35 protein-coding genes are annotated in these 42,159 nt (G+C 51.0%); 21 read left to right on the top strand and 14 right to left on the bottom strand.

Going from position 1 to position 42,159, the window contains the following annotated elements:
• Positions 1–679: recombinase family protein (locus tag KIS29_09430; protein MBX8640541.1), on the bottom strand; the 679-nt coding region annotated here is incomplete at its 3' end.
• Positions 680–1,225: 546 nt separating this feature from the next.
• Between KIS29_09430 and KIS29_09425 the strand changes: the two genes are divergently transcribed.
• Positions 1,226–2,383: a saccharopine dehydrogenase NADP-binding domain-containing protein gene (locus KIS29_09425; GenBank protein ID MBX8640540.1), complete on the top strand. Its 1,158-nt coding sequence runs from the start codon at positions 1,226–1,228 to the stop codon at positions 2,381–2,383.
• 35 nt (positions 2,384–2,418) lie between these two features.
• A complete protein-coding gene (locus KIS29_09420) occupies positions 2,419–3,822 on the top strand; it encodes an aspartate aminotransferase family protein (protein MBX8640539.1) in 1,404 nt (467 codons plus the stop codon).
• 339 nt (positions 3,823–4,161) lie between these two features.
• Here KIS29_09420 and KIS29_09415 read toward each other — a convergent pair whose 3' ends face one another.
• Complete coding sequence (locus KIS29_09415; protein ID MBX8640538.1) at positions 4,162–5,190, bottom strand: ABC transporter permease; 1,029 nt, start codon at positions 5,188–5,190, stop codon at positions 4,162–4,164.
• Positions 5,191–5,323: 133 nt separating this feature from the next.
• Entirely contained in the window at positions 5,324–7,084 is a 1,761-nt protein-coding gene (locus tag KIS29_09410) for a hypothetical protein (GenBank protein ID MBX8640537.1), read from the bottom strand.
• A gap of 460 nt (positions 7,085–7,544) precedes the next feature.
• On the opposite strand from KIS29_09410, the gene KIS29_09405 reads away from it, so the two are divergent.
• Together KIS29_09405 and KIS29_09400 are read left to right on the top strand one after the other, a co-directional pair.
• The gene (locus KIS29_09405; protein ID MBX8640536.1) at positions 7,545–8,696 is read left to right on the top strand and encodes a saccharopine dehydrogenase NADP-binding domain-containing protein; all 1,152 of its coding nucleotides are present in this window, start codon (positions 7,545–7,547) and stop codon (positions 8,694–8,696) included.
• 116 nt (positions 8,697–8,812) lie between these two features.
• Positions 8,813–10,750 (top strand): S9 family peptidase, encoded by a 1,938-nt coding sequence (locus KIS29_09400; protein MBX8640535.1) that lies wholly within the window; start codon positions 8,813–8,815, stop codon positions 10,748–10,750.
• 71 nt (positions 10,751–10,821) lie between these two features.
• Here KIS29_09400 and KIS29_09395 read toward each other — a convergent pair whose 3' ends face one another.
• Complete coding sequence (locus KIS29_09395) at positions 10,822–12,327, bottom strand: aminobutyraldehyde dehydrogenase (protein MBX8640534.1); 1,506 nt, start codon at positions 12,325–12,327, stop codon at positions 10,822–10,824.
• A gap of 236 nt (positions 12,328–12,563) precedes the next feature.
• Here KIS29_09395 and KIS29_09390 point away from each other — a divergent pair, with 236 nt between their 5' ends.
• Positions 12,564–13,946 (top strand): aspartate aminotransferase family protein, encoded by a 1,383-nt coding sequence (locus tag KIS29_09390; GenBank protein MBX8640533.1) that lies wholly within the window; start codon positions 12,564–12,566, stop codon positions 13,944–13,946.
• A gap of 141 nt (positions 13,947–14,087) precedes the next feature.
• Here the strand turns inward: KIS29_09390 and KIS29_09385 are convergent, their stop codons facing one another.
• The 3 genes from KIS29_09385 to KIS29_09375 all read right to left on the bottom strand — a co-directional run bounded on the left by KIS29_09385 (position 14,088) and on the right by KIS29_09375 (position 15,818).
• On the bottom strand, positions 14,088–14,411 hold the full coding sequence (locus KIS29_09385; GenBank protein ID MBX8640532.1) for a transposase: 324 nt from the start codon (positions 14,409–14,411) through the stop codon (positions 14,088–14,090).
• A 36-nt stretch (positions 14,412–14,447) separates the two neighbouring features.
• Positions 14,448–14,669 (bottom strand): hypothetical protein, encoded by a 222-nt coding sequence (locus KIS29_09380; GenBank protein ID MBX8640531.1) that lies wholly within the window; start codon positions 14,667–14,669, stop codon positions 14,448–14,450.
• Between the two features lie 222 nt (positions 14,670–14,891).
• Positions 14,892–15,818: an EamA family transporter gene (locus KIS29_09375; protein ID MBX8640530.1), complete on the bottom strand. Its 927-nt coding sequence runs from the start codon at positions 15,816–15,818 to the stop codon at positions 14,892–14,894.
• 134 nt (positions 15,819–15,952) lie between these two features.
• Between KIS29_09375 and KIS29_09370 the strand changes: the two genes are divergently transcribed.
• From KIS29_09370 to KIS29_09360, 3 genes are all read left to right on the top strand, one after another.
• Positions 15,953–16,900: an NAD-dependent epimerase/dehydratase family protein gene (locus KIS29_09370; GenBank protein MBX8640529.1), complete on the top strand. Its 948-nt coding sequence runs from the start codon at positions 15,953–15,955 to the stop codon at positions 16,898–16,900.
• A gap of 83 nt (positions 16,901–16,983) precedes the next feature.
• Positions 16,984–18,528: a sodium:proton antiporter gene (locus KIS29_09365; protein ID MBX8640528.1), complete on the top strand. Its 1,545-nt coding sequence runs from the start codon at positions 16,984–16,986 to the stop codon at positions 18,526–18,528.
• Positions 18,529–18,636: 108 nt separating this feature from the next.
• Complete coding sequence (locus KIS29_09360; GenBank protein ID MBX8640527.1) at positions 18,637–19,083, top strand: COX15/CtaA family protein; 447 nt, start codon at positions 18,637–18,639, stop codon at positions 19,081–19,083.
• Here the strand turns inward: KIS29_09360 and KIS29_09355 are convergent.
• Positions 19,007–19,459, bottom strand: coding sequence for a hypothetical protein (locus KIS29_09355; protein MBX8640526.1), 453 nt, complete (start codon positions 19,457–19,459; stop codon positions 19,007–19,009). The two genes, KIS29_09360 and KIS29_09355, sit on opposite strands and share 77 nt — an antisense overlap.
• Positions 19,460–19,568: 109 nt before the next feature.
• Between KIS29_09355 and KIS29_09350 the strand changes: the two genes are divergently transcribed.
• On the top strand, positions 19,569–20,081 hold the full coding sequence (locus KIS29_09350) for a YbaK/EbsC family protein (GenBank protein ID MBX8640525.1): 513 nt from the start codon (positions 19,569–19,571) through the stop codon (positions 20,079–20,081).
• Positions 20,082–20,144: 63 nt separating this feature from the next.
• Here KIS29_09350 and KIS29_09345 read toward each other — a convergent pair whose 3' ends face one another.
• On the bottom strand, positions 20,145–20,741 hold the full coding sequence (locus KIS29_09345; protein ID MBX8640524.1) for a hypothetical protein: 597 nt from the start codon (positions 20,739–20,741) through the stop codon (positions 20,145–20,147).
• 303 nt (positions 20,742–21,044) lie between these two features.
• On the opposite strand from KIS29_09345, the gene KIS29_09340 reads away from it, so the two are divergent.
• The 8 genes from KIS29_09340 (at position 21,045) to KIS29_09305 (ending at position 29,666) form a co-directional block, all read left to right on the top strand.
• Positions 21,045–21,992, top strand: a complete 948-nt coding sequence (locus KIS29_09340; GenBank protein ID MBX8640523.1) for a respiratory chain complex I subunit 1 family protein — start codon at positions 21,045–21,047, stop codon at positions 21,990–21,992.
• Positions 21,989–22,606: a hypothetical protein gene (locus tag KIS29_09335; protein ID MBX8640522.1), complete on the top strand. Its 618-nt coding sequence runs from the start codon at positions 21,989–21,991 to the stop codon at positions 22,604–22,606. The genes KIS29_09340 and KIS29_09335 overlap by 4 nt, the downstream gene beginning before the upstream one ends.
• Complete coding sequence (locus tag KIS29_09330; protein ID MBX8640521.1) at positions 22,603–23,949, top strand: hydrogenase 4 subunit F; 1,347 nt, start codon at positions 22,603–22,605, stop codon at positions 23,947–23,949. The genes KIS29_09335 and KIS29_09330 overlap by 4 nt, the downstream gene beginning before the upstream one ends.
• The gene (locus tag KIS29_09325; GenBank protein ID MBX8640520.1) at positions 23,950–25,161 is read left to right on the top strand and encodes a formate hydrogenlyase; all 1,212 of its coding nucleotides are present in this window, start codon (positions 23,950–23,952) and stop codon (positions 25,159–25,161) included.
• Between the two features lie 35 nt (positions 25,162–25,196).
• Positions 25,197–25,787 (top strand): NADH:ubiquinone oxidoreductase, encoded by a 591-nt coding sequence (locus tag KIS29_09320; protein MBX8640519.1) that lies wholly within the window; start codon positions 25,197–25,199, stop codon positions 25,785–25,787.
• The gene (locus KIS29_09315) at positions 25,784–27,634 is read left to right on the top strand and encodes a hypothetical protein (GenBank protein MBX8640518.1); all 1,851 of its coding nucleotides are present in this window, start codon (positions 25,784–25,786) and stop codon (positions 27,632–27,634) included. Before KIS29_09320 ends, KIS29_09315 begins: the two co-directional genes overlap by 4 nt.
• Positions 27,635–27,786: 152 nt before the next feature.
• Positions 27,787–28,623: an acyltransferase gene (locus tag KIS29_09310; GenBank protein MBX8640517.1), complete on the top strand. Its 837-nt coding sequence runs from the start codon at positions 27,787–27,789 to the stop codon at positions 28,621–28,623.
• Between the two features lie 47 nt (positions 28,624–28,670).
• Positions 28,671–29,666 (top strand): agmatine deiminase family protein, encoded by a 996-nt coding sequence (locus KIS29_09305; GenBank protein MBX8640516.1) that lies wholly within the window; start codon positions 28,671–28,673, stop codon positions 29,664–29,666.
• 15 nt (positions 29,667–29,681) lie between these two features.
• Here KIS29_09305 and KIS29_09300 read toward each other — a convergent pair whose 3' ends face one another.
• From KIS29_09300 to KIS29_09285, 4 genes are all read right to left on the bottom strand, one after another.
• Positions 29,682–30,608 (bottom strand): pirin family protein, encoded by a 927-nt coding sequence (locus KIS29_09300; GenBank protein ID MBX8640515.1) that lies wholly within the window; start codon positions 30,606–30,608, stop codon positions 29,682–29,684.
• A gap of 211 nt (positions 30,609–30,819) precedes the next feature.
• Positions 30,820–32,382 (bottom strand): amidohydrolase family protein, encoded by a 1,563-nt coding sequence (locus KIS29_09295; GenBank protein ID MBX8640514.1) that lies wholly within the window; start codon positions 32,380–32,382, stop codon positions 30,820–30,822.
• Positions 32,383–32,523: 141 nt separating this feature from the next.
• Complete coding sequence (locus KIS29_09290) at positions 32,524–33,222, bottom strand: C40 family peptidase (GenBank protein ID MBX8640513.1); 699 nt, start codon at positions 33,220–33,222, stop codon at positions 32,524–32,526.
• Between the two features lie 44 nt (positions 33,223–33,266).
• A complete protein-coding gene (locus KIS29_09285; GenBank protein ID MBX8640512.1) occupies positions 33,267–34,346 on the bottom strand; it encodes a dipeptide epimerase in 1,080 nt (359 codons plus the stop codon).
• A gap of 297 nt (positions 34,347–34,643) precedes the next feature.
• Between KIS29_09285 and KIS29_09280 the strand changes: the two genes are divergently transcribed.
• The gene (locus KIS29_09280; protein MBX8640511.1) at positions 34,644–35,558 is read left to right on the top strand and encodes a DMT family transporter; all 915 of its coding nucleotides are present in this window, start codon (positions 34,644–34,646) and stop codon (positions 35,556–35,558) included.
• Positions 35,559–35,643: 85 nt separating this feature from the next.
• Here the strand turns inward: KIS29_09280 and lysS are convergent, their stop codons facing one another.
• Positions 35,644–37,146, bottom strand: a complete 1,503-nt coding sequence (gene lysS, locus KIS29_09275; protein ID MBX8640510.1) for a lysine--tRNA ligase — start codon at positions 37,144–37,146, stop codon at positions 35,644–35,646.
• A 205-nt stretch (positions 37,147–37,351) separates the two neighbouring features.
• Here lysS and KIS29_09270 point away from each other — a divergent pair, with 205 nt between their 5' ends.
• The 3 genes from KIS29_09270 to KIS29_09260 all read left to right on the top strand — a co-directional run.
• Complete coding sequence (locus KIS29_09270) at positions 37,352–39,436, top strand: hydantoinase/oxoprolinase family protein (protein ID MBX8640509.1); 2,085 nt, start codon at positions 37,352–37,354, stop codon at positions 39,434–39,436.
• Positions 39,437–39,440: 4 nt separating this feature from the next.
• The gene (locus tag KIS29_09265) at positions 39,441–41,108 is read left to right on the top strand and encodes a hydantoinase B/oxoprolinase family protein (protein MBX8640508.1); all 1,668 of its coding nucleotides are present in this window, start codon (positions 39,441–39,443) and stop codon (positions 41,106–41,108) included.
• A 469-nt stretch (positions 41,109–41,577) separates the two neighbouring features.
• Positions 41,578–42,159 (top strand): helix-turn-helix domain-containing protein (locus tag KIS29_09260; GenBank protein MBX8640507.1); only part of this gene is annotated, 582 nt, incomplete at its 3' end.

Genomic DNA, 42,159 nt, shown 5'->3' with positions numbered 1-42,159 from the left:
CAAGGTTTTTGACTCCGAGGTCCACACCGCAAATACTGCCGCTGTTCTCCGGTACTGTGTGTTCCTCAATGACTGCGAGCGATACAAACCATCTGCCGCCCCTTTCCGATACTGTCGTACTGGGTATGTGCCCATCCGCCGGAAGGCAGCCGTTCTCCTTCAGACTCATCGTGCCGATGCACGGCAGCTGTATGCTGTAACCCTGTGCCTTCATCGCACCGGTGAGCCTGAACGAGCCACAGCCGTGCTTTTTCGACTTGAATTTCGGGAAATCGGCATTACCGTCAAAGAACCGGGTGAATGCACTGTCGAGATCGCGCAGTGCCTCCTGCGGTGCACACTTGGATATCTCATACATCCATGAGAGATTTCCTTTCTTCAGCCTGTTGAGCCCCGAACCGATTTCAGATATTTCCGCACCGGCGTGCGATCCACGCGCCGCTGCATAGTCCTCCAGTCTTTTCATCTGCCTGCCGGTGCCGCTCTTCCGGTCGGCGGATGACACACGGGCATACAGCACAACCCTTTCCGCAGGTGCATGTCCCGGCTCAGGTTCATGGACAAGTTTTGTTCCCGTTGCCAACTGCCCGGTAGGTCCTGGAAATCTGCCAGAACGATAAAGCCTGTAGGCCGTCCTGTAGTCTATGCCGTTCTTGCGTGCCCGGTCTGACAGCTTCACTGGTTTTGCGTATTACTGTCTCGCATTAAAATATATCGACTGTTGAAATCCCATTTTGCTTTGGCGTCTGGAGCTGGATACTGCAAGCAAAACTTTAACTTTCGCAAGAGAAATCCTGATGTAACTGCATAGTTTGCAGATGATTTGACCGTTCAAGCATCAGCATACCTCATTATGAAACCTCCGAAATCAAATGGAGCACTCGTGCTTTACGTTGCCGCCTTGCCTCTCACCGTTCTGAAACATCTAAACAGAGGGAGTATCTTCTGCTGCCTGAATGAAAATTTTTTGAATTGAAGAGCACTCCAGGAAACTGGATTGCTGCAAGGAGCATGACACTTCCCAAGGCTTACTGTATTTGCAGATTTTCAGGATGCTGTCTATGTCTGCGGACTGTTATGCAACAAATGCCATATTTGCCAACAGAGATTGGAGAAAATGCACGATTTAATACAAAATATGAAACAGCGCGTCATCTGGACAAAGAATAAATAAAAAATGGCTTATAGTGCCGATAGAACATTGGACGATCAGGAATGATTTCTTATGGCTACTGCTGCAGTTTTGGGAGGTGCGGGGGGAATAGGTAACGTGGTTTCAAGAGTACTGGCTGACATGAATGCGTTCGATACGGTGCTGATAGCTGACATCGACGAACGCCGGATAGATTCGATGATTCGTTCAATAGGTTCCGATAAGATTTCGGGGAGAAAACTGGATTTCAGGGTCAGTGACGACATAGACAGGGTTCTCACGAAGGCCGATGTTGCTGTGAATTGCAGCTGGGACGATTTCAATCATATCGTGACAGATGCGGCAGTCAGAACCTCTACAGACATGGTTGACCTTTCTTCAAGCATGTCGGGTTCGGAACTTCTTCAGATTGGAAGGACCCAGGAGGCTATCGATGCAGGCATTACCATAATACTGGAGCTTGGTGTTGATCCGGGCATAAGCAATGTTTTCGCAAGGAAGCTCACAGAGGATATGGAGAGCGTGAATTCTATCCGCATCAGGGATGCAGACAGAGACATTGGAACTGTTGAACATCCCTTCAGATTTACAGTTAGAGGAGTCCTGGAGGAGTGGACATGGGATGCCGTGACATGGGACAGGGGGGAATTCAAACTTGAACCTCCACTCAGCAGATGGGAAGACACGGTCTTTCCGGAACCCATCAACACACTCAGGACATATCTCACTCCTCATGAGGAACCTATTACCCTTCCGAAGTTCCTTGGCAAGCCTGTTGATCATGTTGATTTCATGCTTGCACAACCCTATGAAATGTTTTCAGTACTGAAGAGTCTTGGCCTCCTCGAAAAAAAGAATGTCAGGATAAACGACGAAACAAACATATCCCCATACGATTTCCTCGCCAGCTATCTGAGCAGGTATCAGTCGAGCAACTCGCCAGGCGAAATTACGGATGTGAGCTGCGTGCTGGTAAGTGTCGATGGCATCAGCAATGGAAAGCCTGTGAGAAGGAACGCGTATGCGCTTGCATTTTCCAGAAAGGAATGGAAAGCCGTAGGCGGCCATGTCCTCACCGGAACTTCCGCTGCAATAGGCGCCGAAATGATTGCAAACGGAAAAATAACCATGCACGGGATGATTCCTCCCGAGGCGTGTATAGAGCCCGAATACTTCCTTAAGAGAATAGAAGATTTTGGAATTAAACTGAAAATAAACAGAGGAGAATAAAAGCGACCGTACAGATCATGCGGAGATGCAGTGACATGAAAAAGGAAAAGGGGTTCGGAGAGACCGAAGAGAGAGCTCACGAAGAATTCACAATATCGGGCGGAAAGAAGCAGAATCGAAGCAACAGGCGGGTTGGAGTTGACAGCTACTGGAAGCAGTATCAGAATATTTTTCCAAAATATTTCTGGGGGGATGACACACGTCTTGCCAGCATCGTTGTTTCCGGTGCGTCCGGATCGACTGTCAGGGACGTCAACGGCCGCATATTCATAGATCTCACGAGCCAGTGGGCGACAAACAACTTGGGCAATGTGAACCCGGAAATACTTGATACGGCCATCGACGCACTGAAACGGTACGGCTTCCTCATTTATTTCATGAATCCTCACGTTCCAATGATAGAGCTTGGAAAAAAACTGCTTTCCATCAGCCCTTCAGGTAATTTGAAACGTGTATTCCTGGAACTGTCGGGCACCGGAGCCGCAGAGGCAGCGGTTAAATTCGCCGTCGAGACCAGCAAGAGACCACAGATACTGAGTTTCATGGGACAGTATCATGGACTGTCGATAGGGGCCGGCGTTATCGGTTCCCTGAGCGCTTCGGAACGGAGATACTGGGAAGCATATCAGGGGGGCGTGGTCCATGTGCCCTACCCGTTTCCATACAGAAGACATCCCGGCATGAGCGAAGACGAGTTTGGTGAACACATTCTGGGGCACATAGAAAATCAGGTTCTGAGATATGTTGCCGCTCCAGACAGGATCGCAGGCGTAATATTTGAGCCGGTTGCATGTGAAGCGGGTGTCTGGATCCCACCGGCAAACTTTGTCCGGGGTCTGCGAAAACTGTGTGATGAACATGGATGGTTATTTATTGCCGACGAAGTCGAGACAGGCCTGGGCCGGACAGGTAAAATGTGGGCCATTGAGCATTTCAATGTTTCTCCAGACTTGCTCGTGATAGGCAAGGCACTCAGTGGCGGTCTTCTGCCGATTTCCGCAGTCCTCGGGACCGAAAAGACACTTGGCAGAGAAACGGTCGCAGCCGGAACTACTTTTGGAGGCATGCCGGCGGCATGTGCTGCTGGCATCAAGACGATTGAGCTGCTGACACGCGATCGGCTGGTGGAAAAATCCGAACGTCTCGGAAAGGAGGCACTGAAGAGACTTAAGGAGCTCGAAGCATTAGACAGCATAGGCGAGGTGAGAGGACTCGGATTGTGTCTTGGCATTGAGATTGTAAAGGACAAAGGGACCGGGATCCCGGATCCTGGTCTGACACGAAAGGTTTTCTTCGAATGTGTCAGGAACGGAACTATTCCGCTTTACAATTATGGTGACCATGTCCTGCGGATTGAACCTCCGCTTACCATAGAGAAGGATACACTGGATCGGGCACTAAGCACAATGGAAGATGCTTTACGTCGATTCAGTCGGTGATATGGGTTTAATCGACTGCAGCGGTCTTTGGTTAAGCTGTGCTCGCAGGCACCTTTTTCCTTCCGTTTGCTGCATCCTGCGCAAGTCCACTCATTAACCTTTGTCGGATTCTGAAACCATTTGCACACAGGTCTGTCGAATTGTATTACCGGAAAGGTCGTGAAAGCCCATGAATGAATTCATGGGATGAAGCGACTGACATTGGACAGATTGGACGTTTTCAGCAGAATTTTCAGGGAGTGCCATAAGATCTCAGTATCAATCGCTTTCCGGAGAGCAAGAGATTCAAGTGATGAATGGCATTTCAGGAACTTGCAGTAAATATTGGAAGAAATCCATTTATCCCCATTCAACCTTGGGATCGAGGACAGCGTAGAGAACGTCAGCGATCAGATTTGCGATTATTACTCCGGCGGCAAAGAAAATTGTAACGCCGATAATTGCGGGAAAATCCGACACTACAATTGAATTGTATGCGAACGTCCCGATTCCCGGCCAGCCAAAAATCTCTTCAATGACGACCGTGCCCGAAAGAAGTGAACCTGTCATCAACGCCAGAACTGTTACGGTGGAAGTCAGTGCATTGCGCAGTACATGTTTAAAGAGCACCACCGATTCTGCAAGCCCTTTAGAGCGGGCAGCCTTGATATAATCGAGAGATAAGACCTCCAGCATGGAAGAACGCGTCATTCTGGTGGTTATGCCGAAGTTCAGAAATGCAAGCGATACTGCCGGCAGAATGAGATGCCTGACCGAACTTACGAAATCGGTGAAATTCAGCGCAAGAAGACTGTCGACAACGGGCATTCCCGTTATTGTCGGCGGCGGGGTCAGGGAAGGATTGATCATACCCGTGTCGGGTAGAATGCGGATGTAAAGACCGAATATCAGGACGAGTATTACACCTCCCAGAAATGTCGGTGTCGCCCAGCCGCTGAGATATAGTGCCCTCACAATGTGATCTGCGGTTTTACCCTGTCTGGACGCGGCAATCACACCCAGCGGAATGCCAACGGCCATCATGATAAGAAGGGAGGCGAGGACCAGTTCCAGCGTGGCCGGAAAATAATGCAACAGTTCAGGCAGTATGGGGGCGCCATTGATTGTATTTGTTCCCCAGTTACCCGTCAGAATTCCCTTCATGTAGTAGTAATACTGTGTGTAGAAAGGAGCGTTGAGGTGGTATTCAGCAACGATAGCAGTTATTTCGGAATGGCTCGCATGCCTTCCAGCCCAGACAACGGCCGGGTCAGGGAGCATCATGTGGGATAATACGAAGACAATAAACGTTGTCCCTATCAGAAGAAAAAACATCAGGCCTATCCTTTTCAGGATAAAAATCAGCATATCTCCCGGGTTTCTCCTCATCCTCACCCTTCATTGGACCTTCATTGGAAAACACTTCACTTAATTCTGTGATCATGACATGATGAGCGTCATGCGAAGCACACTAACAGATTGCCAACCGGTTATGGGAAAAGGTTTGGAATGCAGTGCCCGGTCAGGTCAAATACAGCGTATTGAAGTACATGACAAAGTTGGGAGCGACACTGCCCATGGCGTTGAAAACCATACCGTGAAGATTTGACGAATATATTGCGAAGACGGCTGGAACAGCAAGCCACGCATCAATGTACTGGTTATACATTGCGGCTGTGATGTTTGCATACATCTGACTTACCGCTGAAGCACTTACGTTGGACATCGCACTGTATGCTTCGTTGTCTATTGTGGTGTTGGTCCAGTTTGAAGGCGGCCAGGCTGTTCCGCCCGGCAGAACTATCTGCTGGGTAGCGTCATCCGGTGAAACATAATCCGCAGAGTAGAAATCCAAACCCAGGGGATACGCGGAAACGTTGGCGGTGGGCGGAAAAGTAATGCTGTCGAACGAAGACAGGGAAACTCCCTCAAGTGTTATGTTGATCCCTATAGCACTGAGGTCGGATTTGATGATATCCGCTGCTGAAGTTATGTCCGTGGATGATACATAGAGAAAATTGAAGGTGCCGGGTAAGCCATTGGGATGGCCGGCAGCCTTCATTTCGCTCTTGGCAAGGGTCAGATTATACTGGTAAGGCGAAAGGTTGTTGGGATTGTAATCAGGATAGCCGGGTACCACGGGTCCGACCCATGGGTATGCATATCCTCCAAACGCAAGACTGATGATTTCTGAATAATTCAGGGCATGAACTATGGCCGCTCTGACAGACAGGTTGCTGAAGTACTCATACGACGTATTCATGTACATGAACCAGGACGCCTGCGTGGAGCCATAAATGGGCGGCATCTCTGTAACGGTTATGCCTGGTGTTGACTTCAGCGAGTTAATGACTGTAGGGCTGTATTCGGCATCAATAATCTGTGCCTTCCCGCTCTTGATATTGGCTATTGCAGTTGTTGCCACGCCGACATAATCGACTGTCACATTGCTTCTCGCAGGATCGATGGCGTTATTCAACTGGGAGGAGGGTAGTTGCAGTCCCCAGTAATCAGGTGACTTTACGAACTCCATATACGACCCCTTTACCCAAGTCTTGAGCTCGTAGGGACCTGTCCCCATAGCATTGTCTGAAAGGTAGCCATTCTTCTGATCTGCCACCACACCACCGTGAGCATCAATATAAATGGGATCGACTGCTGCACAGACCGGAACAGTAAGAGTTGCGAGGAAATGTGCATACGGGACATCACCGAAGTAACCCGAGCCCTGTGCGAAGTGTATCTCATACTGATTTATGACATAAATGGGCAGACTCGTGTTTTCCATTACAGCCAGCTGAGATGCACTGGGTGAACTGAAATTCGCACTGTTGAGGAAAGCTGGTCCTATCGTAGTGTCGTTGAAGCTCTCCCACAGGACATAGGACATCGTAAGGTTCATGACCATACCCCTGTAGAGCGAGTACCACATAACATAGGCATTGAAGGGATCGCCATTGCTGAATGTGACATTATGTCTCAGATAGAACGTCCAGTTCATATAGGTCGGACCGTGGCTCCAATTATATGCCAGCTGGCCTACAAAACTTGTATCGGAGGAACCGTTATAGGCAACCAGTGTCTGGTAAATCTGCTGTACGGCACCCCAGCTTGATGTCGAACCGGCCGCAGCAGGGTCAACTGTACCCGGCTGAGTTGAAGCGTCCACCACTATTGTCGAGGGAACAACTGCCGGTTTATGTGAAAGAAGCACATAGGCAGCCGATCCTGCAATAACAAGTACGATCACAACAATGATTGCCACTATAACCTTAAAATTCATATTCTCACCAGACCACAATGCCCGCTGCATTCATATCGCAAATGAATAAAAAAACATTCTGTTCGTAGACGAACCGATGCAGCCCCTGACCTTAAACACACGTTCAAAACTAATCCCCTCAACCTATTTGCTGTTCTGGCGGGATTGTTCTGATGCGATATAAAAGTTTCTGATTATTTTTCATAATTTAGCTTCTGCATCAAACATTGAAATTTCCGCCACAATATATCCGGAAAATTAGATGATTTCCATATTTTATGATAAAACAGTGTCTAAAATTCATTACGAAAAACATAAAAATTATCCGAATTTCACCGGTCTAGGCATCTTCTGTTATTAATCTTTTGAGCACATCCGCTTCAAGTATGCAGATTAGGAACAACCAATAAATACCATATCTTAAGTGGAAACCTCGATCTCGGCAGCCGAATGGGATTCTGAGGTCAATAGTGGTGAAATTTTGGAAGTTCTGTTGATAGGAACAGGTGGAGTAGGCACGGTAATCGCGAGACATCTCTCGTCCAGCAAAAAGGTTGACAGCCTTCAACTTGCAGATATAGACATTGCGCAGGCCGAAAGGGTTGCAACGAGAATTGGCAAGAAGAAGGTCGAACCGGTAAAACTGGACGCGGCAAATGTTTCCGAAGTTGAAGATGCGTTGAAGGGAAAAGGTCTCGTCATAAATTCATCCCTTCCCCGTTTCAATGTGGGGATAATGAATGCTGCTCTGGAAGCCGGGGCAAAATACATCGATCTCGCTTCAACCGAGGATATGAATGAACAGTATCGTTTTAACGATGCCTGGAAAAAGAGAGGCAACACGGCAATACTGGGCCTTGGAGAAGATCCGGGCATAAGCAACATAGCAGCGATGTATGCGGCAAACAGGCTCGACCGGGTCGAATCCGTCAGAATAAGAGATGGTGAAACTGCAAACAGCAGGAAATACCCGTTCGTTTGCCTCTTCTCGCCTGCAACATTCATCGGTGAAACCATGGAGAAGCCTGCGATATTCAGGAACGGAAAACTCAACCGCATAGACAAATTCAGCGACAAAGAATGGTACGACTTCCCGGGGGGCATCGGCAGACTCCCCGTGTACAGTGTTGATCATGAGGAAGTTTACAGTCTCTCGAAAACTATTGGCAAGGGAATAAAGTATGTCGACTTCAAGCTGGCACTGACAGATGATACGCTGAAGTATCTTGAAGTTATGGAGAATCTTGGCTTCACTTCAGAGACAAAAATCAGAGTGGGGGACATCGAAGTCAGACCCATTGATGTCACGCTGAAACTGATACCACAGCCCGCACAGCTTGGCTCCGATATTACAGGCAAGGCAATAGTACTTGTCGAGGTTGCAGGCAGGAAGAAGGGGAAGAAGGTAAAGCATGTGCTCTACGCCGTCCTGGATCACAAGTATTGCTACAGGAAATACGGCGTAACCGCAACTTCCTACCTGACCGGTACCGGTGCAGCAGCAGGAGCGCTGCAGTTGCTTGAAGACGATCACATATCGCCGGGCATATATCCGCCCGAACATCTGAATCCTGACAGGTACTTTGAAATACTCCGGGATCTGGACGTCAGGATGGTGCACAGGACATTCTGAAGTCAATCACCACTGAAACGGGTGGCAGGTATTCGATTTCCAGCATATCCGCCTGATGCCGTGATAAATATAAAGTGACCGAAACCATGCTCTTCCCGATGTCGGACAGTGCGGGAATGATTACTGCACCCTATGGTACGTGGAAGTCGCCTGTCAGCGCGGAAGCAACCGCGTCGTCAGCCAGCGAACTCAGCAGTGTGCTTGCCCTCGAGAATGGACGAATCCTCTGGACCGAGCAGAGACCTTCCGAATCGGGCAGGAACGTCATCATGTGCAGAACTGCAGGAAAACAGGTTTACGACATAATCCCGCCGGGATTCAATGCACGCACGAGGGTACACGAGTACGGCGGGTTGTGTTATATCGTCGTTGACGGCAAAGTTTATTTCTCGAATTTCAGAGATCAGAAGATTTACGTGCAGGACCTGGACGGCAAAGGTCAACCCGAACCTTTCAGCTCAGAATCGGATGTCTTCTATGCAGATCCGGCATACGACAGTATGAACCGCAGAATAATTCTTGTCAGGGAAAAACACTTTTCCGATGGGACAGAAGCAGAGAACACAATCGCGTCTCTGGATGCTGAAGCAGGTGGCGAATCCAGGGTGCTTGTAGAAGGCAATGACTTCTATTCGTCCCCCAGAGTTTCACCCGACGGAAAAAAGGTTGCATGGCTGACGTGGAATCATCCATCAATGCCTTTCTACAGTACTGAACTCTGGCTGGGTGACATATCATCCGGCGGCAGCATTCTGAACAGGATTAAAGTAGCGGGCGGAGACGATGAATGCATTTCCGAGCCCGGATGGTCTGCCGATGGAACACTCTTCTTTGTCTCTGACCGGGAGTCAGGATGGTGGAATATTCATGCATACAGAAGGGGGGTGGTTGAATGCATCAGCCCCGTTGAAGCCGACTTTTCCAGGCCTGCGTGGGTTTTCGGCATTTCGCATTATGCCTTTCTCCCCGGAGACAAAATAATCTGTGCATATTCGCAGAATGGCACATGGCATCTTGGAATTATTGATGCGGCTGACGGCAGTATCAAACAGATTCCATCAAGGTATACCGACTTCTCCTACGTTCAGTCTGCAGGCGGAAACGCATATTTCGTTGCCTCATCTCCCGCAATTCCGTCTTCTCTTGTAAGGTTTGATCCGACCAACGGTGTGTTTGACAAGTTGTACTGTCCTTCCGTAACCGGCATTCCCGGGGACTCAATTTCATTCCCGGAACACCTGGCATTTCCGGCTGCAGGCGGCGGGAGCGCCTATGCCCTATTTTATGCGCCCAGAAACAGCATGCATGTCCAGCCTGCGGGCGAACTTCCTCCTCTGATAGTTATGAGCCACGGAGGTCCGACAAGCGCCGCTTCAACCCGTTTCAGTCCGGCCATACAGTACTGGACTTCCAGAGGATTCGCTGTTCTGGATGTCAACTATCGCGGAAGCTCGGGATACGGCCGTGCATACAGGATGAAACTGAATGGGCAGTGGGGCATTGCGGACGTCGACGACTGCGTCAGCGGGGCGCTGTTTTTGAGCTCAACAGGCAGGGTTGACAGGAACAGACTCCTCATCCTCGGAGGAAGCGCTGGCGGTTACACAACGCTCTGTGCCCTTACCTTCAGAAAGGTGTTCAGGGCAGGCGCAAGTTACTACGGTCTGAGCGATCTTGAACTTATGGTCAGGGAGACCCATAAATTCGAATCACGATATCTTGACACGCTCGTGGGTCCGTATCCAGCGAGGAGGGACATCTACCGTGAACGTTCTGCAATACATCATGTTGAGAGCATTGATGCTCCCGTGATATTATTCCAGGGAAAGGAAGACAGGATTGTTCCCCCGGATCAGGCAGAACTGATATTCAGTGCGCTCAAACGGAAAGGCATTCCCACCTCGTACCTGCTCTTCGAAGGAGAACAGCACGGTTTCCGTGATGCCCGGAACATCAAACGCGCGTTTGAGGCAGAGTACTATTTCTATTCCAGGATTCTGAACTTCAGAACAGCCGAGGACATTGAACCTGTTGAAATTGAAAATCTAAAATGAGCAGGATGCGCCTTATCAGTCAGCTTCTGAGTATAGTCAGTTGTCCTCGGCCTCAGCTGATGCTGCTGTCTTCAGGAAGGATCGCCGTATGTTATGTAATGCCAGCCCTTTCTCCTGTCTCCAGTCATGTCGAAATACACATGCTTGATCTGGGTGTATTCCTCAAGCGAATAGAGCGACATGTCCTTGCCGAAGCCTGACTGCTTGTAGCCGCCGTGAGGCATTTCTGATGTTATGGGCAGGTGGTCGTTTACCTGGACTGCCCCGAATCTCAGCCTGGACGCAACCTTCATCGCAGTTCCGACACTGGATGTCCACACAGAGCTGTGGAGGCCGTAGACGGTGTCGTTCGAATTGCCTATAACCTCGTCAAACGACGAGAAGCTGAGCACCGGAAGGACCGGGCCGAATATCTCCTCTCTTGCGATTTTCATGTCCTGGGTTACGTTGCTGAACACAGTAGGCTCGAAATAGAACCCCTTCCTCATTGCATCCGGTCTTTTGCCGCCAAATTCCAGTTTCGCCCCCTCCTCCCGGCCATGCAGCACGTAGTTTTCAATCCTGTCTCTCTGAGTTGCTGATACAAGCGGGCCGAGATCCGTGTTTCTGTTCAGCGGATCGCCGATCCTGACCTTGGAACTTTCTTCAACCAGGTGTCTGACAAATCTATCATAAAGTTTCTCATGGACATAGAATCGTGCAGCCTGCGTGCAATCCTGTCCGCCGTTGACGTATCCGGCCGCAGCGGCTCCCCGCACCGCCGCCTCAAGATCCGCATCCTCGAACACAATGAACGGCGCCTTGCCGCCGAGCTCCAGGTGCAGTTTCTTCAGCGTCGCAGCGGATTTTTCCATTATCTTTTTTCCCGTCGCCGTGTCGCCGGTTATTGAAATCATGTCAACCTTTGGACTGCCTGTGAACTCGCTTCCGATAACTTCCCCGGGTCCGGTGACCACATTGACGACACCCCTGGGAAAACCAGCCTTCTCGCACAACTCTGCAAATTTTATCGTCGTCAGCGGAGTGAGGCTCGCAGGCTTGAGTACCACTGTATTTCCCGTAGCAAGCGCAGGTCCAGCTTTCCAGATGGCCATCATCCATGGATAGTTCCAGGGTGTAATCTGGGCCACAACGCCGACAGGTTCCCTTCTCACATAGCTGGTTCCGGTCGACATGTATTCCATTGCCGGCAGACCTGGCAGTGCCCTGGCCGCCCCGGCATAAAACCTTATGTTGTCAACGCTGAAGGGAAAGTCGCCGTCTCTCGACTGCTTTATCGTCTTTCCCTGATTCATTGTTTCCAGCCTGGCAAGCTCATCGATGTTTACCTCGACGAGCGATGCGAGATTCAGCATTACGAGCGAACGCTCGCCGGGTGTCATTCTTGGCCATTTCCCGTTGTCGAATGCATCTCTCGCGGCGTCTATCGCCTTCTTTGCATCGGATGCACCACCCCTCGGAACTTCCGCTATTATCTCTTCGGTTGCCGGATTTATGATCTTCTGTGTCGCACCGTTATCAGCATCCGTCCATTCGCCGTTAATGTAGTCTCTGTACAATTGCATATTTTCACTCAATCAAATTCCCCTTCCTTTGTTTCACCTGTTTCGAACACCCATGAGTCTTCTGTGAATTGAAATACTTTATCCGGTCCTTTACGATTGAATCAGCCAAATATCGAATTTTTCTCAATTTATGCTGTTACGGGACCAGAATTCATTTTATACTCAGTAAACATTGATAACGTGTCTAAATTTAACTGTATTGCTGGATAATTTCCACAAATGCAGGTAAGGAGTAAGAAAGTGATACATTGGATAGAATCAGTTCGGAAGCAGTGCTCAGCGCAGAGAATGAGAAATTCCTGAAAAGGACTCGTAAATCAGGCGAACTGTGGAAAACCGCATCCCTCGTGACTCCGTTTGGTGTGCATTCCAACTACAGGTTCACCAGACCGTATCCTATATTTGCTCGGAGAGGAAGGGGGCAGAAAATCTACGATGCAGACGGTAATGAATACATAGATTTCAGCCTGGGATATGGCGCACTGCTGGCCGGGCATTCGCATCCGCTTGTCGTTCAGTCCCTGAAAAGAAGGCTCGAGGAGTCTCCAATGCTTGGCTTCGAAGACGAAATCGGGATAAGGGCGGCTGAGGCAGTCGCCGGCAGATTTTCCGCTGACATGGTTCGTTTTTCAAACACCGGCACTGAGGCGACAATGCATGGCCTCAGAATGGCAAGAGCCTTCACCGGACGGGATGCCATAATGAAGTTCGAAGGATGCTACCATGGCAGCAACAGCGATCTGCTCTTCAGCGTCAAACCATCGGTGGAAGTGGCCGGTCCCTCTGAGAGACCCAATACGATACCCGCAGGTCCCGGCATCCCGTCCGGGATGAAAGAAGGCGTCATTGTCGCGCCGTTCAATGATATCGCATCAACTGAAAGAATAGTGGAATCAGCCAATGGTAATATCGCAGCAATCATACTGGAGCCCTATCCAATGAATATGGGTGTGGTCATACCCCGAAAGGAATTCATATCCGGTCTCAGGAAGCTCTGCGACCGTTACGGCATAATACTTATTTTTGACGAGGTAAAGACCTGCGGTAAGTTCTATGGCGGTGCTGAAGAAGCCCTCGGAGTGAAGCCGGACATGAAGATACTGGGAAAGGCGATAGGCAGCGGCCTGCCTGTTTCGGCAATTGCGGGGCGGAAGGAGATAATGGAAAATGTGGGACCCGGAATGGTTTCTCATGCAGGTACCTTCAATTCCAATCCGCTCAGCATGGAGGCGGTCGTCATATCGCTTGAACAAATCCTCACCCGTAACGCAATCTCACATGCACAGAAATTATCCTCCGAACTTGCCTCCGCATATGGCGACATACTGTCAATGAACGAAATAGTTTCGCACGTCCCTGTTGCAGGGGTAAGCGGTGCCATTTCATTCAACAGCAGGCAGCCTGAAAACTGGAGGGAATTCCTACTAGGCAATACCGGCAAATGGAATTACTACTACCTCGCCATGACCAATCTTGGTGTAATCCCGGCAGCTCCGGGTCCGGACGAACAGTGGACCGTATCCGTCGTCCATAACGAGGAGGATATAGAAAAAACCGTCGAGTCCTTCAAGACTGTAGCACCCAGGATATCTCTGCATTTCAGCGATTTCGGAATAGAGGAAAGTGTCTGAACGCAGTTCTTATGGGGCTTTCAGCCCAAATTCAGCGATCCCGCTTAACATGCGCTGCAACGGAAATCTGCTTCGGACAAACGGCATCATATGCAGCGTCATTTTCTGGTCTTCCGGAAGAGCGGCAGATAGTTACTGATTTCATAGACAGATATTCCTGCCTGTGAATTCGTTTGGCAGCGAACGGAGACTATAGACTCCCGCCAGCCCCAGCAGCCTGATGTTCTGTGCGCCATTCATGTCGGCGTCATCCCTGTGTCCACAATGGATGCACCTGAACACCTTGCCGCTGCGGCTTCGCCTGTCCCACTTGCCGTGCTGCCTGAGCAGCGTGTCGATGTAGTTGAAACCGAAGCGCGTGAGCCTGTCCCTGTGATCCACTACTATCTTCGAGTAGCCGTCGTCTGTGAGCAGTTTGAGCAGCTGCTTCCTGCTGTCATTCACGCCGCTGCCCACCTCCTTCACTACTCTGTATATCCTGTACCCGCGTGCGATGGCATACTATGTGAGACGCTCTGCCTGGCTGTAAAGATTGCCCCTCTTTTCCGAACTGGAGACACGGACATATATGGCAACACTGTCCGGCAGTATGGAGGGTCTCTCCTCTTCAACTATGATTGTGCCGGTAGGCAGCTGATGCGCTTTCAGCTGACCCGCTTTCCACATGCGCCATGCGGCACGATAACCAATGCCCTCTTTCCGTGCCCATACAGATAACTTCATACGACCATTAATGACTATATAACAATTAAAGTTTAATGATACCGGCGAAGACTCGAAGATAAATTCATTTCATTCCTGGCATCTTTCCGCCATCTATAAGCGCGGGGAACCAAAAGGGGCCGGAGCATGCAATTCCTGCGCTCAATAACAGCCGGGCGGCGCGAAAATCCACCGCTTTTGCGCGCCTGTGGCTCATGGAGCGTTTCAGTCTCCTTCAGTGTATCAGATTTTGAGCTCAGGCGGTGCATCTGCCCTCGCAACAGCATTTGTCTTCTGCACCACAATTATCGAAACTATAATGAGCGCTCCGCCAAAATACTGCTGTGCGGTCATCAGCACACCGAGAAAGAGAAGAGAGGAGACGGCAGCTGCAACGGGTTCCATGGTGCCTGCAATTGATGCCTGAGTGGCGGTTATTGTCTCCATGCTTTTTATGAAGAGCGTAAACGCCAGCATTGTTCCGAATATTGCGACGAAGAGCACGAGGAGCGAGACTGGAATGAGTTCGCTGAAATGAAGTGCAGAAAAGTATGCAAAAGACGGAAACAGTCCGAGCGGTACTGACATGACACCGCCTATCAGCAGCCCCCAGAGGACGGAGTTCACTGCTCCCATCCTTTCTATCAGCGGTGCTGAAAGAAGGACATACAGGGCAGCGGTGACGGCTGATACGACACCGAACGCAAATCCTACCGGGTTGATTACAAGTGAGATGCCCTTCAGGGGGAAACTCGTTGTGAGTTCGAAGATGCCTAAAATTGACACTGCCATTGCAGCATAGAGAATTGCGGAAGATCGTATTCTGTGGACGGCAAGTTCGAAAACGAACACGATTGGAAGGAACAGGTACTGGAGCATCGTCGCAGTAGGCGCATTCGTGTATTTTATTGCGGCAAGATATGTGAGTTGGACAGCCATCAGGTTGAAGGCGAACAGCATAAAAAGCAATCTCTTATCACCCGGAAACTTTGGTCTCAGCACCAGATACATGAGACCGCCGGAAAGAAGCATCCTGACAGTAAGCAAAGAAAGATACGGCATCCCGTAAACCGTGAAAAGCGCGGACGACGCAGTGCCTGAGAGGCCCCACAGAGTCGCACCCGCCAGCGCGAAGGCGGCTCCCCTGAAATAGTTATTTTTCAAGTTCATCCGGGAAATTCAAAACCGGCGCCTGCTTATCATATTTGTGGCCGGCAGCAGTACTGTCCGGTGCTGCATCCCGTGCTGTGTGCACGAACGTGCGAATCATAATATACGGTTAGAATTTCACAAAGCACCTGATGATCAAAGGGAAGTCAGTTCTGGTGACGGGCGGAGCCGGTTTCATAGGCTCGAATCTTGTTGACTATCTTTTATCCGGGAATGAGGTTCATGTTCTCGACAATTTTTCGTCGGTAGATGACCGGTACATAACCGGATTCAGAAGCAGAAAGGGCTTCCGGATACACAGGAAGGACATAACAAGAACGGAGGATCTTGAGGATCTGGACGGTTACGATATTGTCTTCCACCTTGCAGCCGACTCCGATGTAAGGGGCGGCTCGCAGAATCCTGTTTTCGACTTCAGGGTCAATGCCGAAGGGACGCTCAACATACTGGAATTCATGAGGAAGAACGATGTGAAGGAAATAGCATTTGCGTCAAGTTCCACGGTATACGGGGAAGCGAGCAGGATACCGACGGCTGAAGATTACGGGCCGTACATGCCTATTTCATCGTACGGCGCATCCAAGATGGCGGCAGAAGGTTTCATCACGGCCTACTCGCACTATTACGGCATACGCGGCACAATTTTCAGGTTCGCGAACATAGTTGGAAGGAACTCGACCCACGGCGTGATTTTCGACTTCATCAGGAAACTGCAGAATGACGGCAGCAGACTGGAGATACTTGGAGACGGGACGCAGAAGAAGTCTTATCTTCATGTTTCCGATTGCGTCGGTTCAATGGTATACGTCCATGAAAGGAGCAGCAAAACCGACATATACAATCTCGGAAACAGGGGCACGACTTCCGTCCTGAAAATCGCAAAGATTGTGATCGACAAAATGAAGCTTCATGACGTACCGCTTGCATTTACAGGCGGCTTCGAGGGAAGAGGCTGGATGGGCGACGTCAGACATGCTGAGCTTGGCGTTGAAAAACTGGACGGAACGGGCTGGAAGAACAGGTACGGAAGCGATGAAGCTGTGCAGGTGGCCGTCGACGAAGTTCTGTCCCAGATCAGCTGACGGAATTTGCGGCCGCCACTTCTGTTGACCATGCTCCGGCGCTGGAAAAACGGTTATAGAGAGCGTGCGCATTGGGATTCGAATTGACAGCGATACCGAATCTGGAAATAATCATAACAGGGCTTCTCGGCGTTATGCTCATAGGCTCGATTGTTTCGCGGTGGATAAGGTTACCATATACAATCGTTCTTGTCATAATCGGCATTATACTCGCCGCATCCTCCGTCTCATCGGTCATCGGAATAAGCGTGTTCTACAACAATCTTCTCGGGAGCGTGTTTGTCGGCCTGGTAATACCGCCTCTCCTCTTCGAGGCGATGATGGGCATAAGATCCGTTGAATTCCGGTCGTCAATAAGGGTTGGACTGGTGCTGGCAACTGCTGGTGTGCTTATAGCCACGCTTGTCGGCGGCCTCATACTCTGGAAGATTGTAGGACTTCCGCCATATGACTCATTTCTCTTCTCTTCGCTGATCTCACCTACTGATACGGCATCCGTCCTGGAGATATTCAGGAGACTGAAAGTACCGAGGAGGCTGAGTGCGCTGATGGACGCTGAGGCGGCATTCAACGACGCAACCGGAATAATTGTCTTCTCCATAGTCCTTACGACAGGATCTGTTTCACACCTGGCGCTGCTGCACGGCATCACCAGCTTCAGTCTGATCTTCGGCGGCGGCGTGCTGATAGGCCTGGCGGTCGGATTTGGAGCGGAGATTGTATCCTCGCTGATAAACGACACACTTTCGGAAGCGGTGCTGTCCATATCAATTGTCTACGGAGCATACGCGCTTGCAGGCTCTCTCGGATTCTCAGGTCTGGTTGCAGTTGCAGTCACAGGGCTGTACTACGGAAACATCACTATGCGTTCGGTGGTTCATCCTCTTTCGAAGGAGGCGCTTCGTTCATTCTGGAGGATAATGGCGTTCATAGCCAATTCGGTCGCGTTTCTTTTCATCGGGCTGAACACGGATCTGCTGAACCTTTCGCACGCATTTGTACTGATAATTATCGCCTCCGTTTCCGTTTTCGTTGCCCGTGCGGTTGCAGTATACCCTATCCTGGCATTCTTCGGCAGAAAGAGAAAGGTTCCAAGGAGCTGGAAAAATGTGGCACTGCTCGGCGGAATGCGCGGAGCTCTTTCCGTTGTTCTCATTGCATCCATTCCGGTAAACCTGCCGCTGAGAAGCACCCTGGTGACTATGGTTCTCGGCGTTGTCTTCATATCGATAATATTCCAGGGGCCGTTTCTCTCCAGCTACATCAAGCGCAACTTTGAAACTGAAACTGTGCAGGAGAAGGAGGCAGCGGAAAAACGTCTTTCTAGAACAATGTCCAGAATGGAGGAGCTGAAACTCCTACATGAGAATCATACGATTACAGAGGCTGAATTTGCAGCAGGACTCGAGTACGAAAGGGACAAACTGGCCGAGGTTGTGTCCGACATTGACAGCACACTCGACATTAAGGAGATAGTTAAGTCCAGGGCAAGGAATCTGTATGAAACATTTGTTTCCATCGGCATCAAAAGATGGAGCGGCGACTCTGATAAAGGCAGGGGATCGGACTCCGAGGGGAAAAAAGGCGGTGAAGGGACAGTGCCCGGCGGCAGAAAAGATCGGACCTGATGATAAAATTGCATCCTGCCTGAAACAGGAAAACACTGCGGCATGAGCGGTCTACCGCCTGAAACAGTAAAACTAAAGTAATCAGAAGAACAGGGGGAGAAAGGAAAAATGAAACCTTACAAATTGACAGCCCTCGTTTCACTCATAACCGTATGGATTGAGTATGTTGTTGCCGCATCGGTTGTCTTCCTGGATCCGTCATACAACGATTTCCCTTACACAAAAATTGTCCTTAGCTGGCCTGGCGTGATAGAGGAAGTGCACAGGCTTGTCGCGCTGGTTATCGTACTTGTTTTTCTCATCAACATAATAGTTGTCTTTACGGAAAGAAAGGCGCCCAGAGGGCTTAAGGAGTTGTCCATAGTTGCTTTTGTCCTTCTAATACTGCAGGCATCATTTGGAGCGATCACGATATGGAACTACGACTATCCGCCTTTCGTTGTCCTCCATGAGGGCAATGCGGGTCTCCTTCTTCTCGTCACCTCGTTTCTTGCAGCCTATGCGCTGTACTGGGGGCGGGATGGCCTTTCAGAAACCAGCCGAGGTACAGCGTGAAACCGGTTCCTATGATGACAAGCCCGCTAACGCTGAAATGGGCTATTATCACATAGGCGTTGAGCACACCGTCCGACAGTGTTGCCGGTATCAGCGCCCCTATAAACGCCTGAATGAACATCAGTCCGATTGTCATATGGGACATCCTGAATGCAGCCGTGCCTTTGAGGTAAAAGGAGCCTACAATCCATGACAGAATGAGCAAAACGGCAAACAGCCTGTGAATTAGCGGAAGAACCGCCGGATACGATAGAGAGAATGATGCAAGACTGAAACCGGCGTTTGTCGGATCATCAAATGTAACAAAGCCTCCGAGAACATATTCGATGAGGACAAGCAGGGAAAGAATCAGCACAACCTGCCTCTTGCTATCCATAATCACTGATTTGCATCTGATTTAAAAAGCATGTGATTATTTACTGTTTCCGGACCGGCGGTGAAGCTTGCCATAGCCGGAGCATGTGTGCAACAGGGGCAACGGGAAGTTGAAAGGACTCCGTGATGTAAGAGAATTTATAGAAAAATCGGGCATAGAGGCGGAAATTCTTGAGCTCGCTCCAGAAAGCACAAGAACTTCAGCTTCGGCAGCCTCGGCAATAGGATGTCCCGTGGCAGAAATTTCCAAATCAATTGCGTTCGGATGCACCTTGGGTACTGCGGATATTTCCACGGACAGGACTGTCATTGTTGTTCTTTCAGGCGACATGCTGGTGGACAGGGACAGACTCCAGAGAGAGATGAAATGCATCAGTGTCAGGAAACTGACCGCCGCTGAGGTGAGGAATAGAACGGGTTATGTTGTTGGCGGTGTGCCCCCGTTTCCTCACAATGATGATATCATTGTGCTTGCTGACAGGTCAATTTTCCGCTTTATCGCTTCCTGGGCGGCAGCAGGCGAGACACATGCCGTCATGAGAATAAGACCCGGGCTGCTTTCCGAAAAATTGGGATACCGGATTGCCGATGTTTCTATCAGAGCGGATGATCATCCGGCATGACGAAGACAATACAAGCAATGTGCTCATCGGTCATTCGCTTCCGGCAGACTGCAACGGGGAAATTCACTGTCTGGGCGCTGTTTCAGGCGGTTTTCCGCGAATTGATTTGAACCAGTTCTGTAAGGAGTGGAGAATGTAGCTGATGATGCTGTGCTTTGTTGAGGTGGTGCTTATGACAACCATCACTATGGCAATATCTATGAGTACGCCGGATCCGAAACTTGACAGCAAATCATGCAGCGAGATGACAGATGCCGCTACGTTGATGACAAGCGCAACAACTGTTGCGGCATCAGGTGAAAGAGCGGAAGCGGATTTAGCTGAGTACCAGCCCCTGACAGATGTGTAACCCATGTAAAGGACGAACAGCCCCGCGACGAAAAGGATCGTATGTGTCCTTCCACGCAGGGATATGAAGAGAAATGACGAGAGGACGATGAGCAGGTAAATCAGTGTTACTGTAGTCAGCCGGGCAAACTTCAATTTTGTCCATGGCCTCAGTCTTTGACTCTTCATGGCTCTCGGATAGACGAACGAAGCCGCTGCCACAAGTGCTGTGGCGATGATGAATCCTGCGTTGAAATTTCGCAGCAGGACATAAGCGGCAATCAGAAGCCAGATGATGCCTACGGCCAGAAGCACAAAGGACCATAATTTCAACAACCTGCGGAGGAGCATCGTCAATCGGCATACATCCTTTTAATCTTGTGACGCAGCATTGCCCGCTTTGAATTCCGCCTGTCTTAAACAGGGGAGGCAGAAGACTGATCTGCGCCGGGCCCGACATCCTTCCACGAATAAATTCATGGGCTTTCGCGACCTTTTCCTGTAATCAATCAACATTGGCGCACATAACATCAAGGATAAATATAGGGTTGATCTACCACACACAGAATAGCGGTGACGTTCGCTTAAACCACCGGCTGGCTGCCGGTCGATGACGTCTGGATTGAAGGCGATACCATGTTTGCAATCCTGGCGGAGACGGCAATGCAGCTTGCTGGAGTTCTTGTACTTGCGCCACTGGTAGCCGGCCTGCTTTCGAAGGTAAAATCAAGGATCGAGTCGCGAAAGGGCGTGCGTATACTGCAGCCTTATTTTGACCTCGCGAAACTCCTGCGCAAGGAGAATTTAAAAAACCACAGTTCCTCGATAATCTTTTCAGCAGTTCCCTTTATCGTCTTCGGAATATACATACTCATTTCATTCATTATACCGGTTATAGCGCCATTCCCAGTCTTTTTCACGCCTTCCGCCGATTTCCTTGGAGGCGCCCTACTTTTCACCCTTGCATCATTCCTGCAGGTAATAGCAGCCATCAATGCGGGAAATCAGTTCACCAGACTGGGTGCTAGCAGATCTGTTGTCTTTTCTGCGTTCGCCGAACCTACACTTATCATGGTCTTCTTTGCAGTTGCAATCATAAGCGGAACAAACAATCCGTACGTCACAAACAACGTGCTCGTCGCCTCGTCCGCCTCTTATATGTCGCTCCCCCATCTACTATCGACGGCCGCATTCTTCATGCTTCTTCTCTTTGAAACAGGCAAGCTTCCGGTGGAAAGCCAGAGTCTCAACGAGCTCGGTATGATAGATGAGGGGAGGCTGTATGAATACAGCGGAAAAAATCTTTTCCTTCTGAAGTATTCGTCGATGATAAAGCAGTACCTTCTCGGTTCCGTGTTCCTGAATGTCTTCCTTTTTCCATGGTTCATGCAGAGCGGAATCGCCGGAACGGCTGCTGATTTTCCAATCATGCTGGCAAAGTGGATACTTCTCATTATGATACTTGCAGGCTTTGAGGAAACATTTGCAAAACTACGCCTTTTCAAGATTCAGGATTTCCTGTCTGTTTCCTTTGCACTGGCGATTCTTTCCATTATAACATACTCGCTTGGTGGTATTGTTTGAATTACGAAATACTTGCAATACTGGGCGTTCTGATAATTGTCTCGGCGCTGAGCATACAGTTGAGATCATACATAAGGCCGGCCGTACGCACTGTAACAACCCAGTCAGTGCTGCTGGCTCTTGCGGTCGGATATTTTGGCATCATCGGTCAATCTCCAGCTCTGATAGTGCTTGCCGTACTGATATTCGTGTTGCGGGGATACCTTCTCACCAGGATACTTGAAAGAAAGATACCGCTTAGGGGTATGTATGCCAGGGAGTACTCACATGAGGCTGCGACTGTTGCTGTGGCATCCGTCCTCGTGCTCATACTGTCCTTTGTGATATACCGCATTGTAATTTATCCGGCAGTCTCCGATCCGCTTGGCTCAATAGGCTTCGCAGTCATGCTTCAGGGTTTTCTTCTGATAATGTCCAGAAGGAACAGTTTTGCCCACGTTATAGGTTATGTCGAAGAGGAGAACGGAATAATATTCATGAGCCTGACTATTGCTCCACTCCCGCTCCTGATCGAGATAAGCGTACTGCTTGACGTCCTTGCTCTGGTGATTATAAGCGCGGTCCTTGTGCGGCAGGAGATAGTTCACAGGGACATTGAGGAGCTGATGGGATGAATCTCCTGATATTACTTCTGATATCTGTGCCTGCCCTCTTCTCCGCATCCTATTTTTTTGCCAGGTTCAAAGCTCTTTCGGTGGTGTCGGCACTGCTGACCTTGCTGCTTGCAGCGGCATTGAACATGCTTTCGACTGACTCGCACGGATTCTTTCTGCTTGACACAATGAGTCGCATTCTGATCCTCACAGTCTCGATTGTATATCTGATGTCCACCCTGTTTGCCCTTGGCTACCATCACCATCTCGGCGAATCCAGGAATATGCGCCTGCATCTTTCAATGATGCATCTGTTTGTCGCCTCCATGCTCTTTTCACTGACAGTCAACAACTACGGTTTTCTCTGGATCGGGATCGAGCTGACCACCGTAAGCAGTGCCCTTCTGCTCGTCATAGAGGAAAACAGACTCAATGTTGAAGCTGCCTGGAGATACGTCATAATAGTTTCGTCAGGTCTTGCCATAAGTCTGATTTCAATCGTTATGATATACAGGGCATTCGGAACACTTGACATATACAATCTGATCTCCTCTGTCCACTCCGTATCTCTGATAACTGAAATTGCGGCAGCAACTGCACTGATAGGTTTCGGCACAAAGATCGGGCTCGTGCCTATGCACACCTGGCTGCCTGATGCGCACAGCGAGGCACCGTCAGAAATAAGTTCCATGTTTTCCGGAGTTCTTCTGCCGGTCGCTGTTTATGCCCTGTACCGCATCTATGAGATCACATACAGCAGCAGGGTGGAAGGACTTTACCTGTTTTTTGCGTTCATCACGATCGCAGTGGCTGCACTGCTGATGCCATCGCAACGCTACTACAAGAGAATGTTCGCGTATTCGACGATGGAGAATATGGCATTGATAGTCATAGGTCTTGTTATCGGCGGAATAGGACTTACCGGTGCCATTGTACTTCTGGTTTCACATGCATTCGCCAAGGCGGGCGCTTTCTACTCTTCCGGAAACATCCTTTCTGCAACAGGAAAGAGGAATATCGGCGATGTAAAGGGACTGCTTGTGACGATGCCTCAGAGCTCCTTTTACATGCTGTTTTCTTCTCTCGCGGTAACAGGCGCTCCGCCGTTCGGTACTTTTGTTGGCATATTTCTCATTTTCATGGGACTGGCGCATGCCGGATTGTTCGTAATGATTGCACTGACAGCGCCGCTGATTCTCATCACCTTCAGTTCTGTTAACATGAAGGTCGGTTCGATGCTATTTTCCCCTTCTCCGGGCGACACGATGCACGAAGCTGGAAGGCTGCAGAGGGCAGTGGCTGTATCATCAATCACCCTCTCAGCGGCAGTTTCCATCATATTCTTCCTGGCAGGAGGTTTGTAGATGGCGGGCGATGGCAGAATACTATCCTGTGCATTCAAATCAGGTGGCGGCTGGAGAGCCGTATTCAGAGACAGCAATGATGCCGAAATTGTAGATGAATCAGTTCCCGGCAGATATGAGAATTACAGATATTTTGCAAATCTGCCGGAAGCATCAGGCAGGACGCGTATGTTCGTCTATGGTCCGAGTTCCGGGGGGATGATTGAGGCGGTGAGATTCCTGATGAGCACAAAGGGCGAAACAATCGATGAAGTCGTTCCATACTTCCTGTTCAAGGACAGGCGCCTTCGGATTTCCGGCATGCAGCAGGACATGGCACTGTTAAAATTGGAGAGGCTGAACGGATTTCATTCGGCAGCATATTCATCACTCTTCTGCGGCACGATCGAAAATATATGCGAAACTGATGTAAACCCGGATGTAAAGAAGACCAGAATGGTGATGTGTGAACTTGAGAGAATAGCATCCCACCTTTTTGTCATAGGGAGACTGTGCGAAGCGGCTTCACAGAATGTTGCAACCTCACACATATTCACCCTGAGGGAAAAGGTGCTGAGACTGGTATCGGAGCATTTCGGCCATAGATACTTCTTTGGCGTCAACAGGATTGGCGGCATCGGAAGAGACATCGACTTCGAAGGACTGCCGGCAGCAACGGACGCAATAGTCAGTGAATTCTCGAAAACATGGAACCATCTGTCCGAATCGACTCTTTTTCTGGACAGGATACAGAGAACCTGCACAGTCCGCAGGGAGTGGATGGTCGGGCCGGCTGTAAGGGCTGCTGGTTTTCCGGTGGACGCCAGATGGAAGGGGAAATTGCTCCCTTATGGAGACTATTCTTTCAACTACAGAAGGGAATATGAGGGCGATGCGCTGTCAAGAGCACTTGTTCGCGCCCAGGAAATTGAGGAATCGGCGTCAGTGATCGGGCAGATCTGCGCTCACCTGGAACATGTGAATGCCGCAGAGACGTCTGCTGTTGAGCTGAGAGAGGGGGAAGGTCTGGGCAAAATTGAGTCTCCGGGAGGGGAAACAATCCTCTGGATGCGCACAGGAACAGGCGGAGTCGGAGAACTGCACATAATGTCTCCCTCGACTGCAAACATCCCTGCATTTGCCGAGGGAATTAAGAACAGCGTTTTGACTGATTTTCCGTTCGCCTGGGAAAGCTTCGGCTTCTGGATATCGGAGATGGGTGATGTGTTGTGAAATCCTGGATTTTAAGCGGCCTCAGGAAGGGTATTGTGACCACGCGTTTTCCTGACGGAGATGCGGAGAGCGTATCGGCATGGAGCACAAAGCCGGTCAGAAAAATGGAGGGGCGCGTTGAATGCCCGGCAGATGCCGTTGAAGCGGACAGTGTCAACATGGAGAGGTGCATTTCCTGCGGAAGATGCGCTCCACAGTTTGAACCGGCAGGAGATGTCAGAATTGCCCTGCTGAGTGAGAGCAACAGGACATTCAGACAGTCGTTTCACATCTATCTCATAGATACCGGTTCCTGCGGCGCATGCAATACGGAAGTGCATGCGCTTTCAAACCCGGTTTATGACTTCAACAGACTCGGAATTTTCTTCACCAGCACACCCAGACACGCGGATGCGCTGATTGTTGTCGGAGTGCTGGCCGAAAGAATGCATGACGTGCTCATTGCGGCATACGATGCCATGCCTGAACCCAAACTGGTGATAGCGGCAGGTACCTGTGCAATTTCGGGCGGAATCATAGGCAGACCAGTTACCGGCGCGGTCAGAGTCGATGTGCTTGTCCCGGGATGCCCGCCGAGTCCTTTTACAATTCTTGACGCGCTTATCAAGGCGAGGGGAGGAAGGTGAATCCGTTTATCGTCATGGCCCTTTTCTTCCTGCCGCCACTGGTTGCGACGGCACGGGTAAGACTTTCCTATGCCCTGACGGGTTCTGTTTCAGTGATCACATTTATCATATCCATACTGTCCATAAATGCACCACCCGACACATTCTACATTGACGGGCTGATATCGTTCAGGCTCGACGCACTTTCGTCACTATTCCTGATGATCGGTGCAATTGCCTGGACAGCTTCTTCCATCTATTCTGCAGGCTACGACAGGAACTCCAGAACAAACGCCATCGGCTATTCAGTTTCAATACTCTCGATGGTGGTGGTACTGCTGTCGCACTCCTTCTTCACCCTGCTCTTCGGTTGGGAAATGATGAGCATCGCAGGATATCTGCAGATAATCTCAGTAAAAAATGTGAATGGAAGGGCGCCGCTGCTCTTCATCATATTCAGCGAACTGAGCACCCTGCTCATACTTCTGATGACTGCAGTGTTGTATTTTGAAACAGGAACGTTTGAAATGACATACTTCACTTCCACAGTCGCATTTCTGCTCGGAATATTCGGTTTCGCGGTGAAGATGGGTGTCACGCCCTTCCTGATATCAGACTGGCTGCCTGTTGCCCACAGCAGTGCGCCCACCAACGGTTCTGTTCTCTTCAGCGCAACAATGACTATGCTGGCAGTCTACTGCATATTACGTCTGATATCCCTGACTCCACCATCCATCGGTGCCGGCATACTCATGATGGTTGCAGGAGCATTCACCGCCGTATTCGCATCCGTGTTTGCGGCAACCGCGGAGCATGTCAAGATCATACCGGCCTACAGCACAGTTGAAAATGGAGGTTCCATGCTGATAGCACTCGGATCCGTAGTGGTCGCACTCTATTATCATGACTATCTTCTGGCCGCTTTTGCTGCTGGAACATCGATCGTGTTCGTCTTTGCACATACACTGGGAAAGGCAGGCCTCTTCATGTTTTCCGGCATCATAGAAAAGAAGTCCCGGAGCGGCCTGCTCGGAAATGTATCAGAGGGACCAGGAACGGGCGCAGCGGCAGGCGGTTTCATCTGCGCATTATCCCTTGCAGGTCTGCTTCCGTTCGGCGGAGGACTGGGAGAATGGATGCTGCTCGAAACACTGTTCATTCTCGTAACCTTCGGCGGAACAGGCGTTTCTGTCATCTCAGTTTTTGTAGGTGCCGCAGTTGCACTGGGAGGGGGCATGTCGCTTGTTTCGATGAGCAAACTTTTCGGCTATGGAACGGCAGGAGGCAGTAATAGCAGCGGAAAACTGCTTTCGTCGGGAGTCGCCGTTGCCGGGATCGTTGTTCTCTTTCTGGGAATCCTGTCCTCTTACTTTCTTTATTTCGCAGATAGCGCAATAGAAATGGTGACGGGACACGGCATTTCGTCACTGATAGGCGGTCTCCTCGCAGTGCCGGATGGACTGCTGATAACCTCGCCTGGTCCGTCCGGTGTATTCGGACTTATTTCACCGTTCTTTATAGCAGGCCTGATCTTCATCTTCTCGACAACAGCATACGTGCTGATCGGTGCAGGAAGGAAGGGAAGAACAGTACCGGTATGGGCAGGCGGCCTGATGGCTGAGCCTGGATCTTACGGCCCGTTTCAGTATTCAAATCCGGTGAGACTGATGTTCAGATACCTCTTTGGAAGAGAAACAGGCGCGACGACGCCTCTCAACAGGGAGTGGAATGCCCTCGAAGCGGCCGGAAGAGCATACAGAAGTATATCATACCATTCCGGCAGAAGTATCATGAACAGCTCCATTGGAAGATACATGCTTTACATACTGGCTGCACTCATTGCCGTTCTGCTATACGTGTGGATCTGAGTGTCCTGCCGTATCGCGAAAGCATGTCCGCATGACAGCTTCTCTTCACAGTCTGCACCGGACAGACTGCATCAAATTCACCACCATGGACAAAGAATAATAAGACAGACTATTTTCAACACACTGCCGTGTCGTAAGGCGGGAAACAGTAAATGGAGAAACTCAAGGTCGGTCTTGTTCAGATGAAGACGCACGGGGATGCCGAAAAGAACCTGCACAGGGCATCGGAAATGGTCGGCAGGGCGGCGAAATCCGGAGCGGAAATAGTCTGCCTTCCCGAACTTTTTGGCACCAGATACTTTCCTGCTTCCAGAAACAGTACGGTGAAACCAGAAAGGATTCCCGGCCCTTCGAGCGACATGCTTTCGGCAGCAGCCAGGGAGAACAGGGTCGTGCTTGTAGGCGGCTCGCTCTTTGAGTCGGCCGGGGGAAGGAGGTACAACACCTCCCTCATCTTTGACGCGAAGGGAAGACTGATAGGGAAATACAGGAAAGTCCATGTTCCCCAGGATCCCTATTTTTATGAAAAAAACTACTTCTCGCCGGGAAACAGATACACCGTTGTAAAAACTGAGAAATGCAGGATCGGCGTGCTCATCTGCTTTGACCAGTGGTATTCCGAGGCTGCACGAATCAACAGGCTCATGGGTGCGGACATACTTTTTTATCCGACAGCGATAGGAACGGTGAGAGGCATAGAACAGACGGAAGGCAGCTGGAAGGACGCGTGGACCGCCGTACAGAGGGGGCATGCCATAGCCAACAGTCTGATTGTAGCATGCGCAAACAGAACAGGCAGGGAAGGTGACATGAATTTCTGGGGCGGCTCATTCGTCTGTGATCAGTTTGGAAATTTCATTGCCAGGGGAGGACGCGGGGAAGAGGCACTGATTGCCGAATGCGATCCTGGTCTCGGAAGAAACATTGAAAAAGGCTGGGGGTTCCTGAGGAACAGGATGCCCTCAACATATGGCAGACTGGTCAGGTGATCCGCTTACCGCATGATATTACGAAGGACGGGATACCGGAGTACAGGATGCCGGCGGAGTGGGAAAAACATGAGTCCACATGGATTTCCTGGCCCGGGAACAGACTGACCTTTCCGGACGACATAATGGAAGAGGTGGAGCAGACATTCGTCGGTATAGTGGAGGAACTGTCCCGGGGCGAAAGGATCGACATACTCGCCGCAGACGCATCTCTTGAGGAGCACATAACTTCCATGCTCAACAGCACCAGGAACGTAAAATTCCACACCATACAGGCAGCGGACGTCTGGGTCCGCGACTACGGGCCGATTTTCGTCAGAAAAAGGAATGCACGAAAGATTGTTGCGACAAAATGGACATTCAATGCATGGGGGAACAAATACGATGATCTGCTTCCGGACAACATTGCAGGAATGGAAATAGCCAAATCGGCCGAACTGGAAATTGTCGAGACAGGTATGGTGCTTGAAGGGGGTTCAATCGATGTAGACGGCAGCGGAAGGCTCCTCACCACAGAGCAGTGCCTCCTCAACAAAAACAGGAACCCGGCACTTGGAAGGAGGGATATCGAGATGAAGCTTGGGGAGTATCTCGGCGCGAAAGAGGTAATCTGGCTGAGCGGCGGTATAGAGGGCGATGACACGGACGGTCACATTGACGACGTAGCCCGTTTCGTTTCCATGGACACCGTCATATGCATGGTGGAAAGCAACAGGGATGATTCCAACCGGGGAGTACTGGATGCCAATCTGAAGATTTTGAAGAGAGCTTTTTCCCTGGGCAGGGATGAAGTGGATATCGTGGAGGTGCCCATGCCGGTCAGGACACCGGACACCGCAGGATTGCCGGCAAGTTACGCCAATTTCTACATAGGGAACTCAGCGGTGCTGGTGCCTGTATTCGGATGCAGAAATGATGACATCATACTGGATGCCCTGAAAGATGTTTTCAGGGGGAGGCGTATCGTGGGCATTGACTGCAGTGCCATGGTTCATGGCTTCGGAACGATACACTGCGCCACCCAGCAGCAGCCGTCACCCTGATACACTGGCCGGGAGCTATTCGATGTAATCGTATGATGTAGCCTTGTGCTTTATGAATTCGCCGGTCTGAAGTTCCTGGAAGGCCTCCATCAGCTGTTCCCTTGTATTCATAACAATAGGGCCATGCCATGCGATGGGTTCTTTCAGAGGCCTCCCCGAGATGAGGAGGAAGCGTGCCCCTGTCTCATCCGTCCTGATGTTCACATTGTCGCCATAGCGCTCGAAAAGAACAACGGATCTCGGCCCGGCGCGTATGTTGTTCCTTGTATCGAATATTGCCTCGCCTTCAACCACATAAGCGAATGTCGTGTAACCGTCCTTCACGTTGTAGCTCAATTCGCTTTCATTCTTCATGGTAACATCGAGATAATGTGCGTCAACAGGCAGGTCCCTGACAGGACCGGAAATGTCTCCGACACCGGGAACCTTTTTGAGCTCGCCTGCGACAAGCTTTACCCTCGTACCGTCATTGAGCTCGACATCCGCCACATTCTGCCTGAGCAGATTCTTGTAGTTCGGCTCGCTCATTTTCCTGTCCGCAGGGATATTGACCCAAAGCTGGAAGCCCCTCATCTCGCTGTCCTCCTTCTGGCTGCCATTTTCCTTCGGTGGCGGTCTCGGCATTTCGGCATGGTAGATTCCGCTGCCTGCGCTCATCCACTGGAGATCGCCGCTGCGTATTACACCCTTTGTCCCTGTGCTGTCTTCGTGGTGCACCTCTCCTTTCAGAAGGTATGTTACCGTCTCTATTCCCCTGTGCGGATGCCAAGGAAAACCTGCCATGTATTCATGGGGATAATGCGAACCGAAATCGTCAAAGAGAAGAAAAGGGTCGAAAACATATGCAAGCTGCTGATTCCCGAAACCCCTCATCAGCCTGACCCCTGCTCCTTCCATCGTCGGTCTGCTCTTCAGAACTTCGGCGACACGTCTTGTTTCCATATTTCCAATTCACCTTTGAGGCATGTTTAATCAGTAGTGTTCAGATATAAAAATAGCTGCAGGACTATTGCGGATCTGACCTGGTATCAGGGAGACGAGTGCCTGCTGGCGCCTTCTGCAGGCCATTGCGGCGGAACAGCCCACTGACCGGCGCTATGGCGTATGTTCGCACAGTCCGCATCGGCGCTTCCGGCACAAGGGGGCAGACGCATCATGCGGCATTCAGCTTAAGCACTCTCCCGCCCCGCCTGCCTGTAACCTTCCCATCTTCTATTTCAGGAACGCCGTTTACAAACAGGTGTCTTATGCCCTCCGGCTCTATGGAAGGCTGCTCATAAGTGCTCCTGTCTGCAATGACCACCGGGCTGAATATGACTATGTCGGCAAAATATCCGTCACGCAGGAATCCTCTCATCTGTATTGAAAATCTTTCAGCATTGAGTCCCGATGCTTTTATTACCATGAGCTCCATCGGACAGCTTTTGAGTTCCCTGACGTAACGTGCAAACGCCCTTGGAAAAGTGCCGAATGCCCGCGGGTGGGGATGGCCGCCTGTATAAACGGAACTGTCGCTGCCTATTCCGGTCAGCGGATGGCTGAACACCCTGTCGACGTCCTCCTGTGCCATGTTGTGCACGATAATTGCGATATCATGACCGTTGATCTCAAGCAGTTTCAATACAGCCTCCGGGGCTACCGTGTTCATCTGCCTGGCAATGTCACCGATATTTCTGTTATTGAAATGCGAAATTTCGCCTGAAGTGATGTCTTCCACGACAATCGCATTCCAGTCTTCCATATCCCTGTCCTTTTCCATGTCGGCCATAACCTTCGCTCTTGTCTTCGCATCCGCAACTGCCGTGAGCATCGAGGAGAAACCGCCGTCCATTATGTACGAGGGAAGGGTGATTGTCAGATCTGTGTGGCAGGCCGCATACGGGTATGCATCCCATGCTATTGCCCTGTTCCTGGCCGATTTTCTTTCAAGCTCAGCGAGGACCGTCACCACCTTGCCCCAGTTGGCCCTCCTCGTTGACTTCAGGTGGGATATTTCCAGCCTGACGCCCCCTTCTCTGGATACCTTCAGCGATTCGGCGACAGATTTCTCAAGGAAATCATCCTCGTTTCTCATGTGGGTCGCATAGACCCCGCCGAATTTTGAAACGACTGAACAGAGCGAGGCAAGTTCCTTCCAGTTCGCAAATGATGATGGCGTGTATTCCAGCCCGGATGAAAGGCCGAAAGAGCCGGCTGCCATACTTTCGGAAAGGAGTTTCTTCATCAGCCTTAGCTCTTTGCCGTCCGGCGCCCTTCCGGCATAACCCATGGCAGCGGCCCTGAGATTCCCGTGTCCCTGCAGGGGTGCAATGTTGATTGCCGGCCTGACCCTGTTGACCGCTTCCGCATATCCGCTCAGGTTGTTCCATCTCAGCCTGACGCCGGATCGCACATATTCCCGTTTCATCGCATCCCTGTTGAGATCCGTCACAGGAAAAGGGGAAAAGCCGCAATTACCCGTTACCTCGGTAGTTATACCCTGGAGTATCCTGTTTTCTGCACGTGGATTGCGCAGGACAGCTACATCGGAGTGTGAATGGGCGTCGATGAACCCGGGGGCAATGACCAGACTGCCGGCGTCGATCACCTTTGCCCGGGGATTCTTCCCGGCCCTGGTGTCAAAGAACATTCTGTCCTTCCTGACGATTATACCGGGATTTTCAAAAAGGGGCCTGCCGCTTCCGTCGGCAATTAAGCCGTTGACAATTTCGAACACGAAAGAGGTTATACCCTACATGTATGAAATAATATTGAAGGCCGATTCTGCCCATCGAGGTGCCAGTTCTGATTGCCCGTGACTAACAAGAAAGACTGCAGCCCAATTCGAAAGACCATTCCATAAACCCGTGTCTGAACTTCAGTTCCTTATCCTCCTTATTGATGTCACATGTTTCCTCAGATAGGATGAATATGCGCTACGGTCAGACAGATCGGTTATGCTCACCCTCTGATTGTGCAGATTGGCATGAATCAGGCGCCCCTTTCCCATGTATATTCCGACATGTCCCGGAAAGAAGACAGTATCCTCAGGCTCCGCCTCATCAAGAGATGATACGATTTTACCGGCATGTTCCTGCTCACCCGCATTCCTGGGAAGTTTCACACCGTTGAATCCGAACACGCGCTGAACCAGTCCGGAGCAGTCTATACCGAATTCCGACACTCCGCCCCACAGGTAGGGAACGCCGAGATATCCGCGTGCCAGCCCCAGCACATCAACAGAATAATCAAGCGGCCTGTAAAATTTCCGGGGGATAAGCATTTTTTCCACGTCATCCTCTGTCAGAAGGGAGCCTACCGGCAGCCTGATATCGCCTGTCTTCCAGGCCTGCACAATCTTGTATTCCGGTTCTGCCGACACCTTCCCGAAACCGTTTCTGGACGTGTATGCCTCGTATCCGTCGGCAGCCCTGACATGCATGTAGTCGCCGCTTCCGCCTTTCAGCACATCGACCGCCTCGCCGAAAATGGTCTGGCTTACCCTTTCAGATCTGAATTTCGGTTCCGCCCTCAGATCCGATACGCCGATAATTGTCCTCAGTTTCAGATTCCTCACTTCTCCGTCTTTTTCATTTTCCGGACACCTTTGTGCCGCGCAATTCATCCGTGAGTGCCAACCTCCTGTGCTATGGAAAGGCCCAGGCCCGGTTTTCCGGACACGCTGTTCTCCCCGTTCTCCAGAACAAGCCCGCCGGCGGTTATGTCTTGCACCAGGCTTGAGTAGCCGTCAAGATCTGCATATTTCACATTTTTCATGCCCAGCGCAAGATGCGTTCCGGCCGTCACGGCTATCTTTGTTTCCACCATGCATCCAATCATTACAGGCATTCCCGCCGCCTCCGCAATCTCTATAATTTTTCTGCCCCTGCTGATGCCGCCGGCCTTCATCAGCTTCATGTTTATCATATCCGCTGCTTCTGCCTTTACAATCCTCATTGCATCTTCCGGCCCATGAACGGCCTCATCCGCCATGACAGGAATGCCGCTTTTCTCCCTCACAAATCTTAGCCCTGAAATATCGCTCGCAGGAGTCGGCTGTTCCAGGAATTCTATTTCGAATTTATGGATGATGGAGCTGAGCTCTACGGCCTTCTTAGCCGAATAGGACTGGTTGAAATCAACATATATCATCACGCTGTCTCCAGCAGTCTGTCTTGCCCTCTTTACCCGTTCATAATCCTCCCGCAGTCCACGGCCGAGCTTTACCTTCACTGTCCTGATGCCCGTCTCGACAAATTCCTTCGTGTATTTCTCCACTTCATCCATCGTTCCGATGTCCACCGTAAAAGAAGTCGGTATGCTTTTCCTGTAACCTCCAAGCAGGGATGACAGCGGCAGACCGGCCCTTTTGCCCATGAGATCCCAAAGTGCCATGTCTATGCCGCACTTGGCCGCATAGGATCCGGCAATCGTTTTTTCCATGATTTCGGCTATCAGCTCCGTTCCCGTTTCATCAAGCCCGGTGAGAACAGGGCCCAGAATTCCCAGCGCCTCCCGGATTGAGCCCAGTGTTTCGCCTGTAATGAACGGTGTCGGCACCGCTTCGCCGTAACCTGTCAGTCCGTCGTCGGTTCTGACAGTAATGAGGAAACCCTCGTACGACTGCGTACTTCCGAGCGAAATCCTGAAAGCTTTCTTCATCGGAATTTCGAGTATCCTGTGCTCAACAGATTTTATCATCGGCCGGGGGAGCAATTAAGATGTTATTCAAACTTTTGAATTGACGGGTGAAAATCAGCGTGGGTGATTTCGGCGGCAGGCGACGCCAGGCAGAGGGCTTAAGGCCGGAATCGGTTCAGGAAAACACCGGATCCGCGCATTGCCGTGCGAACAGGCGGCATACTGCCCGCTCGGGCATAGAGGACATTCAGCAGTCACCAGAACGGTGCTTCCAAAGTCCGCAGCGGTCCGCTGTTGTGGACCAAACCTGCCTTCCCACCGAATATTATTAAACGGAATTGAGGCATCAGCTTTCCTGTGTCTTCGGTCAGGGATGCGGTCTATTTCATGGCAATGGCTACCATGTGGGCCCTGAACTATCCGCTGCTGAAAATTGCGCTGCAGTATGAAGCGCCGCTTTTTGTGCTGCTGTTCCGTGTCGCCTTTGGCGCACTCTTCTCTCTTGTCATTATAGGCGGTTTCAGGAACATTCCCAGAGGACTGGGGGACAACTTGCTCGTCATGGTTACCGGGCTGCTCAATTCGGCGCTTTTCATGGGATTCTGGTTTCTGGGAGAAAATACGGAACCCGCGTCCATTTCTTCAATAATAATCTACACCTTCCCGATCATGAATGTTGTCCTCTCCTATTTTTTCCTGAAGGAGAGAGTGACTGGGACGAGAATCGCAGGTGTTGTGACAGGTTTCGCCGGTATGTTCATAATTTTTGCAGAACAGCTGAGCCTCAGCCTGAATCCAGGACTTATCTATCTTGTGCTTGCGGCATTCGTATGGTCAGTCTCTGCGGTCATCTACAAGAAGTACCTTGTGGGAAGAAGCGTCGGCGGCGTAAACGCACTTCAGTTCGCATACTCCGTCCCGTTTGTCCTGCTGTGGGCAGCAGTTTCCGAAAAGTTCAGCGTATCGGGGATAAATCTGACTTTCATTCTGATAGCGGTGTATATGGGGCTGTTCGGCTCCGCTTTTGCCTATCTCATCTACTTCCAGCTGATGCGCAAATACGACGTAACCCGGATTTCAGGAATGTTTTTCCTCGTGCCTGCGGTTTCGGTCGTACTGAGTTATGCACTTCTCGGAGAGACCAACAGCATCTACACGTATTTCGGTTTCGCACTGATATCGCTTGGGATATTCATAGGTTCCAGGGACGGGCCCAAAAAAGTCTCCGCGCCGGAGCATCCAGAGGAAACAGTGCAGCGGTTCCGGGAATAGCCCCGCAGCTCGGGTATTTTCAGTTTCGTCAGCTCAGCGGTTCGATGATACAGCACATACTGCCGAATGCCCGCAGGCGGCAGTGTCACTCCTCTTTCCTCTTCAGTTGAGGGAAGAGAATCACTTCCTTTATCGAATCTGTGCCGGAGAACACCATGCAGAGCCTGTCTATGCCAAGACCCAGACCACCAGTCGGCGGCAGGCCGTATTCCATCGCGACGATATAATCCTCATCATAAGGATGCGCCTCCACGTCCCCGCCTTCCCGCCTGACTCTCTGCCTCTCGAAATTTTCTTTCTGCTCAATGGGATCATTCAGCTCCGAAAATGCATTCCCAAATTCCATGCCGCACACGAACGGCTCGAATCGTTCGGCGAACCTGGGGTTACCCCGCTTCTTCTTGGCAAGCGGGCTGACTTCGACGGGATGGTCGTAGACGATTGTCGGCTGCACGATCATTTCCTGGACCTTCTGGTCGAAAATCTCTGCAATGAGTTCACCGGCGCTCATCCCGTCTTGGATGTCCTCAAGCTTCAGTTTCGCCGCTGTTTTCTGAAGCGACTCAGCATCGTCGGCATCGATATCTATTTCACCGATTTCCCTTATTGCGTCGACCATTGTTATTCTCCGCCATGGCGGCTTGAAGTCCAGACTGTTCCCTCTGTAGCTTACAGTGTAATCGCCCTTCACCGACAGCAGTGCGTCGCTTACCAGGCTCTCTGTCAGTGACATGATATCATTGTAGTCTGCGTATGCCTGGTACAGCTCAAGCATGGTGAACTCCGGATTGTGGGTGGTATCGATGTCCTCGTTCCTGAAATCCTTGCCTATCTCGTAAACCTTCTCCATTCCACCCACGATCAGCCTCTTCAGGTAAAGTTCGGTGGCGATCCTCAGATAGAAATCCTGTTCGAGAAAATTGTAATGAGTCACGAACGGCCGGGCGAGGGCGCCGCCCGGTACAGGCGTCAGTACCGGTGTCTCGACCTCAATGAAATCCCGGTCATCCAGCCAGCGCCGTATTGCTGAGATAATTCTGCTCCTCATTATAAACGTGCTCAGCACTTCATCGTTTACAGCAAGATCGACATAACGCATCCTGTACCTTGCCTCGACGTCCCGAAGGCCATGGAATTTCTCGGGAAGCGGTCTGAGAGACTTTGCCAGCGGTGTGAAGGAGGTGACATCAATTGTGATTTCACCCCGTCTGGTCCTGAAAACCCGGCCCTCTATGCCAACTATGTCGCCGGCATCGATCTCCTTGAAAAGCGGGTAGAGGTCACTGCCGAGTTTATCCTCCCGTCCATACAACTGTATGGTACCGCTTCTGTCCTTCAGGCTCATGAAACATGACTTCCCGTGATCCCTGACGGACATAACCCTGCCCGCCACTCTTACTGTATCGGCAGAGGGTTCATGTGTTGCGGAGGCATAATTCTCCCTGACTGCTGCTGAAGTGTGTGTCCTGCTGAAGGAATATGCGAACGGATTCAGTCCCAGCTCTATCTGCCTCTTCAGCTTGTTTCTCCTGACTTCCATGAGCCTGTTGACTTCGTCGGCCTTTCCACTGTCCGGGGATTCCTGCATTTTCGCATCATCTGAACCGTTTTTGACTTCAAGGTATTGACAGCCTCCGTATAATAATAGTTGCGAAAACGTGCTGAGCAGGAAGCATGCGGGAAAATGCAGTTTGCTGCCCAACGCACCTGCTGCTGACTGACTGGTGCACGGGGCATTGCACGGAATGAAAATTTAAATAAAGAGTGCCTCTTGATTGACTGCTGATTGACAGGTGAAACCGGAAGCAGTCGTCGTAGGCATCGACATAGGGGGAACATTCACAGACATCGTCGCGTCTGACGACCACGGGCGAAGACTTTTCACAGTCAAGATAGCTACGACGGAGAAGCCCGAAGACGCTCTGATTGAAGGGGTGAGAGCCGCATCTTCCCCCGGCAAACCGGGCCTCGTGCTGCATTCGGGCACGATTGCAACCAATACATTGCTGACACACAAAAACTGGCCGCGGGTTGCGCTCGTGACGACAGAAGGTTTCAGGGATGTTATAGAGATAGGACGGATGAGGAGAGCTGAATTATACAATCTTAAACTGAAGCGACCGGAACAGATTGTGACAAGAGAGCGGAGAATAACGGTCAGGGAACGCACTGACGCAGGCGGAAGAGTTCTGATGAAACCAGCTGAAGCGGAGCTTGAGACGGCGTCAGCTTCCCTGCGGAAAATTTCTCCCGGGGTCGTAGTCGTTTCATTCATCAACTCCTATGCAAACGGGAGCAATGAGCAATTTGCCGCAGGTTTCCTGCGCAGCATGGGCTTCAGAACCGTCTCCTCCAGCGACATAGATCCGCAGCCGGGGGAGTTCGAGAGGACGAGCACCGCTGTGGTGAATGCGGTTCTCAGCCCGGCTGTCTCCGGTTACATCAGCGGAATAACAGAGCGCCTGAAGAAGGAGTTCGGATCTGTCCCCCTGTACATAATGCAGTCCGACGGCGGCCTCAACACCGCAGCGGATGTGGTAGACAGACCTGTCTCGATGATAGAGTCGGGTCCAGCAAGCGGCGTGGTTTCTGCGCTGCATCTTTCAAGACTGACAGGGATCAGAGACATTATCACATTCGATATGGGAGGCACGACTGCAAAGGCCGGCGTGATTCACAATGGCGAGATCGAGCATTCCTACGAGTTCGAGGCGGCCGGCACCACTCACAGCGGACGCTCGATCAGGGGCAGCGGTTATACCGTCAGATTTCCATTCATAGATCTTGCGGAGACCGGCGCAGGAGGAGGCTCCTTAGCCTGGCTGGATGATGGCGGCTCCCTTCGCGTGGGACCGCAGAGTGCCGGTTCCATACCCGGTCCGGCATGCTACGGCAGGGCGGGAAGGGAGCCAACCGTTACAGACGCCAATCTGCTGCTTAACAGACTGCCGGGAGATGCTCTTCTTGGTGGGGCAATGCCGCTGGACAGAAAGGCGGCGGAAGACGCGCTGTCCGAAAGGTTGTGTTCAAGACTCGGGACAGGCATTTGCGAAACAGCCCTGGGCATCCTGGCAGTGGCAAATCTGAACATGTCAAAGATCCTGAGGATAGTGAGCATTGAACGCGGACTCGATCCAAGAGGATTCTCAATGCTGTGCTTCGGCGGTGCAGGTCCTCTTCATGCAGCGGAACTTGCAGAGGATATCGGCATCAAATCGATAATTGTCCCGGAGCATCCCGGACTCTTCTCCGCACTCGGACTTGTTGTTTCGGACATCAGGAGAGAATACTTTGCGGGCGCAATGAAAAAGCTTGATGAACTGGATTCGCGCGAAATATCCGCATATTTCGAAAAGCTGGAGGAGAAGGCCCATGCGGAAATTTCCGGCGATTTCACTGACACAGGCCGATTCCACTTCATAAGACAGGCGATGCTCCGTTATGAGGGACAGGGCGCAGAAACTGCAATAACGCTTCCCTCCCGTGGGGGATGGTGGAAGGGGGAAGACCTGCCGGAAAAGATCGCGCGACTGTTCGGCAGAAGGCACAGAAGACTCTATGGTTACGTTTCGGCAGAAGACCCTGTGCTCTTTGTGTCCGCACGTGTTACGGCCGTCGGAGTAAGGAAGAAGGCAGTCATGGAAGGATGCGCAACCGGCAGCAGGAGATTGTCGAAGGAGGCGGTGACAGGCTGGACTGAGGTATGGTTTGGCGATGAGGCGGAAGAAACACCTGTTGTTTCACGGGAGAAAATCGTTCCCGGAAACAGATTCGACGGACCTGCACTCGTAAGGCAGTACGACACAACGACAGTCATTCCGAAGGGGTGGAGGGCAGAGATGGACCGGTGGAAAAATATCGTTCTGAGGAGGAGGTGAGACGGTGGAGTCATTCACTTCAGAAATCATCTCATCATCGCTCATGTATGCCAGCGAGGAGATGGGCATAGTCCTGCGGAATTCAGCCTATTCTCCGAACATAAAGGACAGGATGGATCACTCCTGCGCCCTGCTGGACAGGGAGGGACGGCTCATCGCGCAGGCGGAGCATATACCGGTTCATCTCGGATCCCTGCCGTGGGGACTCGGCAGGACGCTGCAGCACATGAGGAGGGAAGGCATGCAGATTTCCGTGGGAGACATGATTGCTGTAAACAACCCCTACCTCTCCGGAACGCATCTTAACGACATAACGGTGATAAGGCCTGTCTTCCACAAAGGAAAGCTAGCAGCATTCGCGGCGAACAAGGCTCATCATTCGGACGTGGGTGGAAAGGTTCCCGGAAGCATTCCGTTCGATGCAGAGGAACTCTTCCAGGAAGGTTTTATAATTGATCCGGTGAAGCTTATGAAGAAGGGAAGGACAGATGTGTCTTTCATAAGGCTTCTGTCTTCCAATTCAAGGGATCCTTATCAGAGACGTGGAGACATCAGGGCACAGATTGCAGCAAATCTGCTCGGTGAAACCAGGCTGCGGGCACTGCTCGAAAAATACGGTATCCGGAGTTTTGAAGAAGCAAACGAAACAGCAATACAGCGCTCGAGGGAAATAACTGAACACAGGCTATCGGAAATGAAGGACGGCATTTCCGGCGCGGAGGATTACATGGAACTGCCGGACGGCAGGAAGGTAGTGCTGCGCGTCAGACTTAAGAAGAAGGGCAGGCGGCTGACTGCCGACTACGAAGGAACAGCGGAGCAGGTGAGGACACCGCTGAATGCTGTTTTCGGCGTCACGCTTTCAGGTGTGTATTTTGTACTCAGGGCAATTGCAGGAACGGACATAGTGACGAACGATGGCTGCTTTTCACCGGTCGATGTCAGGGTTCCCGAACGCAGCCTGCTGAATCCGGAATTTCCGTTCCCTGTTTCCGCAGGTAACACTGAAACAAGCATGAGAAACGTCGATGTCCTTTTCCGCGCATTTGCAGGGTTTGCTCCGGGAAAGGTGCCCGCCGCATGCGGCGGTTCAATGAACAACGTGATGATTGGAGGAGTTTCGCACGGCTCGACCTGGTCGTTCTACGAGACGAACGGCGTCGGCTCGGGGGCATATGACGGGGGCGACGGCGTCAGTGGCATACAGTGCAATATGACCAACACGATGAACACGCCCGCGGAAATAGTCGAGCTTGATTATCCCATTGAGATAGTCAGATATGAACTTCGGACCGGAAGCGGGGGGGCCGGCAGATGGCGTGGCGGCTGCGGCATCGATCGTGCTTACAGGGCCCTGGAAAAAATGACGCTCACAGTTGTCGCCGAAAGGGAGAATACATTCCCGTATGGCCTTGAAGGGGGAGAGGACGGCAAAGGTTCTGAATTCCACTTAATGAAAAATTCTTCGCCTGGAACCTGGAAGCGCGTACCCTCAAAGTGTTCCATTGAAATGGAACAGGGAGACATTTTTCTCATCCGCACTGCCGGAGGCGGCGGATACGGAAATGCAAACGAAAGGACTCTCACGGACCGCATTAATGACGAGCGGCAGGGCCTGACTCAGGCGGTTTCCCCTCCTGTGCGTTTTTCTGAAAACACGGAAATTGTTTAATGCTCTGCCCCTTTTTTTCAGGAAATGAGTGCCAATGCGGGTAACTGTTTCATGGAATACAATCCGTATGCAGAACGGATAGAAGAATCGTCCGATGAGGCGGCACCATATTTTTCCCCGTGAGAATGGCTCAACGATTCCGGTTATTCAAAGGGCCGAAGAGCATTAGAAATTAATCAAGAGAGTCCTATATAGACACCGGTCTGGGCCTTATGACCACTTCTAAAGAGAGAAAGGAATCTGTTCTGTCCATACAGAAAATTCAAGGAGGCAAAACGAACGAACTCCGGGATGAAAGGGACTACAGCGGCTGGTAACGTGCCTTGGCTATGCCACATTATTATTGGCAGGGTACTGTTTGCCGAAATTCAAAGCACCGAACTCAGTCACTGAAACAAGGTACTAGTGCTCCAATCGTAAAGTCTTTGAAGTAGTAATGCCGTAACATTCCCGACGGCAGCGCGTCGGGATGGGATGGGTATTGCCAAATATAGCGCCAAAGTCAATCATTGAACTCTCAAAGAAGGAAAGAAAGGAACTTGAATCAACTGTAAGGAAATCAACATCAGCACAGCGTGATGTGCTGCGTGCAAGCATAGTGCTGCTCGCAGCAGACGGTATGAGCAATTACGGCATAGCGCGGAAACTCCGCTGTGCGTCGAACACAGTACGCACATGGAGGAGAAGGTTCGCAGAGAAGAGAGTTGACGGTCTCGGAGACGAGGAGAGGAGCGGCAGGCCGCGCATCTACGACGACCAGGTCAGGGCAACCATAAAGGCGATAGCGTGCGAACGGCCTTCACAGCTCGGTCTGCCGCTCAGCAGGCTGTCGCTGAACGACATAAGGAAGGCGGCGGAAACACAGCTGCAGAGGACACCGGGCATGACGACAATACAGGAATGGCTGAGCGCTGATGCAATAAGGCCATGGTACCGGCGTTCCTGGATATTTCCCAGAGATCCGCAGTTCGCGGAGAAGGCCGCTCCCATTCTCGATCTCTATCGAGGCTTCTGGAAGGGAAAGAGGCTGGATGACAGTGATGTCATCCTC

The organism is Candidatus Sysuiplasma jiujiangense, assembly GCA_019721075.1.
GTDB lineage: Archaea > Thermoplasmatota > Thermoplasmata > Sysuiplasmatales > Sysuiplasmataceae > Sysuiplasma > Sysuiplasma jiujiangense.
The sequence above is the reverse complement of the archived record's forward strand: the minus strand, read 5'-3'. Positions and strand labels throughout refer to the sequence as shown.

What these genes read in the sequence shown, in the direction of transcription:
- KIS29_09305 (MBX8640516.1), top strand. Translation starts at nt 28,671, where the DNA reads ATGCCGGCGGAGTGGGAAAAACATGAGTCCACATGGATTTCCTGGCCC.
- KIS29_09310 (MBX8640517.1), top strand. Translation starts at nt 27,787, where the DNA reads ATGGAGAAACTCAAGGTCGGTCTTGTTCAGATGAAGACGCACGGGGAT.
- KIS29_09325 (MBX8640520.1), top strand. Translation starts at nt 23,950, where the DNA reads ATGGCGGGCGATGGCAGAATACTATCCTGTGCATTCAAATCAGGTGGC.
- KIS29_09360 (MBX8640527.1), top strand. Translation starts at nt 18,637, where the DNA reads ATGAAACCTTACAAATTGACAGCCCTCGTTTCACTCATAACCGTATGG.
- KIS29_09415 (MBX8640538.1), bottom strand. Translation starts at nt 5,190, where the DNA reads ATGAGGAGAAACCCGGGAGATATGCTGATTTTTATCCTGAAAAGGATA.
- KIS29_09380 (MBX8640531.1), bottom strand. Translation starts at nt 14,669, where the DNA reads ATGAAGTTATCTGTATGGGCACGGAAAGAGGGCATTGGTTATCGTGCC.
- KIS29_09355 (MBX8640526.1), bottom strand. Translation starts at nt 19,459, where the DNA reads ATGGATAGCAAGAGGCAGGTTGTGCTGATTCTTTCCCTGCTTGTCCTC.
- KIS29_09410 (MBX8640537.1), bottom strand. Translation starts at nt 7,084, where the DNA reads ATGAATTTTAAGGTTATAGTGGCAATCATTGTTGTGATCGTACTTGTT.
- KIS29_09300 (MBX8640515.1), bottom strand. Translation starts at nt 30,608, where the DNA reads ATGGAAACAAGACGTGTCGCCGAAGTTCTGAAGAGCAGACCGACGATG.
- KIS29_09420 (MBX8640539.1), top strand. Translation starts at nt 2,419, where the DNA reads ATGAAAAAGGAAAAGGGGTTCGGAGAGACCGAAGAGAGAGCTCACGAA.
- KIS29_09375 (MBX8640530.1), bottom strand. Translation starts at nt 15,818, where the DNA reads ATGAACTTGAAAAATAACTATTTCAGGGGAGCCGCCTTCGCGCTGGCG.
- KIS29_09340 (MBX8640523.1), top strand. Translation starts at nt 21,045, where the DNA reads ATGTTTGCAATCCTGGCGGAGACGGCAATGCAGCTTGCTGGAGTTCTT.
- KIS29_09400 (MBX8640535.1), top strand. Translation starts at nt 8,813, where the DNA reads ATGATTACTGCACCCTATGGTACGTGGAAGTCGCCTGTCAGCGCGGAA.
- KIS29_09285 (MBX8640512.1), bottom strand. Translation starts at nt 34,346, where the DNA reads ATGATAAAATCTGTTGAGCACAGGATACTCGAAATTCCGATGAAGAAA.
- KIS29_09330 (MBX8640521.1), top strand. Translation starts at nt 22,603, where the DNA reads ATGAATCTCCTGATATTACTTCTGATATCTGTGCCTGCCCTCTTCTCC.
- KIS29_09425 (MBX8640540.1), top strand. Translation starts at nt 1,226, where the DNA reads ATGGCTACTGCTGCAGTTTTGGGAGGTGCGGGGGGAATAGGTAACGTG.
- lysS (MBX8640510.1), bottom strand. Translation starts at nt 37,146, where the DNA reads ATGCAGGAATCCCCGGACAGTGGAAAGGCCGACGAAGTCAACAGGCTC.